Origin of the sequence: Lebetimonas sp. JH292 (assembly GCF_000523275.1) — a bacterium.
Lineage (GTDB): Bacteria > Campylobacterota > Campylobacteria > Campylobacterales > Nautiliaceae > Lebetimonas.
In genome coordinates this window covers 1-57,671 of sequence record NZ_ATHQ01000001.1, presented here as the reverse complement: position 1 = coordinate 57,671, position 57,671 = coordinate 1, and the positions used below count along the sequence as shown (strand labels likewise).

The window sequence follows — 57,671 nt, the reverse complement described above, 5'->3', positions numbered from 1 at the left end:
GCCGGGGCAGTAAAAATAGACGGGCCGGAGGGAATTTATTATGCCTTAGCAAAACTTGGAGAGATTCCAAAAGAAAAAATTGCGCTTCCTGCTGAAATGAAAGCATTTGGAATTGTGGGATTTATGGAATTATTTGCTTCTCATCCTCCAATTGAGAAAAGGCTTGAGAATATAAAAAGGGTGGCAAGGGAATTAGGATATAACGTATAATTTTTCTCTTGTTTACTTTCATTTACTTTCTATTTATTTTTTATTTACTTTAAAGGGTTATAATTTTTTTGCAAAAAAAATAAAAAGGAGTTTTCAATGAAAACAAAAAAACTAATTTCAGTGTTGGCAGTAGCTTTAATTACCTCATCAGCTTTTGCATTTGGACCTCAAAGTATGCAAAATCAAATGCAACCGATGCCTCCAAAGCATAATATAAAAGACGGTAAAAAACATAAAAGAGGCAATTCTGTTATAGCAATGGTTATGAAACTCGATTTATCAAAAGAGCAAAGAATGAAAATAAGAGATATTATAAAAAATGCAAGATGCAACAGTGAAAATGTAAGTGATGCATTTACAAAAACATCTTTTAATAAAAGCAAATTTATTCAGATTTTGGAAAACAGAAGAGAAAATGCCATAAAACGCCAGGCAGAACTTATTGAAAAAATTTATAACGTGTTAAACGATAATCAAAAAGAGCAGTTAAAACTGATGCTTGAAATGAGAAAATTAAAACAGTGCAGATTAAAATGATAAATGTTTTAATGATAGAAGATGACCCTGAATTTGCAGAATTTTTAGGGGAGCTTTTAGAAAAATACAATATTAAAATAACAAATTACCAAGACCCTTATATGGGCCTTGTTACTAATTTTTCAAATTATGATTTAGTGATTTTGGATTTGACTCTTCCCGGAATTGACGGTTTGGAAGTTTGTAAAGAAATAAGGAAAAAAAGCAATATTCCTATAATTATTTCAAGTGCAAGAAGCGATGTTGCCGATAAAGTTTTGGGGCTGGAGAGAGGGGCTGATTATTATCTTCCAAAACCGTACGACCCAAAAGAAATGTATGCTGTTATCATGAGTCTTTTAAGAAGAAACAAAAAGAAAGAAATTATTAAAAAAAGTTTGTTTGATTACGATGAAAAAAAACAGGTTAGAAATTTTAAAGATAAAATACTGAATTTAACATATGCGGAATATGAAGTATTACTCGTTTTAATTAAAAACAAAAACACCACACTCTCAAGAGAATATATCATTGAAAATTGTGAAACTTTAAACGACCTTTACGGTAAAAGCCTGGATGTAATTATCGGAAGACTTAGAAAAAAATTAAATGACAATGCAAAAAATCCCAAATATATCTTTTCAATAAGAGGTATGGGATACAGGCTTAGCGAATGAAAATTAATCTTTCTTTAGAAAATAAATTACGTATTTTTTTTATAATAATTTTAATTGTTATATCAACAGGCTTTTTTTTTATTCAAAAAGAGATAAAGCATAAAAACTATATAAAAACTATCAGGCAATATACACCTATAATAAGATATATACACAAGAATAGATTAAATTATAAAGAAAGTTTGGAATTATTGAATAGTATTGGATTTAAACAGGTAAAAAATTGTAGAAAATTTTTAAAAAAATATAATTTTAAAATTCACAGAAGAAATTTTAATCTCTTTTTTTATAAAGATAAAATTTATCTTTTTATTAGAACACCTTTTTTTGAAATTTGTGTACAAAAACCTTCTAATATACGAAAAACGGGTTATTTTTTATATGCGGTTTTTTTTATGTTTTTAATTATATTAATTTTTATATATTTTTTAATAATTAAAAATATAAGAGAAAAAGAGTTATTGCTTAATTCGCGCAATCTGTTTTTGAGAACAATAATGCATGAGCTTAAAACCCCTATTGCAAAAGGAAAAATAGTAAGTGAGTTGGTAAATGATGAAAAACAAAAAAAACGTTTAATTAAAATATTTGACAAATTAAATTATTTAATTAACGATTTTGCAAAAGCGGAACAGGTTATTTCAAAAAATTATCATTTAAATAAAACTACTTTTACATTAAAAGAGCTATCAGAAAAAGCTTTTTCTGTATATCTACTTGAAAAAAAAGAGATTGAAAATATAACAGTTTCAATAGATGAGAATACTAAAATAAAAGGAGATATAGAACTTTTGTCTTTGGCTTTAAAGAATCTTATTGATAACGGTTTAAAATATTCAAAAGACCATAAAATAATTATTAAACAGGTTAAAAACCGGCTATTGTTTATTTCAAAAGGGAATAGACTTCCAAAACCTTTAAAAAGTTATTTTAATCCCTTTCATAATGATATAAAAACGCATAATCACGGAATGGGGTTAGGGTTGTATATAGTTTTTTCAATTTTGAAGTTTCATAATATGAAATTAGATTACAGATATGAAGATGGACAAAATATTTTTATTATAGAGTTTTAGTTATGAATTAAAATATATTTTCATTCTTTTTTCATTTTCCCCATTATAATTCCTTAAAAAGGGAATATAATGGGGCTTAATAAAGAATGGTTTTTAGATATTAATTCTTTAGCGGGATATAATCATCTGTTAGATGAAATTATGATTTTAAGTGCTAAAACAACACCATTTATTTTTGCAATTATTTTAATTTATCTATGGTTTAGTAAAAGAAAAAATGAATCATTATTTGCTTTTTATTCCGCAATGATGGGACTTTTACTTAATCAAATAATTACTCTTATTTATTTTCATCCAAGACCTTTTATGGTTCATATAGGAACGCTGCTAATTCATCATAAGCCAGAAAACTCTTTTCCATCAGACCATGCAACACTAACTTTTTCAATTGCATTTATGCTTTTGATGTTCAAATCTACAAGAATTATAGGAATTTTTGCGTTTTTATTGGCTCTTCTTTGTGGAATTGCAAGGGTGTATGTTGGTGTTCACTGGCCTTTTGATATAATTGGAGGATTTTTCGTTGGATTAATTTCTGCAATAATAATTTATTCATTAAAAGAAAAATTGCAGAAATTAAATGACATTGCTATTTTTATATGGAATAAAATTTTAGGAGTTAAAAATTAAGAAAATAAAAAAGTTTTTAGAATATCTTTTTTTCTTTTTATGGTTTTTATTTGAAGAAGTAGTTGTAAATTCGGCAAAAAAGCTTCTTTTATTTATAAAAAATTTTCATTTTTATGAAAGAATAATGCGATTTATTGAAAACAGCAATGATTTGGTTTTGCTTTTTTCTTTTGTATTTATAGTAATTCTTGCTGAAACCTCGGCTACAATAGGTGTTTTTTTAGCTGCCAAGGGCTTTGTAATTACAGGAAGTCTGTTTTATATTTTAAAAATAATTATTTATATTCCGAGTGTTGATATTTTTAAAAGAAATAAAGACAGGCTTATGAAATATAAAATTATTCAGTTTGGATATTTTCTGTATGAAAAGATAGAAAAAAATCCTCTGTTTTTAGAATTAAAAGAAAAATTCAAACAGCTTAAAGAAAAAATTGCTTTTTTTATAAAACCTTATAAAGAAAAATTTAAAAGTTTTTGGAGGAAAATGTGGAAGCAATAGTTCATTTTTTAGTTACAACCATCGGAAATTGGGGATATATTGGAATTTTTATATTAATGTTTTTAGAGAGCTCTTTTTTTCCCTTTCCAAGTGAAGTTGTTATGATACCTGCCGGGTATCTGGCTTACAAGGGGGATATGAATCTGTTTTTGGTTATTATTTCAGGAGTTTTAGGCTCGCTCAGCGGAGCGTGGTTTAATTATTTATTGGCAAGTAAGTTTGGCAGAAAATTTTTAGAAAAATTCATAAGCAAAGAAAAACTAAATAAACTTGATTATTTTTTTGAAAAACACGGTCATATTTCCACTTTTTCCGGAAGACTGATACCGGGTGTGAGGCAGTATATTTCTTTTCCTGCAGGACTTGCTAATATGAACGGAATTATTTTTAGTTTTTTTACAGCACTAGGAAGTCTTATTTGGATTTTGGTTTTAGTGGGACTTGGATATTTTATAGGTCAAAACCAGGAGCTTATTCATAAATATTTAAGAGAAATCACTGCCATTACACTGGTAATATTAGCAGTAATTATTTTTATTTATTATAAATATCAAAAGGCTAAAAATGAAAATTCTTTTGGTTGAAGATGATGAAAAAATTGTTTCTTTTTTAAAAAGGGGGCTTGAAGAAGAAGGTAAAAAAGTAGATTTTGCCCTTGACGGGGAAGAAGGGGAATATTTGGCAGAAATTAATAATTATGATTTGATTATTATAGACTGGATGTTGCCTAAAATGTCAGGAATTGAAATAATTGAGCATTTGAGAAAAGAAAAAATAAATACCCCGATTTTAATGCTTACTGCTAAAGGTGAACTCAGTGATAAAATAAAAGGTTTTAAAAGCGGGGCAGATGATTATTTAACAAAGCCTTTTGAATTTGAAGAATTATTAGTCAGAATAGAAGCACTTATCAGAAGAAATTTAAAAACATATCAAAATATATTAAAAATTAAAGATTTGGAAATAGATTTAAATACTAAGGAAGTTAAAAAAGACAATAAAATTATTAAGCTTACCGCAAAAGAGTATGAACTTCTTTTATTTATGATAAAAAACAAAAATGCTTATATATCAAATGAAAAAATAAAAGATGAACTATGGAGAGAAAAAGAATATATTGATAATAATGTAATTGCCGTTACAATGTATCATCTTAGAAAAAAAGTAGGGGATATTATCAAAAATTACAGAGGTTTAGGATACAGGCTTGAAGTTTAATTCTTTAAAAATAAAAATACTGTTATGGTTTGGGGCAGTTTTAATTATTATTATTTTTATTTTCAGCTTTTTGGCTGTATATTTTTTTAATAAATCCATTAAAGAATCAATTAAAAACAGGCTTTATAAAGAAGCAGTTTATATTGAAAATCACTTAAAAAATTTTTCTTATAACGAAAAGCTTACAAATCTTGAAGTTTTAATTTATCAAAATAACAAAATTATTTTTAAAAGCAAAAATTTTGATAAAAATATTGATTTTAATAAAACTTTTCAAGTTATAGATGAGGGAGAAAAATTAAGAGCTGTTTTTGTCTATAAAAACGGTGAGGATAAAATTATTTTAATAAAAAAGAATATTATTGATAAAGTTGAAAATTTAGAAGATACACTTTTAGTATTAGACCCTCTTTTAATTATAATTCTTTTGTTTTTTGCAAATAAAATGATTAATAAAATATTAGAGCCCGTTGAAAAAACAACCGAACTTGCAAAAAAAATCACTATTCAAAATTTAAATGAAACTCTGCCTATACCTAAAAATTATACAGAACTTCAAAATTTAGCCCTTGCGTTCAATGAAATGATAAAAAGATTAAATGAAGGAGCTAAAAAAATAGAAAGGTTTAATTCCGACGTTTCACATGAACTTAAAACTCCTTTGACAATAATAAAAGGTGAAATTGATTTAGCTTTAAGAAAAGAAAGAAATATTGATTATTATAAAAATGCATTAAAAAAAATAAATAATGAAATTTCAAATTTGCAAAAAATAATAAATTCGTTACTTTTACTTACAAAAAATTTAAATAATCAAAATAATAAGTTAATAGAACTTGATGATGTGTTATTGCAGGTATTAGAAAGATTTGAGGGTAAATTAAAAGAGAAAAATTTAAAACTTCATATTGAAAATTTTGAAAAAGTGCTTTTTACGGGTGATAAAAATTTAATATATGTAGTTTTTTCAAACCTTATAGAAAATGCAATTAAATATACACCTGAAAATAAAAATATTTATGTATCTTTATACCAAGATTCAAACATTCATTTTATTGTTGAAGATGAAGGAATAGGCATAAAAAAAGAAGAAATTTCAAAAATAACAGATGAATTTTACAGAATTGAAAAAAGCAGAAACAAAAAAACAGAAGGTTTTGGACTCGGGCTTTCGATTGTCAAAAAAATTGTTGAATTTTATAACGGAAAAATTATTATCAGCTCTGAAGTAAATAAAGACACCAAAGTAGAGGTTGTTTTTTAAAATATAAAATTAAAATATCTTATTTATTAAAAAAAATAATTATTTAATTAAATTTAATTAATTTTACTAATTATTAAATTTTATATATTATTACAAAAAAAAGGATATGAAAATGAATTTAAAACCTTTACAAAATAAAGGCTTATCAGAAGTAATTAGAGACTTCACACCAAACTGGTTTACTCTTAATATGGGTACCGGTATTGCTTTTTTGACATTACATAATATAAATACAAATATATTTTACGGCCAAACACAAATTGGTATTGGATTTTGGATAGTCGATATTCTTTTCTTTTTACTGTTTTCATTTTTAATGATTGCCAGGATAATTTTATATCCTGAAGCTATTGCTCTTATGTTAAAGCACCCCGTTCAATCTATGTTTTTAGGAGCTATACCTATGGCATTAGTCCCAATATTAGAAGGATTTGCTATATTTGGTCCACCAATAATGGGTGATAAAGCTTTGGATATAGCATTATATTTATGGTGGATTGATGTTATTTTAGCAGTAGGTGTAGGATGGTTAGTGCCTTATTTAATGTTTACAGTTCAAAAAGAACATAAATTGGAAAATATGACAGCTGTATGGCTTTTACCAATTGTAGCTTCTGAAGTTACCGCATCTGCAGGTGGAATGTTGGCTCCATATTTTCCAAATTCTATGGGTGAGACTATGCTTATATTAAGTTACATTTTATGGACGTTTTCTGTGCCATTGGCATTTTCAATATTGGTGATTTTATTTTTAAGGCTTGCAACTCATAAACTTCCTGATAAAGCAATGGCTGTTACCAGCTGGCTGACGTTGGGACCATTAGGAACAGGTGCACTTGGATTGCTTTTGCTTGGAAACAGTGCTAAAAGTGCATTAGCTGGTACAGGCTTAGAAGGAATATCTTCATTTTTATACGATTTTGGATTAATTATGGGATTGTTAATATGGGGATATGCATTATGGTGGTTTTTTATGGCTTGGTTTATAACATTAAAGTTTTTCAAAGAAGGACTGCCTTTTAATATGGGATGGTGGGGATTTACTTTCCCGGTAGGAGTTTTTACAGCGTCAACTTTTCAACTTTGGAAAGAAACAGGCATAAATGCATTTGAATATTTCGGAATGCTTTTAAGCGTACAGTTAATGGTGTTTTGGTTAATTATATTTGTAAAAACTATAAAAGGAATGTGGAGCGGATATCTATTCCATGCTCCTTGTTTATCTCCTGAAACAGGATTGCCAAAAGAAGAAGAGGAGTGTAAAAAGTTTGAACAAAATAAAAAAAAATATACATAAAAAGGATAATACTATGAAACAAGAAAAATGGGTAATGCAATTATTGGAACCGAGTCATTATGTGCATTTATTCAATATGTTACATGCAAATATGGAAGAAGTTGATATTAAGGTTGTAGTTGTTGGCGGGGCAGTGTTACCTGCATTTGCACACGGGCATTTAAAAGAAAAAATTGAAGAATTTGCAGCTAAGGGAGTAGATTTTAATTTTTGTATAAACAGTATGCATTTACTCGGATTAGATAGTAAAGATTTGCCTGAAGGGACATCAATTGCAAGTGAAGGCGGACTACAAGCCATTAATGCTTATAGAAAAGCCGGTTATACTTATTTTGTAGTGGCATAAAATCAAGAAATCTTTATGACTGATATTATTTTAGCATTAATAGGAGGTTTAATCTCAGGAGTTGCTTTAGGTTTAACAGGTGGAGGAGGGTCTATAATTGCTGTTCCTTTACTTGTATATTTAGTAGGGGAAGATATTCATTTAGCCATTATTACTTCGCTTATAGCTGTAGGTATAACCTCTCTTATCGCTTCTTTTTCTTATATTAAAGAGTTTCTTGTAAATTTTAAAATAGCATTTTTAATGGCAACACCAGGAATTATCAGTATATATCTTGGTTCATTGGCAAATAAAGTTCTAAAAGGACCTGATCTTTTAATTAGTTTTGCAATATTAATGATTTTTATAGGTTTTAAAATGACCAAACCAAAAAATCAAAAGATAAATAAAAAAACAACAGGAATTGATTATAAAAAGATATTAATTCTTGGTTTTATAACCGGTTTTGCCAGTGGTTTTTTTGGTGTAGGAGGAGGATTTTTACTTGTACCGGCATTATATATGGGAGCTAATTTAAAAATAAAAGAAGCTATTGCAACTTCATTGTTTATTATATTTTTGTTTGGAGTTTTTGGATTATTAAGTTATTTAATTCAAGGCAGAGAAATTGATTATAATATAAGTGCAGTTTTTGCAATAGGAGGTGCTTTAGGCGGATTTATCGGTGCATATTTTGCTAAAAAAATCAATCAGAATAGATTGCGTTTTATTTTTGCAGTTTTTACAATTATTATGGGTATAGGAATTTTTATTGAGAATATTATAAAGCTAACAAACATCTAAGTTTTATTTAATGTTTTATAAAAAAATATTAATTTTACTTAATGATTTATTGTACAGAAGAAGATGTTTTTTAGTAAAGAAATACAGAAGTTCTTTATTAAATTTTATGTATAATTATATCAAAAATAAAATTATACATTAGAGGGCTAAAAGATGAAAATAAATAATATTGACATATTAAATATATTGTCTGATAAAAAAGTTTTATATGCGGAAGATGAAGATGGAATACGAAATAAAGTTATTGATATTTTAGAGATATTTTTTGAAAGGGTGGTAGCTGTTTGTAATGGCAAAGAAGCTGTCGAGGAAATGAGTTTTGGAAATTATGATGTTTTAATATTTGATATTTGTATGCCAAATATGGATGGATTAGATGCTGTTAAAGAAATAAGAAAAAAAATAAAAAAAATTCCTGTCATTATATTATCTGCTCATACTGAACAAAATTATTTGTGGAGAGCAATTGAACTTAAAATTACAAAATTTTTAATAAAACCTTTCGATAAAAATAATTTCTTAAAAGCATTGGAAAAAGTAGCTTTAGAACTAGTTGATTACAATATGAACATAAAATTAAAAAATGGCTGTATTTATAATCCTGCAAAAAAAAACAGTATCTTATGGTAATAAAAACATAAACTTATCTAAAAAAGAAAGCAGACTTTTGGAGTTTTTGATTCAAAATGCAAATAAAGTTGTGTCTTTTGATGAAATTTCCAATTATGTTTGGGAATATGAATATCCAAGCAAAGAAGCTGTCAAATCTCTTGTTAAAGAGATTAGAAGAAAGATAGGTTCCCAAAATATAAAAAATATATACAGCATAGGATATATATTTGAAATTTAAAAATTTATCAAGCTCCGTATCGGTAAAAACAAAAACCATTATACTTGTCCTGTTCGTTATCATTACCCTGTCCGTCATATTTTTTTCCATACGATATATAGATATAAAGAATTTTGCCAAAGCCAACCAGCAAATGGAGCTTAAAAAAGTAACGCACGTTTATAATGAAATATTAAAAAGAGTAAGAAAGTTTTATACGACAAGAGGATATGCCAACATAAATTCTTACGGGATAAAAAAAGCATTTGAAAAAAAAGATATAAAAGCGTTGCATGATTTAAGTCTTCCAAGATGGAAAATTATAACAAAAGAGAACAGATACTTAACAACTTTTGCTTTTTATGATAATAATGGAAAACTTTTGACATATTTTGGTCAAAAAGCACAGTTAAAACTTCCTTATATCAAAGGTAAAAAATTTCCATATGACGGCTTTTGGTATGGGGAGGGAAAGTTTTTTTATCATACCGTGTCTGAGGCAAGAGATAAAAACTCCAATATAATAGGATATGTTGTTTTTGTAATAGATCCCAGATATTTTCTATCTCAAATTAGAAAACTTATAGATATGGATGCATATATATATTATGACGGTTACGGGCAAAACCTCATTTTTTCATTACATGGAAACGATTATGTTAAAAAATTGATAAAAAATAAGAAACTATCCAATTTTAAAGAGATTAAGTTTAAAAAGAGAGATTATCTGACTTATATCATTAAAGGAAGAGGTATAAATAAAAAAAATGATTTTAAGATCATTTTTTTTCAGGATATTTCCAATTGGAGAATGATATTAAATAAAGCGATTTTACAAGGTGTTATAGGAATAATATTATTTATTATAGTTACTGCTGTAGTTATAAATTATGGTTTTGATATCATTTTAAGGCAACTCGATGAAGTAAATACAAAACTTGTAAATAGTCAAAAAGAGTTGCAAAAGTTAAATAAAAATTTACAGATTAGAGTGGAAAAGGAGATAAAAGAGAGGCTAAAAAAAGAGAGAGAAGTAAATGAAAAAGAGAGAATATTACTTCATCAAAGTAAATTAGCCAGTATGGGTGAAATGATAGGAAATATAGCTCACCAATGGAGGCAGCCTTTAACTGAACTGTCTTTAATTCTAATAAGTATGGAACTTCATTCTGAAAGAAACAATCTTACAAAAGAAAAATTTAAGTTAAAAATACAAGAAGCAAATGAAGCAATTGCATTTATGTCTAAAACAATAGATGATTTTAGAAATTTTTTTGTATCAAATCTTATAGAAAAAATAAAAAAACTTATAATAGCTTCACTGAAAAATAATAATATTAAGCTTGATATAGAAATAAAAGATGATTTTACATTAAACGGTTATCCAAATGAAATGGCTCAAGCGGTTTTAAATATCATTGTTAATGCTAAAGATGTAATTGTTCAAAGAGGTATACGAAATGGTAAAATACATGTAAAAACTTTCACAGAAAATTCAAACAAAATAATTCTTATTTCGGATAACGCAGGAGGAATAAAAGTTATTCCTATAGATAAAATTTTTGAACCATACTTTAGTACAAAGCACGCTAAAAGCGGTATTGGTATAGGATTATATATGACAAAGACTATTATTGAGAAAAACAATAATGGAAAACTTGAAGTTAAAAATGAAGATAAGGGAGCAGTTTTTACTATAATTTTTTAATAATGATTTAATTTTTCCCCCTGTTTTCCCCCTTTTTTGTTTTATAATTGTTTGAATTCTTAAAAAGGAGTAAATATGCCTAAAGAAAAATCAAGAAGGGATTTTATTAAAAAAGGAATTGCTTCAACAGCGGTTGCTATGGTAGCAGCATCTGACGCAAATGCTTTTTCTTTAAAAATCCCTGGTAGAGATAAAGATGACCCAAAATATATTGGTCAAAAAGGTAAACATTTTGTAATGGTTATAGATCTTAGAAAATGCATAGGTTGTCAAGCTTGTACAGCAGCATGTATGGTGGAAAATCAAGTTCCTAAAGGACAGCATAGAACGTATGTTCCCGAGATGGAGATTGGAGAATTTCCAGATGTTAGGAAAGGATTTTTGCCTCAACTATGTAATCATTGCGATGAGCCTTCTTGTGTAAGTGTTTGCCCAACAGGAGCAACATTTAAACGAGAAGATGGAATTGTTGTCGTTGATAATACTGTTTGTTGGGGGTGCGGATACTGTGTAGAAGCTTGTCCTTATGATAAACGATTTATCAATACAGAGACAAAAGTAGTAGATAAATGTAATTTTTGTGCACAAAGAGTTGATAAAGGGCTATTACCGGCATGTGTTGAAACATGTGTGGGGGGAGCAAGAATTTTTGGTGATTTGAATGATAAAAATTCAGAAGTTTCAAAGCTTTTTAATACTTATTCACACGATGTTTTAAAACCTGAACAAGGCAATAAACCCCAGGTGTTTTATATTGGTTTGGATGATCGACTTGTAGAAGTTTTGGATGCGACGCCTGTCCTTGATGATTGGGTGCGTTCTAAATTAAAAATTTTAGAAAAAGAATGGGTTATTTATCCAGAAAAAGGAGTGTAAAATGGAAACACAAATAATAACCACATTAGCTTCAGTTACTCCTGACAGAGCTTGGGGGTTTGATATTCCTAACTATTTTTGGTTTACGAGTACTTCAGCCGCTGCTTTTATTATTTTTAGCTTGGCTATTGTATTTGGTATAAAAAAGTATCGTCCCATTGCCGGATTTTCATTGTTGATAGCATTTGCATTTATTGTGGCGGCTCCATTGAATCTTATTGATGATTTAAAGCAACCCGGCCGTTTGATAAATTTTTTCCTTTATGGATGGGGACACTTTCCTACATCACCAATGAAATGGGGAGTATTGATACTTATGTCTTATACTGGACTCATTATTTTAACAATACTGACATTTTATCGTCCATATTTTCTTAAAAGAATGGAAAACTCTGGTGCAGCAGGCAGAATGTTTTATAAAATTTTAACTTTGGGCAGAGTTTCACAAAACATAGATAATAAGGATAATAAGATTTTATATTTTCTTGCTGCTGCGGGTATTCCATTAGCTATGGCTTTGGAAATTTATACCGGCTATATTATAGGAGTTGTTCATGCTGTTCCATTATGGCATACGCCATTGATGCCTGTTTTATTTCTTACTTCTGCGCTGGTAGAAGGTATAGGCGTTTTGATTATTTTGTTAATAATTTTTCAAAAATTCTTTTCAGAGAAAATGAAAGTTGACAGAAAGATGATCGAAAGTCTTGCCAACCTTTTAGCCTGGTTTATTTTAATAGAACTTCTTGTACACGTATTTTGGTTAAGTTTTGCAATGCCGTTTAATGGATCAAACAAATATATACTTTTTAAATATTTTGATTTACATTTAAGCAAGGTAGTTGGCGAATATATTATATGTTATATTATACCTGCAATTATAGGATTAACTTTATTAAGAAAGTCACTATTTTTAGTTTCATTAGCAGCAATTGCTTCAGCTGTTGGAGGATGGATGTTTAGGGAAACTTTAGTCATAGGAGGACAAGAGCTACCAAAAACAGTGCCCGGATTTATGGAGTATATATCTCCAGTTTTTGGACCGGATAGCATAATGTCAGTTGCATCAAATTTTGCATTTGTTATTGCAGCGATTTCAATATTTGCAGTGATTTTTCCATGGGATGAAGAAATGAGAGATAGTTATAAAGGAGTGCAAAATGGATAAAAAAAGAAGAAATTTTTTAATTGGAACATCTGCTGTAGCAGCTTCTGCTTCTATTGTGGGCTATAAAAAGACTTTAAAACAAGCTGTGACAATGTCAACGGATGGTGAAAAAGCAAAAGATCCTATTTATGGAAATTCTTACAAGCCAGAGTACAGTTATGTAAATGATCAGTTCGTGCCTAATGATGATTTTAAAATCTGTCCCACGACTTGTATAGGTTGTGTAACTCAGTGCGGTGTTAGAGTAAAAATAGATAAAAAAACTGATAAAGTACTCAGAGTTTTTGGCAACCCTTATAATCTTCTCTCAAGTGATCCTTGGTTACCGTATAATACAAGTATAAAAGAAAGTTATGAAATATTGTCCCAAAATGGTAAATTTGAAAAATATAGATCCAATGTATGCGCCAGAGGTAATGCAGTCTTTGATAAAATAGATGATAAATTTAGAGTTTTAAAACCCTTAAAAAGAGTTGGAAAAAGGGGTGAAAACAAATGGAAAGAGATTGAAATTGAGCAACTTATAGATGAAATAGTAAATGGTGGTAATCTTTTTGGAGAAGGACATGTGAAGGGATTGAAAGATGTAAGAGACATTAAAACTCCTATCAATCCTGATGAGCCTGTATTTGGACCCAAATCAAACGGGTTATGTTTTATTGGCACTACTCATGAAGGAAGATTTAAAGTAGTTGTAAATAGATTTTTAAAATCTTTCGGTACCTGTAATTGGGCGGGTCATGGTGCAACTTGCGGTTTATCCATGAGAGCCGGAGAAGCAGCATATCTTGGTAATTTTAAAAAATATCCACATTTAAAGCCTGATTTTGAAAATACCGAGTATCTGCTTAGTATTGGAACACCTCCGGGGCAAGCAGGCAATCCTTTTAAAAGACAAGGTAAGCTTTTAGCTCGTGCTAGAAGTGAAGGCAATATAGACTATACTATAGTATCTCCGATGCAAGGCAATAGTGATATGATATCAGCCGGAACAAGAAGTCATTGGATACCTATAAAGCCCGGAACTGATTTGGCATTTGTAATGGGAGTTTTACAAATTATTATAAATAATAAAATGTATAATAAAAAATATCTATCTATGCCTTCAGCAAAAGCTATGAAAGCATTGAATGATGTTTCCTGGACAAATGCTGCACATTTAATAATTCAAGATAAAGATGGGTTTGGAAAAATACTAAAAGATGGCAAAATTCCTTTGGTTTTAGATGCAACTGACAATACTTTAAAATCTTCAAATGATGTGATTCAGGCAGTGCTTGATTTTAAAGGCAGTGTTGAATACAAAGGAAAAACATACAGTGTAAGAACTTCTTTTAATGAGTTAAAAGAAAATGTAAATGAATTAAGTTTGCAAGAGTATTCCAAAGAGTGCGGAGTTAGTATAGAAACTATGCAGGAAGTAGCGAAAAAACTTGTTACTCATGGCAGAAAAGCAAGTGTTGACTGTCATGGAGGCACAATGCATACTACAGGTTTTTATACAGCTTATGCTGTAATGTTGTTAGGTGCAATGGTGGGAAGCTTAAACTATAAAGGCGGAATGAGTGCAGGCGGAGGAGCTTATAAAGATTTTATAGGTAAAAAATATAATCTTTTTGCATATAAAGGAAAACCGAATATAAAAGCTACAAGAATAGATAGAGCAAGAATGTCATATGAAAAAACAAATGAGTATAAAAATAAATTAGCCAAAGGTGAAAATCCATATCCTGCAAAAGGGAATTGGTTTCCATTTACAAGCCAGCTTTCACATCATATATTAAATAATAGTGCCGAAGGTTATCCTTATAAGTTGGATGTATTAATAACTAATAGTTCTGACTTTTTATATGGGACAAGTGGTTCAGAAAGTAAAATGAAAGAGCTTTTAGCTGATCCAAAAAAATCTATTCCTCTTTTTATTGCAGTTGACCCATTTATAAATGACACATCCAAATATGCTGATTATATCGTGCCGGATTCTGTCCTTTATGAGACTTGGGGAATTGTGCATGTATGGAATGGTTATTTAACTAAATGTAATACGTTGAGGTTTCCTGTTGTAAAGCCAAAACAAGCTACTTTTAAAAACGGGGAACCAATAGAAATGATTAGCTTTATGATAGCTCTTGGTAAAAAGTTAAAACTTCCCGGTTTTGGAGAAAAAGCCATAAAAGGAAATGATGGTAACTGGTATCCGTTAAATAAAGCTGAGGATATATATTTAAGGGCGTTTGAAAATATTGCAATGGATGGTACACCAGTACCAGATGCAACTGATGAGGATATAAAGCTCAGTGGTATAGAAGATTATGTCCCTTCACTTAAAAGAATCTGTGGAAAAAACTGGAGAAAAACAGCATATGTGATGGCTAGAGGGGGAAGATATGAAGATGTAGAAGACAGTTATAAAGGTGAATTTCTCGCTCATCAATATAAAAAACCTGTACAAATATATAATGAAACAGTTGGTACTACAAGAAATTCACTAACAGGTGAAAGATATAGCGGAACTATCAAATTTTTTAAGCAAAGACAAGTTGGGGGAAAAACATATGACGAAATATATCCTAAAGACAAGTATCCGTTAACAGCTTTTTCTTTTAAATCAAATGTGTTGGCAACTCCTGATGCAAACAGCAATAATCTGGCCGAAATAAGATTTACAACATATATAGATCTAAATCCAAAAACTGCCAAAGAGTTTGGTCTGAATCTTGGTGATTTGGTAGAAGTTGCATCAGAATATGGAAAAGTAAAGGGATATCTGAGATACAGAAATGGGGTAATGCCTGGATGCATAGGTGTTGAACATGGCCTTGGAAGAGATGCTAGCGGAGCTGAAAATATTGTTATAAATGGCAAAACGATAAAAGCTATAATAAGAAGAAAAAGCGGTGTAGACATAAACAAGATTGGTCTTTTAGATCCGACTGCTGGTATGCAAACTGCAAGCGACTTTGTATGCGGTTCAAATGCAAGACATGCGATTCCAGTAAAAATAAAAAAAGTAAAAGGAGTATAAAAATGAAATTAAAAAATATAAGTTTAAGCTTAGTGGTTTTGGCAACATTGGCTATGAGTGCAAATGCGGGAGACTCTTTAAGTGATGCGTTTAAAAATGGAAAAATTAAAGGCCAGTTAAAAGCTATAAATTATAATGTAGATAAAGGCTCAAAAGGTAAAGAAAGTATTTTGAGTCTTGGTGTTATGCTAAATTATGTAACTGGTGATTTTTATGGATTTAGTGCCGGCTTTAGATTTCAAAGCAGTGATTCCCCTTGGGCTAGCTCAGAAGCAAAAAACTTTTATAAGGCAGATCTTTATGGTCCGGGAGCTGTCTTGGAAGAGGCTTATTTGAAATATAAATATAAAAAAAGTTCGCTTAAAATAGGAAGACAATTTATTCAAACTCCTCTTCTTGCAGGTAACGGTTCAAGAATAATCCACGAATCTTTTGAAGGTTATACTGCTACTACAAAAGAGTTGCCGAAAACTAAAATATTTGTCGGTTACGTTGATAAATATTTAACAAGAACAAACTTTAAAGGTGCAAATGGGGGAGGTGTAGGTAAATTCGATAAAAAGATTTTTATGTACGGAGCAAAATATAAGTATACTTTGGGTGATGGTATATGGACTGCATTAGTACAAAATCAAACTATAAAAGGTTTAAAACTAACAGGACAATATTTAAAAATAAAAAATGCAACCATAGCCAAAACAGGTGATAATATGGGTGATATCTCCGTAGCTCTTGCTCAAGCTGAATATAAATTTAAAGCAGCCGGTCTTGGTATGCTTGCAGGAATCCAATACGGCTCAAGTAATGTTGACAATGATAACAGTGTAAGTGGAGATCTTTTAGGATTTAAATTGGCGACAAAATACAATGGTTTTATTACAAGTTTAGGCTATACGATAGCCAATAAGGACAAAGGTATGGTCTCAGGTGTAGGTATTTCATCAAATTGGGCATACGCAGGTGACATCATAGGTCTTGAAAATTATCAAAAAGATGTAAATGCTTTATCTTTAAATTTAAAATATAAATTTGCTAAAAAAATAATGCTTTTGGGAAGATATACTGATTACATGGTAGGTTCAAACGGAACATTAAACGGTGGAAAAGATCTAAATGCTTATGATTTAATTGCTTCATATAAATTTAAAAATGTTCTAAAAGGTCTTGGAGTAAAATTCCACTTTGAAGATGTTGAATATGATAAAAATCCAGTTAAAAACTATAGATTATATTTGACTTATAATTTCTAAAACTTTCCGATTGTCTGTTTTTATGATATTAAAAGCAGACAATCAACTTCATACTAATAGCATTCATTATAATAATTTCTTGCTCTGGGGCTTTTAAATTTTTGAATAACCTCCTCTACTGAAGGAAAATATTTTAAAAGCTACTACTTTGAATGGAATAAGCCTTCATATTCTGTTTTTTTTAACGAAATTTAAAGATTCTATTAAATTAGTGCTAAATGATTCTTGTTTATAAGAAAAACTCAAATAAAAATTATTTTTTTATTTTTGATTTATTTAGAAGATATATAATTTGGCTGCAATAAAAAAAACATTAAAGGATTTGACATGAAAAAAAATTCATATTTTGTTAAAAGTATGGTAATATTAGGTTTAGTTGGAAGTGTAGCAATGGCGGGAGACATTGAAACAAATGATGATGGTGGAAAAGATGTAGTAATAAAAAGTTCCATTCAAATTGCAGGTTCAGAAATCAGTGAAAAAAAAGATGCAAAAATAGGTGCTTTAGATGTAGCTAAAAAAATTAAAAACAGTTTTCATAACGGTAAAATAACTGGTATTAAGCTTGAGGATATAGATGGAAACTTAGTGTATAAAGCAGAAGTTTTTAGTAATAATAAAACTACAGATATATATGTGGACTCAGGTAATGGTAAAATACTAAGTGTTGTTTCTGATAAAGTTGATGATTCTGATCAAATGGACAATAAAGAAAATATCAACAACAGTGACGAAAGTGAAAATGATAACGGAAATGACAATAATGACAATTAGGAAACAATAATGAAAATTTTAATTGTAGAGGATGATTTAAACATCCTCTCTTTATTAAAAGAACATTTAAAGGAGGAAGGCTTTATTATTGATATTGCGCAAAATGGAGCAGATGGTGAATATTTGGCAATACTAAATCAATATGATGTTATTATTTTAGATTGGATGCTGCCTGAAAAGAGCGGTATTGATGTTTTAAAAACATTAAGAGAAAAAAATATTACAACACCCGTTATAATGCTTACGGCAAAAGGTGATATTGAAGATAAAATAAAAGGATTGAAAACAGGTGCTGATGATTATTTGCCCAAACCTTTTAGCCTTCAGGAATTGCAGGCAAGAATAGAAGCTATTTATAGAAGAATGGTTTTAAACGGACAAAATATTATTAGCATAAAAGATATTGTTATTGATACAGATAAGAAAATTGTTAAAAAAAAATCTTCAATTATTGATTTGACGGCACAGGAATACGAACTTTTAATGTTACTTGTAAAAAGAAAAAACTCTTATGTTTCTAAAATGATGATAGAAGAATATTTATGGAATAATGAAAAAATTAATGAAAGTAATTTAGTACCTGTAATAATTTACCATTTAAGAAAAAAACTTGGTAAAAATTTTATAAAAAGTATAAAAGGTTTAGGTTATAAAATTGAAACATAAAAGTATAAAAATAAAAATACTGTTGTATTTTGGATTAGTTTCATTTATATTATTTACAATATTTACAATTTCTTTTTATATCCTTTTAAAACAAAAAAATATTTCAAATATCAAAAATGAATTATATACACAAGCATCAAAAATTGAAAACTCTGAAAACTATCAAAACAGAAAATTTAAATATCCTTTTTTAATTGTAAAAAACAATAAAGTAATTTATAAATTTGGGAAGTTTGAAATAAAAGATAAAATTTTGTTAACTCGTATAAAAAATAAAAAAAATTTTTTTGCCCTGCATACAAATGGTCATGAAGATGTGTTTTATGCTTTAAAAGATGATAACCGTTATATTTTAATTGCTAAGAATAATTTTGATGATAATATGGAAAGCTTTATCTCTATTTTAATTTTTCTTGAAGTGTTATTATTAATTCTTTTTATTTTTTTAGCAAATAATATTTTAAATAAAATTTTAAATCCTATAAAACAAATTAATAAAACAGTAAGAAAAATAAATATAAATAATTTGAATTCTTATATAAATTTTTCAAATAACGGTAAAGAAATAGATGAACTTGTTGATAATTTTAATAATATGATAGAAAGATTAAAAAACGGTATTGAAAGAATTGAAAAATTCAATAGCGATGTTTCTCATGAGCTTAAAACTCCTTTAACTGTAATTGATATGAGCATTGAATTAGCGTTAAAAAAAGAAAGAAACATTGAATATTATAAAAATACTTTAAAAACATTACAAACTGAAATACAAAAAATTGAAACGATAATTAACGAATTATTGTTAATAACAAAATATGACAAATATAGTGTAAAAAAAACATTTTCAATATGCGATTTTAACAGTATTTTACTTGATGTAATAGAAAAATATGCTTCAACAGCTCAAAGAAAAAATATAAATATTGAATTATTGAAGTTTGAAAAAATTGAAAAAGAAACAAATTGCTTTTTAATTAAAACTATTTTTAAAAATATTATTGATAATGCTGTTAAATATACTCCAAGTGGGAAAAATATTTACATTTCATTATATTTAAAAAATAAAAAAGTATATTTTATTGTTAAGGATGAAGGGATTGGAATACCTGGTGATAAAATAGATAAAATAACAGAAAGATTTTACAGAACTGATGAAAGCAGAAATAAAAAAATAGAAGGTTATGGACTCGGGCTTTCTATTGTTAAAAACTTCTTAAATTTAATTGACGGTAATCTTCAAATTGTTTCACAACTCAATAAAGGCACTATAGTAACAGTAATTTTATGAAAAAAATTATTATTTATTTTTGATTTATTTTACCCTTGTAAACTTTTATTGAAAATAATCTAATCAAGGAGTGAATAAATGAATAATGCAAGTACAACAATTAACAGAGTTGCCGGTTTAACGGTATTTTTCTGGATAGTTAAAATACTATCTACAACAGTTGGAGAGACTGTTGCTGATTTTGTTAATGTGGATTTAGGTGTTGGACTGGTAGGAACGACTATTTTAATGGGTGTTATTACAATAGGTTCTGTTATTTGGGATTTGAAATTAAAAAAATATTATGCACCTGCATACTGGTTTTTGATAGTTATGATGAGTATTGAAGGGACTTTAATCTCAGATTTACTTGTTGATGGATTAGGCGTTAGTTTAATTACGCTTGATGTGGTATTTACTATTGCTATGTTGGCAGGATTTTATTTGTGGTACAAAGAAGAAGGAACTCTTTCTATTCATAAAATCACAAATGACAGAAGAGAGATTTTTTACTGGCTTATAGTTCTTATAACTTTTGCACTTGGAACTGCTGTAGGCGATACTGTATCTGAACATTTAAATTTTGGTTACTTAAATTCTTTAATGTTATTTGGCGGTATTTTTGTATTGGCTGGTATTTTATTTTATATGAAAATGTTAGACGGTGTTACAGCATTTTGGCTTGCATTTATAGTTACAAGACCAGTTGGAGCATCATTAGGTGATTTATTAATTCAAGCACCGGTAGATGGAGGTTTTGGTATTAGTGCAGGAGTTGTAAATACTATATTCTTAAGCATTATCATAGCAGTAGTTGCTTATTTAACTGTTAGCAAAGTGGATGTAATACCGGCTGAGGATTAAAATATAAAAGGAAATATTATGGATGCAATCAATATTAGAAACTTACATAAATCTTACGGAATCAGTGAAGTTCTAAAAGGTTTAAATATGAGTATCAAGCAGGGTGAAATTTATGGTCTTCTTGGACCAAACGGAGCAGGTAAAAGTACACTCATTCGAGTAATTCTTGGCTTGCTTCCATATGAAAAAGGAGAGGTGTTTCTTTATGGAGAAACATTAGAAAAAAATATACATAAGTTAAGTAAGGAGATTAATGCATTACCTGAGTTTTTTGAAGCATATAACTGGATGAAAAATGTAGAGTATCTTCAGTTTTTTGCAGATTTATATGGTGTTGATACAAGCACTCAAAAAATAAAGAGCTTACTCGAAAGTGTCGGTCTTGATCCTGAAGATAATAAAATTGTTGGTGAATATTCTCAGGGAATGCGTAAAAGGCTGGGGCTTGCCAGGGCTTTAGTAAACAATCCTAAACTTCTTATTCTTGATGAACCGACCAATGGACTTGACCCAAAAGGCCGCAGAGAAATTCATAATCTGCTTTTAAAGATTAATTGTAACAACAAGACTACTGTTATACTTTCAACACATATATTGGATGATGTTGAGCGTTTATGTAATCGTATAGGAATTTTGGCTAATGGTGTTTTACAATATGAGGGTGCTTTACATGAGCGCACACAACAGAAGCACTATAGATTTCGTTATGAAATATCGGATGCGGATTTTAACCCCAAAGAGTGTGAAAGTGAAAATATTCATTTTATAAATAAAAAAGAGTCATGGATAGAATGTGAAATTAACAATATTACTCCTGATACCGCTTTAAAAAATTTATTAAGTAAAGGTATAAAAATCAATCAAGCAATTGCTTTGGAAGGTTCTTTGGAGTATCTTTATTTTAAAGTAACAGGGGGTGTAAAATGATGTCTTTTTCAAAAACTTTAATTAAAAAAGAGTTTGGGGAACTGTTTTTTTCAGTAAAGGGTCTTTTTTATTTCTTAGCGGTATCTGTTATACTGTCTCTCTTTTCTATACTTTTGGTTACCAATACGGAATTGAGTCTTTTAGACAATGCACAGGCATTATATATGATAAGCGGAATTGTACTGGCTTTAATGATGCTTATATCTTCCGTTTACGGCAGTGATGCTATTGCAGGTGAAAGAGAGCGCAGAACACTTGAAACATTACTAATAACCCCTATTGACGCTAAACAGATTATTCTTTCTAAGCTTGCTTTTTCATCATTTCTTTACTTTTTACTGTTTTTTATAGGATTACCATATTTTGTAGCTGTTGGAAGTAGCGGGCAAAATGTTGTGGTTGGACTTGTATATCTTTTTTTTATTGGTTGGATGCTTAGTATTATTTATACATCTGTTGCTATTTTAATATCTCAATTTATAAACAGTATGAAAAACAGTTTGATGATTATGCTTGCTATAGTGCTTATTTCATCTACTCCGTTACTTATTTCCCCGGTAATGAGAAAAGCAGGGCTTGGTAAAATTATGGATTATGTAAATCCGTTTGGTGATGCGATAAATATATTAGATTCTGTAATTATTGATAGTGAACCATTTTCTGTTCAGGCAATCCGAATGGGAATTATTCTAATATATGCAATTGTATCTATTGTTATTGTCGTTAAAACCACTAAAAAGGAGAGATTATTATGAAAAAAATTATTTTATTTCTTTTAATTATGTCATTTTCCCTGTATGCTCAAAGTGTTTCTATTGATTTTAAAGCGGAAAAATTGTCTAAAACATTACAAATGGGGGATAAACCAACATTTTATTCCACTATTACAAATAACTCAAAAAGTGAGCTAAAAGGTGTGGTTCTTTATTTATCATTGGTAAATTTAGATAAAGGGAAAGAACATCCTGTAGATTTGGAAGATTGGGCTGCACAAAAGGCTGTTCATATCTCCAGTTTACCTATTAAAGGGGTATATCAAACTAACTGGACTATTCGTTTGATTAATTCAGGTCATTACGGACTTTTTGTTACAGCTGTTTTGCCTGATAGCAACAAACCATTAACAAGTAGTATTGTGCATTTTTATGTAGCACCTAAAAAAACAGTTGTCCCATCAAGAATATTACCTGTAGCTATAGGTGTTCCTTTTATTATTATTTTTGTTATGATAATATTGTGGTGGCGCAGACGCAAAATCAAATAACTGCATTAAAAGCATTTTCAAAAATCGTTTCTCTTTGATGAATAAATCATTCTCAAAGAGAAACGAAATAAATATTATCTAAATTTTTTAATCAGTTTGATATTATCTTTTAATTTCAATGAAGAATCTATCACAATTACATATTTACCTTTTTTACCATCAATAATACCGCTTTTATTTAATATTTTGTCCAAATTAGAACTAATTCTAATACATCCCCTTGAAGCTTTGTGACCCAATAATTTAGTATCTATAGGATTTGTAGAATGTATTGCCAAATGCACTTCTCTAAAAATATGCGAATTATCATCTATAGGTATATTGTGTTTTCCCAAATAAAAAATTCTATTATTTTTTGCTCCATATTCTTGAAAATTTGTTTTATCTGTCTTCCAGTCACCTCTGAGATATTTTTTTCTATTGATAATCATAATGGGTGTTTGAAAATATCTGTCATTTCTGCTGTTTAATCTCGGATTTCCTGTTGATACTTTTGAAGAGCCTATATAGCTAATATTATTATATTTTTTGTTATAATTAAAAATAAAGGCTTTTTGAATTCCTCTATCTACCAAAAATATAAACTCTTTGTTTTTTAGGTATATTAATCTATCATTGATTAATTTTCTAATTATATTTCTATAAAAAAGAAAATTTTTATAAGATATAGAATGATATAAAAATTTAGAATGAATTAAATAATTTTTTAATTTTTTGGTTGTAAAATTTCTTAAATCAGGAATGTCATCATTTTTATTTGTAAAATTAATTTTTGATATCAAGTATATTGTTTTGGGTTTTAGAATTAATGGTTTATTATCTAATATATTTATATAAGAATGAAATCTATTATTCCAATTATATAGTCCTAAATTATGAAAGTTTTCTTTTACAAAAATAGTGTGAATATGTAAATAAGGAGCTTTTTTTGTATAATATGTTCTTATTTTTAAAATACTTTTATCCATTAAAACAGGCGATAAAAATTTTTCTACTACATAATCTTTGACTTTATAATGTTTTGACATTGTTTGTGAGTAATTAAATGCATGCAAGTTATTAAACGTAAAAGCCGGTATAAAAAGCGTTTTAATAAAGGTAAATTTTAATGAATTATTTTTGTTAATTAAATTCATTTTGCTATCCTTTAAACAAAAATTTTTTATAAAATTTTATAGTTGCAAAATAAATTAAATATAAATTTTGTAATAAAAAACGTTAAAAAAGATGAAAAAGGAGTAATTATTTGTGAAGAAATTGTAAAAAATTTTCTAAAAGTAAATAAATTATAAATTGTATCTAAAGCTATTTACAAAAATTTGTAACTCTTTAGACAACAATAAATTTTTCTCTTTTTTTCTGTTTTTATGCAGATACCATTTTTTGAACTGATTCTCTTCAAATTCTTTCGCTTCTTCTTCTGAAATATATCCGGGATGAAGTAATATTTCTATATTATTGGAATTTTTTGCATTATTTATCTCTTTTTTGATAGTTTTCAGTTTCATATCTCCACAAAACAGGGTATTAACGAATTTATCATTATGTTTTATATTTTCTTTTTGAAATTTTTTAATCATTTTGTTTGATAATTTATTTAATAACAAAAATACAAAAACAGGTATTCCCAAATATTTTACCAAATCATCAAATGAACTAATAGATATTACGAAATCACTTTTGGGAACTCTTATATTTAAAATCTTTATATCCATTTCATTTTTTAATTCAATTAAAATATCTGTAATAAAAGGGATTGTGTGAAAATGCTGATGAGAATCAATATTTATATCTTTTGTATTTAGCTTTTGACAATACAATATAATCCGATTTTTAAACTCTTCTTTTATCTCCTCTTTTATAGCTTTTCTTTTATCTTCATTCCATAAAAAATAGTATTCAAAAAAAAGTCTTTGCCAACTTCTAAAAAAACATCCTTTGTTATCGGTTAAATAATGAAAATTTTGTTTTGAAAGCTGTTTGCCTTCTGTGATGTTTAGATGAAGCACTTTTCTGATGTTTTTATTTTTAATTAATTGCAGTGAATAATCTAATGCATCACTGTTTACAATAATACTTACAGAATTTAATACCCCCTCATCTATACATTTACATATAACTTCTGATATATGTTTTGTATTGCCATAGTCATCTGCGTGGATAAATATCTGTTTCATTTTATATTACACTCCAAAATTTTACCGTCTGTATAAAACATCTGCTCTTCACTTGCTTCATTGTCGCCTTTTATCTCTTTTATTTTGCATTTTGTCTGAATATATTTACAACTAACATTTAAATCTTTTCTTGATTTTAGATATTTATAGAAAAAATCCCTGCTTTTATCGATATTTTTAGATATTTTATGAATAGGAGTGAAAAAATAATGATAAAAAGTAAAATCATATCCGTTATCAAATGAAATTGTTGCATAATATTTTTTAAATGAACTGTTTTTATCTTTAAAAATCCAAAATCTTATATGCTCTCTTTTAGAAAGTGAATTACTTTTATACTGATAAGCAAAATTTTGAGACACACCTAAAAAATATAATGAACTTACTGGCGGTACTTTATCTTTTAAAAGATTAATATATTCTCTAAAAGAGATATGATTATGACCGAAAATATCGTTTTTTATCCAGTCATGATTTAGAATTTCACTTAAAGATAATTTAGAGATTAAAATAATATTTATAGGCTGTATTATATGTTTTGGATTATCAATGTAATATGTACCGAGATTTTTGCAAGATTTTATTTTTTTAAGTAATTTAGTATTATACGGATGGGGGTTGTAATGTGTTTTATGCGGCTGGTTAATAAAAAATATAAAAAAGAGAAAAGAAAAATAAATTATTGTGGAAATAATTAAAAAAACTGTAGAATGTGTTGTTAAATATTTGATTAAATATTTTTATGTTTTTTTAAATTATGAAAAAATTTTATTTTTTTTAAATAATAAAATAATAACAGACAAATCAATAAGATAAAAACAACAAATATAAAATATCCTGAAACAAAGCTCAGAATTTTTTCAAAATGTCTGCCGAAAAGATAGCCTATTATAATAAACTGGCCTATACCTATTATCACTCCTGCTGTTTCAAAAGGAAGAAATTTTTTATAATCAAGTTTATAAACACCTAAAATAAAAGGCGTCACCCATGAAAGAGGTCCTAAAAGCCTTCCCATAAATGCACTAAAAGCTCCATAACGCCTGAATATTTTCAGACCTTTTTTATAATTTTTTTTGTTTATAAAATATTTAAAAAGTATAACTGCATTCCATATTTTCTGCCTAAAAAATAGCTTATATTATCTCCAACTATCCCTCCAAGATATAAAACAAATGTTACAATCCAGATATTTAGTATTCCCATTCCGGCCAAAATTGCGCCGCTTAAAAAAACAATTTCTCCGTAAATAAAAAACGAAAAACCTATAACGGTCTCAAGCATAGAACCGAAAAATAAAATAAAATACGCTATTTCTTTGTATTCAATTAATATTTTTATAAAATGATTTATTAATTCGCTCATCTGTAAATTGTATATTCTTTATTTCTTTTTTTGCTTTTAGGCATAACTGCCTGTAAAATCCATTCAAAAACAGTTTTAAAATATCCGTTTTTTATAAAACGTCTTGTTGATGAATAAACTTTATCTGTATTTACAAAGAAAAAATCACCGTAGATCAATAAATATTTTATAAATTTTAAATCTTCGGAAAAATTAAGTTCTTCATCAAACCCGATTTTTTTAGCAATATCGCTTTTTGCAATTTGAATAGAATATGAAGTTTTAGTAAATTTATGAAAAATGTCAAAAATTTTAAACCATAATTTATCATAAATTGAATTACTATCAGACGGTTTTATTGAAGTGGTTCCTATATAATAAGGTTTATTACTGTTTTTATTTAAAAAATTATTAAGCTCATTTAAAAAATCTTTTTCAAAATATGTGTCGCAGTCTAAAAAAATAACATAATCGCTGTTTTGAGAAATATGTTTCAAACCTTCGTTTTTTGCAATAGATATGCCTTTTTTGCTTTTATAAACTTTAAATTTATTATTTTTTTGTTCGTATTCTTTTAAAAGTTTATAGCTGTTATCTGTTGAGCCGTTTTCAACTGCAATAATTTCGTAATTTTCATATTCAATTTCTGATAATTTTTCAAAAACTTTTGGCAGATATTTTTCTTCATTATGCACTGGGATAATAATTGAAAAAAAATTTTTTTTAAAATACGATTTAACGGTTTTATCTATTAAATTAATGGCTTCTTTTGTTTTTGATGGAAAATCAAAAGGTTTTATGTTTTGAGTCTGTGCGTCAAGTTCTGTTAAATCAAAATTATCTTCATCTCCAATAACAAAATATCCTTTATGTTTATGATATCTGGCCAGATATTCCTGTTCGGATGAGTTTTTTGTAGGAAACAGAATTGCTTTTTTTTCAATTTCAACCAAATCCATAATAGTTGTATAGCCTGTTCTTGAAATTATTTTTTTAGCTCTGTTGAAAAGTTCAAGTCTAAGTTCTTTAGTTACATTTGGATAAATTGTTATATTATGCTCTTTTATTTGTCTAATTTCATTTTTTGTAAGATCACCTAAAACAAAAACCTTTTTACCTTCAAGTTTTTTAGCTTCTTCAATAAGTTTTGATATAAAATGTTCTTTTTTCTCTAACAGATATCCGCTTATAACAAACAGATAGTCTATGTCTTTTTCCAAGTCCATTTTTTTATAAGAAGAGAGTATACCTATGTATTTATGATTAAAAAATTTGGTTAGATAATTGTGGGAAAGTCTGCCGGCTAATGAAAATTTGATATCTTCAAAATCAGGTATAAAAACTGTATTAAAATTCCTGAAATATAAAATATTACCTATATCACTTAAAAATTTAAAATATTTAAAAAAATTATCAACTGCAAATGATATTTGATGAGAAAGTAAAAACGATGGTATTTCTTTTGAATAAATTCCGTATCTTCCGTCACTGAAAATAAAATCATAATTTTGCGAAGAGGTTTTTACAAAATTGTTTTCTTTTTTTATTATTAAATTTGTTTTTATCAAATCTTGTATTAAATAAAGGTAATAACAAATTCCATCACCTCTTTCAAGCGGAGGGTAATCCTCAATTTCAATAAAATTAATATTATTATATTCTTTTAGTTCCTCTTTTAAGAAATTCAAAGCATTTGCATAGCTTATAATATCAATTTTATACTCTTTTGCAAAATGTTTTATAACAGGAAGTGTTCTTGTTGCATGTCCAAGTCCAAGTGAACTTATTGCAAAAAGCGCTTTTTTCATTTTTTACCTTTTTTTTGTTTATTATAAATAGAGCCAATGAAATGATAATGAAAAAAATTTCATTTTCATTTCAGTATAAACTATTAATATTTTAAAAATAAGGTACAAAGGAGATTTATGATTGAAATATTTATAAAATCTATAAAAGATTTGTTTGATAAAAAAATATTATTAACTTCGCTTATTCCAATAATTATTGCGGCATTTTTTTGGGGAGTTGTGTTTTTTGTGTTTCACACTCAAATACATAATTTTATACTTTTTATAATTTCTCATATTCCTTTTATAGGAACTAATAATTTTATAGCCAATTTGGTTGAAGCAATAGGTGGAATACTGCTTTATTATGAGCTTTTAATTATAACATCTGTTATGATTGCAGGTATTATAGCAGATAAAATTGTTGAGAGAATAAATGAAAAATATTATCATCTAAAAACAAACGGCTTTGGAAGATTTATAGGAAGTGTTGTTGTTTCATTAAAATATAATATTATATTTATTATATTGTTTATTATTGCACTGCCTTTAATGTTTGTACCTGGATTAAATATGTTGGTACATCTTATTTTATGGGTAATTTTAATTAAAGAACCCCTTTTTTATGATTCACTAGCGATGATAGCTGATAAAAAAGAATATTTTACTATTAAAAAAAGATATAAATTTTCTATTTTGGTTTTATCATTTATTTTGGCTGCTTTATTTTTAATTCCCCTTTTTGGTGTTTTTGTTTATATTATCCAATTAATTTTATTTACACATTTCAATTTAAATAAATTAAAGGAAATCAGAAATGAATCTGCATCAGCTTATTGAACAATTTTTTAATTACATGTCTGTTTTCCCAAAAGATACAGTTAATTTAATACTGCTTAGTGTTTTATTTGTCGGTTCAATTATTGAATCCCTGCCGGTTTTGGGAATGTTTTTTCCAATGGAAACTTATACTGTTATTTTAGGGATTTTCGCATACAAAGGGATTGTAGATTTAAAAATAGCTATTTTAACTGCATTTTTAGGCTTGCTTATAGGTGATATAATAGGGTTTTATTTAGGCAGGAAATTAGGAGAAGAATATATAAAAAGTCATGCTAAAAAATTAAAAATTACACCCCAAAAATATAACAAAATAAAATTTTTAATAAACGATAATTTAATTAAAGCCCTCTTTATAGGAAGGACTACCAGTATAACCCGCTGGATTGTCCCATTTTTAGCCGGTGCAAATAAGGCTAATTTTAAAAAATTTGTTCTTGCAAATATTTTAACAGGAGTTTTCTGGGCGTCTGTTTTTATTTTGGGCGGATATTTCTTAGGCGATATATTTGAAATTTATGGAAAATATTTCGGTCTTGGGGTTTTAGCCGCCACAATTATTGCTTATTTTATATATAAATTTTACAAACATTATCAAAAATTTTTTCAAAAAGAAGATACAAAACTTTTAATTTTAAACATTTTCGGGCTTTATCTTTTTTTTAAAATGCTTGAAGATGTAACCGATTTGGAATTAATTACAAAATGGGATTTTTACATAAGTTCACATATTCATGAAATTTACAATCCTTTACTTAATAAAATAATGATTTTTATAACATCTCTTGATAATCCTTTGGAAGTTACGATGATTATAATTTTAATAGTTTTATTTTTAATTTTTAAAAAATTATATTATAAAGCTTTGTTCTTTATTTCGTCAGTTTCAGGTGCGGCGGTATTATTTGAAATTATTAAAAATATAGTAAAAAGACCGAGGCCCCCGCATTATTTAATAGAAGTAGGAGGTTATTCTTTCCCATCAGGTCACGCCACATTAAGTACAGCACTTGCTTTTAGTTTATATTTAATTTTTAAAGATAAAGTGAATAAAAAAATACTGCTTATTTTGTGTATAATTTATCCTCTGTTAATTTCATTTACAAGAGTTTATTTAAATGTTCATTATCTAAGTGATGTAATAGCAGGAATTGGACTTGGGCTTTTTTGGGTCAGTTTAATGGCAATGGTTTTTAAATTGGTAATGAATAAATTAAAATAAGTAATATTTTTAAGTTTTATAGTAAAAACTGTATAATTTCTTAAAAAGGTTTCTTATGGAAAAATTTATTCAAATAATAAAAGAGGCGGGAGAGATATTTAAAAAAGGGTTTTATTCGGCTAAAGAAGTAAGTCTAAAAGGTAAAAAAGATTTAGTTACAAATTACGATATAAAAATAGAAGAGTTTTTAAAAGAAAAATTTTCAAAATTTAATTATTCCATTATTGCGGAAGAATCGACAAAAGAAGAGTTTAACAATTCAATAATAATAGATCCGATTGACGGAACTACCAATTTTTTTCATCAAATTCCTCACTGTGCAATAAGTGTGGGCGTTTATGAAGAAAAAAAACCAAGATTCGGTATTGTTTATAATCCTGTTTTGGATGAACTTTTTTATGCCGAGGCTGGAGGCGGCGCATATAAAAACGGTAAAAAAATAGAAGTCAGTAAATTCAGTGATTTTGGGAGGGCATTGATTGCAACAGGTTTTCCATATTCGGGTGCTGAAAACAGGGATGATTTAAACTGGGTGATTGAAAAACTCTCAAAAATTTTGCCAAAATGCCAGGATATTAGACGATTTGGAAGTGCGGCTTTAGATTTATGTTATGTGGCTGAAGGGAAATTTGACGGATATTATGAAACAAATCTGAAGCCCTGGGATGTAAGTGCAGGGATTATTATTTTAAGTGAAGCCGGAGGCAAGGTTAGTAATGAAAAAGGAAGCGAATATAATATGTTTGAAGATAAATGCATAATTGCAAGTAATGGAATTATTCATATAAAATTTTTAAAGTATTTCTGATGCTTCAGGCTCTGGCAGGTCTTGGACTTTTTTTATTCGGAATATATCTGTTTGAAGATATTTTAAGAAAACTTTCATCAAAATCCTTTAAAGAAATTATTAATAAACTCACAGGCGGTAAAATAAAAGCGTTTTTTTCTTCAATATTTTTTACAGCTCTTTTTCAAAGCTCGTCTTTTATAACTTTAATAATTCTTTCTTTAATCGGTGTCGGGTTAATTAATCTGGAAAATGCTGTTGCAGTGATTTTCGGGGCGAATATAGGGACGACATTTACAGCATGGATAGTTGCTGTTTTTGGATTTGAAGTTAATTTAACACCTCTTTTTTATTTTTTTATTGGTCTTGGCGGATTTAGTATTTTGATAGAAAATGAAAAAATAAAAAGAATTTTGCTTTTAGTGTTTGCTGTAGGACTTTTGTTTTACGGACTTGAAATTATGAAAGATGCAATGGAGGGTTTTTCTAAAAATATTGATATAAACGAATTTAAGAATTATCCTTTAATTGTTTTTTTACTGGTCGGTTTTATAATAACAGGAATTATTCAATCAAGTTCTGCTTCTATTGCAATAATCCAGAGTGCGCTTTTTAGCGGTGTGGTTGATTTTAAAATGGCAGCCGCTTTTGTAATAGGTGCGAATATTGGTACTACTGTTACCGCTGTAATAGGTTCTATTGAAGGAAATTCAGATAAAAAAAGGCTTGCTTTAGCTCATGTTTTATTTAATATAAGTGTAGGGGTGGTTGCTTTTATTTTTATTAAATATCTGGTTGAAATTACCCTTTATTTTACGAACGGGCTGGACAATGTTTTAAAAATAGCATTTTTTCATACGTTATTTAATGTTTTGGGCGTAATTATATGGTTTCCTTTTATTGATTTTTATTCAAAATTACTTAAAAAAATAATAAAAGATAAAAAAAGAAGTGTTGTTAAGTATATAAATGCAGTTGACATTAATATTTTAAATTTAGCTCTCGACGCTTTGAACAAAGAAATAAACAGGCTTGCCAAAAAAGTCAGCAATTTCGCTCTTCTTGCGATATTTGTCCCTCCTTCTAAAACAGATAAGTCTATAGATAAAATTTTAGAAGAAAACAGCGAATTAATTGATGTCGATTTTAATAAACTGTATAATGAAATCAGGGAAATAGAAGGGGAAATTTATAAATTTATATCACAGCTGAATCAGGATGAAAATATTGTAAAACTGTTTAAAAAAACAATGTATCTAGCTACCGCTGTAAAATCCATAAAAGATATGCTGGGAGATATTGAAAAAATTTATGAAGAAGAAGGGCTTGAAGAATTTTTACAAAATATTAGATATCAGATTTTAAAAGCCACAATTTTATTCAGAAAATATTTAAACGGGGAAAATGTGTATGAGGAAATAGAAAATATATATGACCAGATTGCCAAATCATATAAAAGGGCAAGCGATATAATCAAACTGATTTCCAAAACTTCAAAAGTAAGTGCCGAAATTAACGCAATAATGATAAATATGCTGCATTTATCCAAAAGTTACATTAAATCACTTAGAAATATTATGCTTCTTAATTCTGATAAATAATATCGATATCTTTTGGAAAATTAAGCGGTGGAATAGAAATGTTTTTATTTGTTTTTTTAAAATAAATTTCAACCTTGTTTCCGATATCATCCGTATACCATGCTTTTTTAAGAGTTTTATCATAAATAAAATATATCTCTTTTTTGTTATTAATTGCAACATATAAATTTTTATCAAGTTTTTTAGCATTTTTTAATATCTTAAAAAGATTTAATTTCGCTTTTTTTGAAATAGTAACCTGCATTAAATCAGGCTCATAAATATAAACTTTATCTTTAATCCATATCTCTTTAATATTAGGATATGTGTATTTCCAGTAAATTTCATTGTTTTTAAGTATAACTATTCCTTTATAAGTTAATTTTTTGTCTTTAGAATATATATACTGGGTGAATTTGGCTTTAAATTCTTTTGGTAAATTTAGGGCATTTGAAATAGTAATAATAAAAATTAATAAAAATGTATTTCATAAAAACATTTTTCACTTTTCATTTTTAACTTTTCACTTAAGAATATGTTATTATAACAAAAAACTTTGCAAAGGCTTTTTTAATGGTAAAACATGTGTTCAGGAAAATATTCGGTACAAAAAACGACAGGGAACTAAAAAAATATTTTAAAAGAGTAAAAGATATAAATGCATTAGAAGATAAATATCAAAAGATGAGTGATGAAGAAATAAAAAACGAATTTAATAAAATAAGAGAAAATGCGTTAAAAGAGGTGGAAAAAGAAGATAAAAATATTGTGCTTGATAAATATTTAAATGATGTATTTGCAATGGTGCGGGAGGCAAGTAAAAGAGTACTTAATATGAGGCATTTCGATGTGCAGCTTGTAGGGGGAATGGTATTGCATGAAGGAAGAATTGCCGAAATGAAAACGGGGGAGGGTAAAACCCTTGTTGCAACTCTTCCCGTTGTGCTTAATGCAATGCTTGGCAGGGGCGTTCATGTGGTAACAGTAAATGATTATCTGGCAAAAAGGGACGCCACTCAGATGGGAGAGCTTTATTCATTTTTTGGATTAACTACAGGTGTTGTAATTTCAGGAATGGAGGAAAGTGAAAGAAAAAAGGCCTATGAATGTGATGTTACTTACGGTACCAATTCGGAATTCGGATTTGATTATTTAAGAGACAATATGGTTTTTGATATAAATGATAAGGTTCAAAGAGGACATTTTTATGCCATAGTGGATGAGGTTGATAGTATTTTAATTGATGAGGCAAGAACCCCTCTTATTATTTCAGGACCGGCTAATAAAAGGGTTGAAGATTATTTAAAAGCAGACGAGGTTGCCAAAAAAATGGTAAAAGATAAGCATTTTAAAGTTGATGAAAAAGACAAGGTTGTTTTATTGACGGAAGAAGGAATAAAAGAAGCTGAAAAACTTTTTGGTGTAGAAAATCTTTATACTCCTGAGAATGCCATTCTGGCCCATCATCTTGACCAGGCCATAAAGGCTAATTATCTTTTTCAAAACGGAAAAGATTATATTGTAAGAAAAGGCGAGGTGTTAATAGTTGACGAATTTACAGGAAGAATTGCCGAAGGCAGAAGATTTAGCGAAGGGCTTCATCAGGCTCTTGAAGCAAAAGAGGGTGTGGAAATACAGGAAGAATCACAAACATTTGCGGAAACCACATATCAAAATTATTTCAGGCTTTATGAAAAATTGGCCGGTATGACAGGAACTGCTCAAACAGAAGCTACTGAATTTATCGAAATTTATGGACTTGAGGTTATTTCAATACCGACTAATATGCCGGTAATCAGAAAAGATTTAAACGATTTGGTTTATAAAACGGCAGAAGAAAAATTTGAATCCGTTGTAAAAACAATAAAAAAACTTCATACAAAAGGTCAGCCCGTTTTGGTCGGGACTACAAGTGTAGAAAAAAGCGAATATTTAAGCAGGCTTCTTAAAAAAGAAAAAATACCTCATACTGTGCTTAATGCAAAACATCATAAGAAAGAAGCGGAAATTATCGCCCAGGCCGGAAGAAAAGGTGCTGTGACAGTTGCTACTAATATGGCCGGTAGGGGAGTTGATATCAAAATAGACGATGAAGTTAAAAAACTCGGAGGATTATATATTATAGGCACCGAAAGGCATGAAAGCAGAAGAATTGACAATCAGCTCAGAGGCCGTTCCGGCCGTCAGGGAGACCCGGGTGCAAGCCAGTTTTATCTTTCACTTGAAGATGATTTACTTAGAATTTTCGGAAGTGACAGAATAAAAAGAATTATGGAAAGACTCGGTATTGAAAGGGGTGAGCATATTGACAGCAAATTAGTCTCCCGTGCCATAGAAAATGCACAGAAAAAAGTTGAAAATATGCATTTTGAAGCAAGAAAGCACATTTTAAAATATGATGATGTCGCAAATGAACAGAGAAAAGTTATTTATAAATTCAGAGACCAGATACTTGATACAAATTTTGATATTGAAAATAAAATAAAAGAAATGAGAGAGGATTTTGTAGAATATATTTTAAATGAGAGCGAAGTTTTTCCGGAAATGCAGGAAGACGACATAAATTATGAAAATTTGATTTCTCATTTGAAAGAATATACGGGAATTGTTTTTTCTTTGGAAGAGATGAAAAATAAAGATTATGATTCATTAAAAAATTATATAACAGAAAAACTACAAAACAAATTCGAAGAAAAATTTAAAGAAGCAAGCAAAGAAGACAGGCAAAGGATTTTAAGACAGGTTTTACTTCAGGTACTTGATGAAAGCTGGAGAGACCATTTATATATGATGGATATATTAAAAACAGGAATAGGGCTTAGAGGATATAATCAAAAAGATCCTCTTGTTGAATATAAAAAAGAGAGTTTTACTTTGTTTGAAGAATTAATTCAAAGAATAAAAGTTGAAAGTTCCAAAATACTGCACAATTTACAGATAGAATACCAAATGCCAGAAATTGACCCTGATATCGCAGAGTTTATGAAAGCAATTGAAGGTAAAAAAGTTGAAGATATTTTAAATAAAATTCCGGAAATACCGGAAAATATGGAAGAAAAAGATGTAAATGAAATAATTAATAATTTAGATGAGGAAACCAAAAGATTGCAGGCCGAATTTGAAGCAAAACAGGAGAAAAAAAGAGTAAAAAGAAATGACCCCTGTCCCTGTGGAAGCGGTAAAAAATATAAAGACTGCTGTGGGAAAAGCCCTAGGTTTTAAATAGTGAGTAGTGAGTGGTGAGTAGTGAGTTGTGAGTAGTAAAATGAATAAAAAATTTGTAAATTTTATAATTAAAAGATATTTAAGGTTTGATAAAAAACATCCTTTTATATATATAAGTTTTATTCTCGCTTTTCTTGGTATTTTAACCGGTGTTGCGACTTTAATGATAGCAATGGGGATTATGAACGGAATGGACAGGGAGTTTGAAAAAAAACTGAAAGTTATGAATTATCCCATAACTGTTTATTCATCATTAGTGAATGTTGATGATTCAACATTAAAACTTTTAAAAAAACACTTTCCTGAGTTTAAATATTCACCCTATATCGAAACATCGGCGGTTGTTCAAAACAGTAGCAATTTAAACGGGGTGCTTCTTTATGGGGTGGATTTTAAAAAAGAAGCAAATATTAATTATATTTTTAAAAATGCTATAAATGGAATTGATAAAACAGGACTTTTTGATGTAGTACTTGGAAAAAGGCTTTTTTCTGACCTTGGTATAAGTAAAGGTGAAAAAATTATAATGATTTTTTCAAAAATTACTCCTCTTGGATTTGGTATTTCTCCTATTATTAAAAAAGTAAAAATTGTCTCTTATTTTAACAGCGGCCTTGTGGCATATGACAAAGGAATAGCTTATATGAATATAGAAGGTCTTAAAAGAATATTACATCAAAATTTTTACAGCGGTATTCATATTTACTCTCCCAATCCTTTTAAAGACATTGAAAAAATAAAAAAAATACTTCCTCCCGGTATCGGAGTAATTGGATGGTGGCAGCAGAACGGCAATTTTTTTGCAGCTTTAAAAATGGAAAAAAGAGCTTTGTTTTTAGTGTTAATGCTTATAATTATTGTGGCTTCGCTTAATATTATTAGTTCACTTCTTATGATGATTATGAGTAAAAGAAAAGAAATTGCTTTAATGATGAGTCTGGGTGCCGGAAAAAAAGAGATTAAAGCTGTTTTTTTAAGACTTGGACTTATTGTGGGGCTTATAGGTATAATTAGCGGGGCTTTGGTAGGAGGAGTTGGTATTTGGGTTTTGAAGACATTTGATATAATCAAACTTCCGGCGGATGTTTACGGGGTCAGTAAATTACCGATTAATCTCAGTTTTACAGATTTTAACTTGATTATTTTTGGAGCTTTTGTAATTGTCCTTTTTGCGTCATTTTATCCTGCGCTTAAGGCAAGTAAAACCGATGTGCTTGAAACATTAAGATATGAATAAAGTTTGAGGCACTAACTAAATAACGAAAAAATAAAAATATTACAGCATTGCGGAGTTTAACGAAAATTTTGCGTCTAAAAAATTGCACTCAACCCGTCAGGGCGCTTGCTGTTTGCAATTTTTAGCAAAATTTGAGCGGTGCATTAGCAAAATGAAGCTCTGAAGCTGTTATATTTTTAGCTTTGTAGTTATTCTTATATATTTTACCATTTAGTCATTGATAAAGTTTGATATAATTGCAAAAAAAAGGAATAAAATGCAAGGCGCAATGACTGCTTTAATCACTCCGTTAAAAAACGGAAAAGTTGATGAAGAGACTTATGCAAAACTGATTGAAAGGCAGATAGTTAACGGAATTGACTGTGTTGTACCTGTGGGTACCACAGGGGAGAGTGCAACTTTAACACATGATGAACACAAAAGATGTATTGAAATAGCGGTTGAAGTGTGTAAAGGAAGGGCAAAAGTAATAGCAGGGGCGGGAAGCAATTCCACTCATGAAGCGATAGATTTAGCTAAATTTGCTGAAAGTAAAGGCGCTGATGCAATTTTGAGTGTAGCCCCTTATTATAACAAGCCCACCCAAAAAGGTCTTTATGAGCATTATAAAGCACTGGCAAACAGTATTTCTATTCCTGTGGTTTTATATAATGTTCCGGGCAGAACCTGCTCTAATATCGAAGTTGACACGGCTGTAAAACTGTTTAATGATGTTGAAAATATTGTTGCAATTAAAGAGGCAACCGGAAAAATTGAAAATGTGGTGGCTTTAAAATCAAAATCAGGTATAAGCGTAATAAGCGGTGAAGATGCAATAAATTATCCCATTATGGCAACAGGGGGAAGCGGATGCATATCTGTAACATCAAATTTATTGCCGGATAAAATTGGAAAACTTATTCATCTTGCCTTAAAAGGTGAATATGAAAAATCAAAAGAAATAAATGAAGAATTGTATGAGATTAACAAAGTTTTATTTATTGAAAGTAATCCAATCCCTATAAAATTTGCAATGTATGAAGCAGGGCTTATTCCATCTCTTGAATACAGACTTCCTTTAACAGCACCTTGTAAAGAATCACAGGTAAAAATTAAAGAAGTAATTAAAAAGTATTTATAAAACTTTAGTTATAAGTGGAGCAACAAGGGGTATAGGAAAAGCTATTGCCGAGAGGTTCGCAAAAGAAGGTGTAAATATAGCATTTACATACAATTCAAATAAAGAAATTGCCGAGAATCTGGCAAGTGAATGGAAAGAAAAATATAATATAAAAGCAAAGGCTTATCAATTAAATATACTTGAGCCCGAAACATATAAAGATTTATTTAAGACAATTGATGAGGATTTTGATAGGGTAGATTTCTTTGTCTCAAATGCAATAATTAGCGGCAGGGCGGTCGTAGGAGGTTTCGGACCTTTTATGAGGTTAAAACCAAAAGGCCTTTGCAATATATTTACAGCCACTGTAAGCGCTTTTGTTGTAGGCGCCCAGGAAGCGGCAAAAAGAATGAAAGAAAGAGGCGGAAGTATTATTTCGCTGAGTTCTACAGGAAATCTTGTTTATACCCCTAATTACGCCGGACATGGTGCAAGCAAAGCTGCGGTTGAAACCATGGTAAAATACGCTGCGGCTGAGCTTGGAGAATTTGGAATCAGGGTTAATGCTGTAAGTGGAGGGCCTATTGATACTGATGCATTGCGTGCATTTCCAAATTATGAGGAGGTAAAAAAAGCGGTAGAAATTAGAAGTCCGCTAAACAGAATGGGGACGCCTGAAGATTTGGCTGGAATTGTCTATTTCTTATGCAGCGATGAAGCAAGCTGGATAACAGGAGAAACCGTTATTGTTGACGGAGGCACAACGTTTGGAGGGAAAATAGGTTGATTACGGAAGATAATATAAATCTTCAAAAAAATATGAGATGGGAAAAAAAACTTAAACATATCCCGAATTTACTGGCTTTTTCAAGAGTTTTTTTAGCTCTTTTAATGTATTTCTTTTTAGTAAACAGAAATTTATTCAGCGGAATTGATTCAAGCTGGTTTGATTATTTTGCAGTTCTTTTGTTTGTTGTGGCTTCCATAACCGATTTTTTTGACGGTTTTATTGCAAGAAATTTTAATGCAATCAGCAAACTTGGTGAAATTCTTGACCCTCTTGCCGATAAAATGCTGGTACTTGGTGCTTTTTTAGGTTTGTTGTTTTTACACAGGGCAAATGCATGGGCAATATATTTAATACTTCTTAGAGAATTTTTTATTACAGGTCTTAGAATTGCTATGGTAGAAGAGGGAATGTGTGTAAAAGCCTCATTTGCCGGAAAAATAAAAACTGTTTTTCAAATGATTGCTATTGGATTTTTAATAATGAACTGGCCTTTTGCGAATTTATTGCTTTGGATTGCCGTAATATTAACGTTATATAGCGGAATGGATTATGTTTTAGCATATATAAAGAATCAAAATGATTAGCGCTTTACTTATATTATCTTTTTTAATATTTTTTCATGAATTAGGTCATTTTTTAATGGCAAAATTAGTAGGTGTAAAAGTTGAAGTTTTTTCTATAGGATTTGGGAAAAAACTGATTTGTAAAAAAATAGGGGATACCAACTGGTGTTTAAGTGCTGTTCCTTTGGGCGGTTATGTTCAGATGAAAGGTCAGGATGATTCAAATCCGGCTTTGAAATCAAATGATCCGGATTCATACACTTCTAAAAGTCCATGGCAGAGAATTTTAATTCTTTTAGGGGGACCAGGTTTTAATTTTCTGCTTGCATATTTGATTTATTTGTCTGTCGCAGTTGCAGGATGGCCGAAACTTGCACCTGTTATCGGAAATGTTATGGAAAATTCCCCGGTATTTCATCAGTTAAAAAAAGGTGATGAAATTATTGAAGTAAATGGTATAAAAATAAAATCGTGGGATGAAATTCCGGTGTTGATACAAAACAGTGATAAAGTCAATTTGGGAGTTAAAAGAAAGAGTAAAATTATTATGTTAACTATTAAGCCTAAAACAATTATTACTAAAAATATTTTTAACGAACCGATAAAAAGAAAAATTATAGGTATTTCCCCTGGCGGAAAAATTATAAAAGTTCATTATTCTATAATAAAAGCCTCTGTTGTAGCCTGGCAGAAATTTTTAAACGACGCAGGGCTTATTTTCAAAGGTATTGAAAAACTGATAACCGGTGCGATAGGGTTAAATACAATAAGCGGACCGATAGGAATAGTGGATGTAACGGCTAAAGTTGCGAGTATGGGGATTATTCCTCTTCTGTTTTTAACGGCGCTTTTGAGTGTGAATTTGGGAGTTTTAAATTTGCTGCCTATTCCGGCACTTGACGGTGGTCATATTATGTTCAATTTATACGAGGCTTTGTTTAAAAAAGAAATAAGCGAAGAAATTATGATAAAATTCACAATAGGAGGCTGGGCTGTTTTAGGCGCTCTTATGATAATTGGAATATTTAACGATATAATGAGAATAATTCATTAAGGAGAAATAATGACATTGGATGAATTGATACAAAAAGTTGAGGTTGCAAGGCTTAAAAGAAGCGAGCATTTAATTGTTCAGATTGTAGCCGTTACAAAATATACCCATAATTTAGAACCTCTTCTCAAACTTTATAATGAAGGTCAGAGGGCGTTTGGCGAAAACAGGGTTCAGGATATGGAGAAAAAAGTAAAAGCTTTAGAAGAATACCCAATTGAATGGCATTTTATAGGTAATTTGCAAAAAAACAAGATAAATAAACTACTTTCACTTGACCCTTTTATGATTCAGTCAATTAATTCTTATGAATTAGCCGAAGCAATTGATAAAAGAGCTGAAAAACCTGTTAAGTGCCTGCTTGAAATTAATTCTTCAGGGGAGCCTACAAAACACGGCTTAGAACCTGAAAAAGCAATTGAAACATATTTGAAAATAAAAGAAAATTTGAAAAATATAGAGCTTAAAGGCCTTATGACAATAGGTGCCCACAGCGATGATGAAAAAGAGATTAGAAAAAGTTTTAAACTGACTTATAATATTTTTGAAAAATTAATGCCATACGGGGCAAAAATATGCTCAATGGGTATGAGCAATGATTTCGAAATAGCAATAGAAGAGGGGAGCAATATGATAAGGGTCGGAAGCGCTTTACTAAATAGTTATTTGTAAGGGCTGATATGGATAAGAATGATCTAAAAATTTATTTTAATCAATTATTAAAAAAAGCTTATGATAATTTAATTGAAAAATTAAAAAGTGACAATTACACTAAAAGATTTTTTAATAATAATGATTTTTTACTTTTGATAGAAGAATATGAAAATAATTTAGTAAAAATTTTTGAGTTTTTTGTAAATGAAAAAAATGAAAAAATAAAAAACAGAATAAAAAAAATTGGATCATTTTGGAATGGATTATTACATATATCTTGAAAACATTAATTTTTTGGAACTTTCTTTTTTAAAAAATATTTTTAAAAACATTGATAAGTTTGATTTTTGTGATGTTGAAAAATTTTTTATACAAACAAACAATTTTTTTAATTTACTTAGAAATTATTCAGCACTTAGTTATTTACAAGATTATATTGACAGAGAAAAAATTTTGTTTAGCGATTATATATTAAGTTCATTAAAATCTAGTGATAGAGAACTTTTTAAATATGTAAATTATTTTTTAAACCTTACTGAAAACTTTTTAAATTATTTAACATATAATGATAATAAATTCCAGGAAAAGGTTTATTTGGCAAATATTGAAAACAGAATTGAAACTATTGATAAAAAACATAAAAAAGAAAAAATTTTAAAACTTTTAAATAATTTAAATGAAATAATTGAACAAATAGTTGTTTTAAAAGAGGAAGAAAATTATCTATTATTAATTGAAAAATATAATGAATTTATAAAAAATTCTTTAATGTTTTTATCTTTTTTGATAACAAATCTAACTGCAATGGAAATTAAAAAATTAAAATTAGACCCTCTTACAAAAACTTTAACAAGAGCGAGTTTAGAGGGTTTGATTTTAGGTATTGAAGATGTTTCTATTGTATCACAAAAACCATTTGCAATAGCTTTTATAGATATTGATAATTTTAAAAAAGTAAATGATACTTACGATCATTTAGCGGGAGATGAAGTATTAAAAAATATTGCGTCTACTATTAAAAACAAAATTAGACTTTCAGATTATTTATTTAGATACGGAGGGGAAGAGTTTATAATTGTTTTTTCTGCAATAAAAGATATCAATACTTTAAAAAACAAATTGGAAGAAATTAGAGAAGCTGTAGCTTCTAAAGAAATTAATTTTGAAAATTTTAAAATAAACGTAACAGTTAGTGTTGGAGGTCTTTTTGTAAAATTAAAAAATAGAGTGCCTGTAAAAAATTTAATAGAAAAAGCGGATAAATTAATGTATACGGCAAAAAAAAGTGGAAAAAATAGAGCTATAGTTGATAAATATATTGAAAATTAAGAATGTAAAATAACACTAACCCCTTTTTCAAAATATTTTTTAATTTTTTCAAAATCCTCTGGTTTTAATTTTGATATATTTTCTTCATAATTAAGAAGAGGACTGATGTCCCCTTTTGCAAAATAATCACCAAAAATATTGCTAATTCCGCCGCTGCTTTCCATTGAAGTTATAAAATCGAGTTTTGTGGTGTTTTTTATTTTGTTTAAAAGTTTTTTAGTCGGTTTTGTATTTAATAAAATTTTTTTAATTTCTTTTTCAACTTTTTTAGGCTCAACCCCGGGATTACATACTGCAAGTGCTAAAAATATTCCTTTATCTTTTAATTCCATATTATATGCATATATTTCACTCACCAATTCTTTTTTATATTGAAGTTTTTCTTTTAAAACAGCACTTTTCCCACCGCTTAATATTTCCGAATATGCGCTTAAAATTATCTGGTCTTTATGATTAAATTCAGGTATATGAAAAGCAAGGGCTACAATGTTTACTTTAGTTTGTCTTTTTATTTCAATAAATTTGTCTCCGTCAAGTTCCGGTTCTTTATAATGAAAATTTGGAATTTCTTTTTTATTTTCTATTTTTGAAAAATATTTTTGCGCTTCTTTAAATACGCTTTTAGGTGTAATGTCTCCCACAACAAGTAAAATAGCGTTTTTAGGCTGGTAATATGTTGAATGAAAATCTCTTATATCGTCTATTGTCCAGCTTAATATATCTTCTTTAAAACCGATAGGTGTCCAGTGATACGGATGGTAAAGAAATGCATTGTTAAAAAGTCTAAAATATAAATATCCCACCGGATTATTATCTACTCTCCAGAGTCTTTCTTCATAAACAACTTTTCTTTCTCTTTGAAATTCATCATCATTTAAATTAAGATTACTCATAACTTCACTGAAAAGGAAAAATGTTTTACCAAGATAATTTGAAGATGTTTTAATATAATAATGTGTATAATCAAAACCTGTCGAAGCGTTATCCACGCCTCCTATAGATTTTACAATTTTATCAAATTCGCCTTCTTTTAAATTTTTGCTTGATTTAAAATTCATATGTTCCAACATATGGGCTATACCCGTTTTTCCCAAAACTTCGTTTCTGCTTCCGACTTTATAAAATATATTGCTTGTAATTACATTGCTTCCTTTGTTGCAAGGTATTGCTATAATTTCCAGATTGTTTTTTAATTTATGAGAATAAAATTTTGGAAGCATTTTTATCCTTTAATTTTTTTTGGAATATCTATACCTGTTGCTTCAGAAATATGATTGAACCCGTCTTTTTTCAAAAGTTCAATCAATCCTTTATTTATTTTCCTTACAATTCCAGGGCCTTTGTAAATTATTGCCGTATAAATCTGAAGAAGACTTGCCCCCATTCTTATTCTTTTATAGGCTTCTTCGGCACTGTCTATGCCTCCCACACTGATAATAGGTACTTTTCCAAATATTTCAGAAGCAATTATTCTCAATACTTCAAAACTTCTTTTTGCTAAAGGTTTACCTGAAATTCCACCTCTTTTTATAGGGGAATTTATAATATCGTAATTTATTGTGGTGTTTGTGGCAATTATACCATCAGCCCCGGCTTCTACGCTTATGTTTGCCAGATTTACAATATCAGCATCTTCCATATCCGGAGAAAATTTAATGAGTATCGGTTTTTTAGTAAGCGGTTTTAATTCATTAAAAATATTATTTATAAATTCTTCGTTTAATAGATTCCTGAGATTTGGTGTGTTTGGAGATGAAATATTAATTACAAAAAAATCGACTACATCTTTAAGCTCTTTTACCAAAATTTTATAATCCTCTATCGCTTTATCTTCAGGTGTGGTTTTATTTTTTCCTATATTTGCCGCTATCGGTAAAATAAAAGGATATATCTTGGATAGTCTTTTTTTTATAACTTCAACTCCTTCATTGTTAAATCCAAAAGCGTTTTGAATAGCTTCATATTCTACATGTCTCCATGAACGGGGTTTTTCATTGCCAGGCTGCGGCAGAGGTGTTACAGCACCGATTTCTCCCCATCCGAAACCGAGTGCGGGCCAGGCCGAAACCATAGTTGCATTTTTGTCAAATCCCGCCGCAACACCTACGGGGTTTTTAAATTCCAAATCCCATATTTTTTGATTTAATATAGGGTTATCAATAAAATTTCTTTTTGTTAAAGAATTAAAAAAAAGAGGGCAACGTCTTGCAGTTTTGAAAATTGTCTCAACTGCATTATGTGCAAATTCCGGGTCGGTTTTGTAAATTAGGGGTTTTATAGTTTTAAAAATATCCATTTTCCATTATCCATTTTCATTCCTTATATTTTTTCCCATACGGTTCCGTTTGGGGTATCCTGGATTTGAATATCCAATTTATTTAGTTCATCTCTTATTTTATCGGCAAGGGTAAAATCTCTGTTTTTTCTGGCAGATTTCCTTTTTTGAATTAATTCTTCAATTTTTGTTTTTAAATTTTCATCTATGCCGCTTTGAAAATATTTATAAGCATCGCTTCCGCCGACACCGAGGAGTTTATCAATAAAATCAATATTGCTTATAATTTTTTGTTTTAATGTTTTATCTTTTGGATTTTTATCCAGTTTTTCATTCGAGAGTTTAACAAATTCGTCTATAGCAGCCAGGGCTTTTGAAATATTTAAATCATCTTTCATAGCATCAAGCAATTTGTTTTCAAACTCTTCATCTTTTTGTTTTTTAGCTATTGCGTAAACCCTTTTTTTAAGTCTGTATAATTTATCCAGTCTTTTTTTGCTGGCAATTAAATCCTCTTCAGAGAAATTAAGAGGGGCCCTGTAGTGAGTACCCATCAAATAAAATCTTAAAACTTCCCCGGAATAATGTTTTAGAGCGTCTTTTACAAAGAAGCTGTTTCCAAGGGATTTGCTCATTTTTTCACCGTTAATTGTTACAAAACCGTTGTGCATCCAGTATTTTGCCAAATGTTGATTGTATGCGCACCAGCTTTGCGCTTCTTCGTTTTCATGATGGGGAAAAAACAAATCCGCTCCCCCTCCGTGTAAATCAATCTGATATTCACCATCAGGATAAGCAATATGTTTTTTAATCATAGCGGAGCATTCCAAATGCCACCCGGGTCTTCCTTTACCGAAAGGAGAATCAAAACAGACATCATTTTCTCCTTTGCATGCTTTCCATAGGGCAAAATCTCTTGGGTTTTTTTTGCCTTCGGTTTCTATTCTGTGAATATTTTCTTCACTGTCCTGGCATTTGTTCGAAAGAGAGCAGTATTGGGGGTCTTTTGATGTATCAAAATATATATCCCCGTTTTTCAAAGTATAGGTACATCCGTTTTTTACAAGCTTTTCAATCAAATCAAACATTTCTTCAAGTGTTTCGGTTGCTTTTGGCTCTATATCCGCTCTTAGTATATTAAGCTCATCCATGTCTCTCAAATAAGAATTTATATAATATTCGGTTAATTCTTTTAAACTCTTAGAAGTGTCTTTCATTTTATTTATGATTTTATCATCAATATCCGTAAAATTTTTTACAAAAGTTACTTTGTATCCAAGTGCCATAAGAGTTCTTCTAAGCAAGTCAAAACTGACGGAACTTCTCGCATGTCCTAAGTGAGCGTCATCATATACGGTAGGACCGCACACATAAATTCTGACTTCATTATCTTTAATCGATTTAAATTCAACTTTTTCTTTTAAATGTGAATCATATATTTTCATTTTGCTCCTTTAAATTAACAATAAAATCTTTTTAAAAATTATAGCAGTAATTATACTTGCAATTATGCATAATATCAAATAAAAGAAATAACTTTTTTTCAAAAAACTTAAAAAACAGTTTAAATGAAAATTCTTTTATATATAAATATGACATGATTATTCCCGCTATACTGCTCGAGAGTGCAAGGCCGTAAACTTTAAGTGGAATAATTAAAATAATTGAAAAAATATATTTCCCCCCAAAGCAACTGCTGATATTTTGGCTGCTTTTAAATGTTTATGTATTGCATACATATAGCTTGAAAATAGTTTGCCAATACCATAAGGAATAAGTCCAATTAAATACATAATTAAAACATTTGCCGTCATTATAGTGTCAGTATGGGTAAATGCACCTCTTTCAAACAAGACTTTTATTATTTCTTTTGAATCCATTATTCCCACAACAGTTGCCAATATCAGCGAATAAAGTAAAATCCAAAAAATTTTTTTCATCATCGAAATTGCTTTATCCTCTTTTTTTGAATTTAAAAGTTTTGTTATTTTTGGGAAAAACACAGTTGAAGTTGCAATGACAAACAAAGCAAAAGGAAGCTGAAAAAGTCTGTTTGCATAATATAAATAACTTATACTCCCGGATACCAAAAATGTAGCAAGCCATGTATCTAAAAATGCTGAAATATGTGCGGTGGAATTTCCAAATACAGAAGGTAAAAAATGTCTTTTGAATTCACTTATGTCAATTTTTTCCTCTCTTTTACATCCGATAAGAAGCGCTCTTAAAATTTTTTTCTTTTTGGCCATTATCAAATGAGCTGTTAACTGGGCAAATCCTCCTATTAAAACACCTAAACTTAAATACCAGATAATCTCTTTTTTAGGCAGGTTTTTTGAAATGATTAAAGCCGCTATCAACGAAATATTAAGAAGAGCTGTTGAAAAAGCGGTAACTGCAAAATGATTTTTATATTGAAGTAAACTCGCAAGAAAAGTTACTATAAATATAAAATCCAAATACCAGAAATTAACGGCAATAAGAGGGGAAGCTATTTTTTTTGCCTCATTGCTGAAACCGTATGCTAAAATATTGGTGACAAAATCTCTGAAAATAGTTACAAAAAGGCTTAAAATAAGTATAATTATAAAAAACTTGATAAAAATTATATACGCAAACCGTGCTTTGTTTTTAGTTTTTGCAAATGTCGGCAGAAAACTTTGGCTGAAGGCTCCTTCGGCAAAAATTCTTCTAAAAAGGTTGGGAAATTTGAAAGCGACAAAAAAGATATCGGAATACATATTTGCCCCGAGTATAGAGGCACTCAGCAAATCCCTGATAAATCCGAGAATTCTCGAATTGAAAATACCTAAAAAATTTATAATTATTGCTTTAATCATAAGCGGTATTATATCAAAAAAGGTTTAATGTGGGTCTGTTTGGTTTTTTTAAAAAAGAAAACGAGGAAAAAAAAGAGATACAAGCCCTGCCTCTGGTCGTAAGAACCGAAAATGTTAATGATACTCTTGCCAAAATTTCCTCCAAATACAATATTCCTTTTTCGAATCTTGATTTTGAAATAACTGAAGTTAAAACCTTTATAAAAACAGAAAACGACCATGAGTTTATTGAAGTTGATGAAGATTCAAAAATGTTACTTAAAAACGAAAACTTTTTGAGAAATGAAAAAAACGAGATAAAGCAGGTGTATGAGATTAAAATAATTAAATATGAAGTAAGTGACTTTGAATTAATAGGGAAAATAGAAATAAATGAAAAATTAAAGGGGGCAAAATTTATTCTTTCGCCAAAATCACTTATTGTATACAGTGACATTCTGTTTGAAAAATTTAGAGAAGAACTTAATAAGAAAAAAATAAGGAACTCTTTATTAATAAATTTGTTTGATGAAAAAATGAATGAATCAATAGAAAAAACAGTTGCAAAATTAAGAATAATAGGTTCTTTGGAATGTGAAGAAGAAATATTGTTATGTAAAGGTATAGATGAAATCCCCACTGTTCAGGGAGAAGTGGTTTATCATTATAAAAAAAATGAAACTGCTGTAAAAAAAGAGCTTATTTATCCCGTAAAAGCAGGCGAGATTTTAATAGAGATAAAAAAAACAAAACCGGGTAAAAACGGCAGAAACTGCAGAGGAAAAATAATTTTGGCCGAAAAAGTCAAAGATTTTGAAATTCCAAGTATTGGATACGACCAGAAAACAATAAAAAAAGAGGAAGATAATGAAAAAATAGTTTTTACAGCATTAAAAAACGGATATTTGTATAATGATTCCGGAGTGTTCGTAATAAAAGATGAAATGGAGATAAAACAGATTAATATAAAAACAGGTGATGTTACAGGTGCCAAAGAAAGTGATATTAAAATTGACGTAAAAGAATCCGATGCGCTCAAAGAGGCCATAGGGGATAACACCACGGTTGAAACAACAACATTAATTGTAAGGGGAAATGTCGGAAATTCCGCATTGATTAAATGTAAAGATTTAAAAATAATGGGACAGACTCATCAAAAGAGTAAAATTTATACCCAAAAAGGAGAAATAAATATTCATAAAGGATATGTTGAAGCAGATGAAATAAAAATAACAAGGCTTGAAAACGGAACAGTAAGAGCAAATAAGGCGGTAATTTCTCAGGTAGTGGGAGGGGAAATTTTTGCTAAAAAAGTAGAAATAGAAATTTTAGGTTCCTATTTAAAATGTTACGCACTGGACGAGATTAAAATACATACTTTAAAAGGAAGTGAAAATAAATTAATTATTTCTCCTGCCAAGGTATTGGGTGAAAGCATAGATACAGACAAATTACAAAAAAAACTGGGAGAAATAAAAAGGGATTTAAAAATCAATATAGAAGAATATAATAAAAGATTAAGGGTTTTGAAAGAAAATAAAAGTTCTGTTAATGAATTGAAAAAATTATACTTACAAAATAAAACAAAAGGTATAAAAACTTTACCCGCTATAATAAAAAAATTAAAAGAATTTAATTCTTTTAAACAAAAAACGGTTGAATTAAAAGAAAAAATCGAGGAATTAAAACAGGGAATAAAAGAGATGAAAGAAACAATCGATAAATTACAAAATGCCGTAATATATGCAAAAATTCTCTCTTTAAGCCCATGGACACCTTATAACAGAATAGAATTTGATTTTGTAGAACCCCCGATAAAACTGACATATGATACTAAAGGCAACGAAGGTGTTTGCGGATTTAAACTTAAAGATTTTGGAAATATAAAAAAAATAGTAAAAATAAAAATAAAGGAAAATAATGATAGCGGCTCTTAAGGGTAGAATTTTTGAAAAAGAAGGCGGTAAAATTTTTTTGGAAGTAAACGGGATTGTTTATGAACTGAATGTCAGTATGTTTACTTTTTCAAATGCATCAGACGGAATATATTATATTACTGAAATTATCAAAGAAAACGAATACAGCTTATATGGGTTTTTAGATAAAAATGAAAAAAAACTTTTTGAGCGGCTTATTAAATTAAACGGAGTCGGCCCAAAAGTAGCTCTTGCAATCTGTTCAACCTACACTCCCGAAACTTTTATGGATATAATTTCAACCAAAAATATTGAAGCACTTAAAAAAGTCCCTGGAATAGGTCCTAAGAGTGCTAAAAGAATATTAATGGAAATGAGCGAATTTGAAATAGAAAATGTAAATCCCGTTTTTAATCAGGCTTTAACAGCCCTTGAAAATTTGGGCTTTAATAAAAAAGATATTTTAAAAGCACTTGACGGGGTAGAGGTAGGCAGTGTTGAAGAAATGATTAAAGAAGGACTTAAAAGACTTAGCAAAGGAGTAAAATAAATGACTTTTCTTATTATATTCGGAGGGCAGAGTTTTGAACATGAAATTTCAATTGTAAGTGCGATAACACTGAAAGAGAAAATAAAAAACAATGAGTTAAAATTTGTTTTTATAGATGAGAAGAGAGATTTTTACTTAATAGAAAAAGAAAATATGAAAAGTAAGTTTTTTGCGAGTGGTGAATATAAAAAATCACAAAAATTGGAAATAAAAAAGGGCGGATTTTTTTACAAAAAAGGAATTTTAAAAAAAGAAGAAAAATTAAGTTTTGACGTTGCAATTAATCTTGTGCACGGACGAGACGGTGAAGACGGTAAAATACCGGGAATGCTCGAATTTTTTAATATAAAAGCCATATCTCCGAATATTGAGGCAAGTGCAATAAGTTATAACAAAGTTTTAACTAAAGCTTATGCTAAAGAAATAGGTGTCGAAGTAATTGAATATGAAATAATAAATTCTCCAAAAACAAAATTTAATTTTCCCATAATAGTAAAACCTGCCAGACTTGGCAGCAGCATAGGGGTCGGCATTGCAAAAAATCAGAATGAACTTGATTATGCGTTTGATGTTGCAAGGGAATTTGATGATTTAATTATAGCAGAGCCGTTTGTAGAGGGAATTAATGAATATAATCTTGCCGGTTTTTTGGCAAATGAAGAATTTATATTCTCAAAAATAGAAAAAGTTGAAAAAAAAGAATATCTTGATTTTGAAAAAAAATATTTAGATTTCAGTAGAAAAAATATTATGTTAAGTGATATTGAACAAAACTTAGAAATAATAATAAAAGAAAATTTTACAAAAATTTATAACAAAACATTTAAAAACGCACTGATTAGATGTGATTTTTTTGAAAAAGACGGAATTATTTATCTTAATGAAATAAATCCAATTCCCGGAAGTATGGCTAATTATCTGTTTGACGATTTTGAAAATAAATTGGAAATGCTTGCAAAAAGTGTAACTTTGGAAGAAAAGATTATAATTGATTATCAGTATATTAACAAAATACAAATGGCAAAAGGAAAATAAATGACTTATAAATTTTTAATTTCCGGCAGGGTGCAGGGTGTCTGGTATAGAAAATTTGTAAGTGAAAAAGCAAGAAAGAGAGGATTCAAAGGTTATATTAAAAATATTCCTGACGGAATGGTTGAAACAGTGGCAAATATTGAAAATGAGAAAAGTTTAAAAGAATTTTTAGAAATATTAAAGGAAGGCTCTCCTTATTCCATTGTGGAAAATATTGAATATCAGGAAATACCTGAAATTAAATTTAGTGATTTTGAAATCAGGTATTAAGGAAATCTATGTTTGAATTGATTGTTAATTTTATAACGGCTTATGTTTTGGGATTTTATTTAATTACCACGCTTCAATGGTATAACTATAAAGTTAAAAGAATTATATTTCATTTTCATAAACCTTTTTGGCATTTGATATATTTTGTTGTTCCTGTTGTTACTTATATTGTAGCTTATAAATTTTTTTGGATATATCTTTTTTTCGGTTTAATTCCCGCAGTATTTTTATGGGCCAGAAGAACCAAAGGTTTAAATATTACAAAAAGGGTAAAAAGATTTTTTTTAATTTTAGGGCTGCTTGAAACAATAAATCTGCTTTTTATATATAAACTCAAAATAAATCCGGGTATCGGTATTTTGTGTGTTTTAATATTCAGTATAATGTTTTCTGAATGGATTGAATATATTCTGTTTTTAGCATACAAAAGAAAGGCAAAAGAAAAATTAAATAAAATTAATCCTACCATTATTGCAATAACTGCAAGTTACGGAAAAACTTCAATTAAAAACTTTATTTATCAGTTGTTAAAAGATGATTATAAAACTTATAAAACCCCGAGAAGCGTAAATACGATAAAAGGCATTGTTTTAGATATAAACAGAGATTTACCCGAAGATACACAAATTTACATAGCTGAAGCCGGGGCAAGGGAAAAAGGAGATATAAAAGAGATAGTTAAATTTTTAGAAAACGAATACTCAGTACTTGGAAAAATAGGCCCTCAGCATATAGAATATTTTAAAACATTGGAAAATATTAAAAAAACTAAATTTGAAATTTTTGAAAGTCCGAAATTAAAAAAAGGTTTTTCATACGAGAAAATAGACAATGAAAAAGTAATTGTAATAAAAGATAAAATAAAAAATGTGAAATCATCTCTAAATGGAATAGAGTGGGATGTGGAAATAAACGGAGAACCCCAGCATTTTAAATCAGCAGTTTTAGGGGAATTTAATGCACTAAATGTAACACTTGCCGTCTTTGTTGCGATAGAATTTATAAAAAATATTGAAAAAATAAAATACAAAGTGCTAAAATTGGAAAATGTACCCCACAGACTTCAAAAAATAGAAGTGGGCGGCAAAATAATTATTGATGACAGCTTCAACGGTAATATTGAAGGAATGTTGAGCTCATATGATTTGGTAAAAGAATTTAACGGAAGAAAAATTATTGTAACTCCAGGAATTGTAGAGGGTACGAAAGAGATGAATGAAAAAATTGCAAAAAAAATAAACAGTGTTTTTGATATTGCAATTATTACGGGGGAAGCTAACAGAAAAACGCTTTGTGAAAATTTAACAATAGAAAAAATAATTCTTAAAAATAAAAACAATCTTGAAAAGATATTGTCTGATGTTACAAAAACGGGGGATTTAATTCTTTTTAGCAATGATTTGCCAGAATACTTATAAAAGTTAAAAATTAAAAGTTAAAAATGAAAAGTTAAAGGATTAGAAATGGATTTTTTATTAAATTTGAGTAATCACATCGATTTAAGTATTATCGGTGTTGCAATAGCTGTAATTATTCTCTCTTTTATTCCCAAAATTGATTTAATGGCTGAAAATTTAAGCAAATTTTTTATGATTATATCTATAATTGCTCTTATAACAATGACTCTAATTGTAAGTTATGATGTAATTGCAAGGAAATTGTGGCATGGCGGAAGCATTGCTATGCAGGAGCTTGAATGGCATCTGTTTGATATAACATTTCTTTTTTCCATAGCTTATACTTTAGCTAGGGATAAGCACGTAAGGGTGGACATATTTTATGACAAATTTCCGATAAAAATTAAGGCGATAATTCAAATAATTACAATTATTTTTTTTGTAATTCCCCTATCGACTTTAATAGTGATTGAAGCTATTCCTTTTGTTCAAATGAGTTATTCTATGCATGAACAATCAGCAGACCCGGGTGGGCTTTGCTGCAGATGGATTATTAAATCGGCGATAATATGGGCTTTTTTAGTGGTAATAATACAATGTGTAGCCGAACTTAGAAAAGCATATTATAAATTAAAAGGTGTAAAATGACAGGTATAATTCTTTTTGCGGTGGCATTTGTTTTATTAATGCTCGGTATTCCGGTTGCTTTTGCTTTTGGCGCAAGTGCGATTTTTGTTGCATTTATCGATCCAAACATAGGACTTGACGTTTTTGGGCTTTTGCCTTATAGAATATACGGTGTTATGCAGAATTTTACACTTATGGCCGTTCCTTTGTTTATTCTTATGGGATTTATATTAGAAAAAAGCAAAATTGCCGAAAATATGCTTGAATCAATTGGAAAATTATTTGGACCCGTAAGGGGAGGGCTTGCAATAGCAATTGTTGTAGTCGGTGCAATTTTAGCCGCATCTACGGGAATTGTGGGTGCAAGCGTCGTGATGATGACGGTTATATCACTTCCTGTAATGATTAGACACGGATATTCTCCACGTCTTGCAAGCGGTGTAATTGCGGCAAGCGGTACTCTTGGTCAGATTATTCCTCCAAGCATTGTTTTAATTATTTTGGGAGCGGTTATGCAGATAAGTGTAGGTGATTTATTTAAAGCTGCTGTAATTCCGGGATTAATTATAGTCGGACTTTATATTATATATATTTTAATTTTGGCTTTTATAAAACCTGAAATTGCTCCGGCCATTGAGACAGACGAAAAATATTCAAAAATAATAATTGATGCTTTAAAATCTTTAATTGCACCTTCTATTTTAATTATATTGGTATTGGGAAGTATATTTGCAGGCTTTGCAACACCTACGGAATCAGCGGCAATAGGTGCTCTTGGCTCAATTATTTTAGCAATTGTATATAAAACATTTAATTGGGAACTTTTGAGATATTCAAGCGTTGAAACAGTAAAAACTACCGCCATGGTTTTTATGGTGTTAATCGGTGCAAGGGCATTTTCACTGGTATTTAACGAAAGCGGGGCAGGGGATTTAATTACACAGTTTTTTACCCAGGACATTTCAAATCCGTATATATTTGTTGCAATTACAATGCTGGTTATTTTTATTTTAGGTTTTTTTGTAGATTTTGTCGAAATTACATTTATTGTTATTCCTATTTTAATTCCTATTGTTCAACAGTTTGGAATAGACCCTCTTTGGTTTGCACTGCTTATAGCTGTCAACTTACAAACATCCTTTTTAACACCGCCTTTCGGATTCAGCCTGTTTTATTTAAAAGGAGCGGCTGGGGATAAAATTCAGACCAAAGATTTATACATAGGTGTAATTCCTTTTATTATTTTTCAGGTTATTGCTCTTTTGATACTGATTTTTTATCCGCATTTGGTGCACATAATGGTTAAGTAATGGTATATATAGGAACAAGCGGTTATTTTTACCGCAACTGGCAAGGGGATTTTTACCCTTCCGGGCTTCCAACTTCCAAATGGCTGGAATATTATGTTAAGTTCTTTAATTCGCTTGAACTTAATTCAACCTTTTACAGATTTCCTAAAATTACAACAATAAAAAACTGGAAATATAAAATTAAAAATGATTTTAAACTTTCAATTAAATCCAATAAAATAATAACTCATACTTCAAAATTAAAAAATGCGGATAAATTAAAAGAATTTTTGAATATTGTATCTGTTTTGGGAGATAAATTAGGGGTAATTCTTTTTCAGCTTCCTCCAAGCTTAAAATATAAAAAAGAACTTTTGTTAAATTTTGTAAATGCTTTGGATAAAAATTTAAAATATGCAATAGAATGCAGAAATAAAACCTGGTATAACGATGAAGTATATGAAATTATGAAGAACGCTAATATTTGTTTGGTTTGGCATGATTATAATCAGGAGTTTGTTTTTGAGTATACCGCAGATTTTAATTATGTAAGATTTCACGGATTTAGCGGAAAATATGTAGGCTCTTATCCTGATGATATTTTAAAAAGTATTAAATTAAATCTTTTAGATGAATCTTTTGTTTATTTTAATAACACTGATGATAACAGTGCATTTAAAGATGCACAAAGGTTTATGAAGCTTTAAAAATAATTTTAAGAGAATATACATTATGTTAACTAAATAATAAATTAAATTTTTATTTCTATAAAAGCAAATAAAAAACAAATATTTAATTATTCCAATTCCATTATTATTTAAAAAATACAAAACAAAAATACAAAACTATGTTAATATTATTATAAAGATATTGAAAAATTAGGAAAACTATATGTCTAAATTTGAAAATTTTAAAGAAAAAATCAAATCAGATATAGCAAAAAACCGTGAAAGAATTAAAGAATTAGGTCCTGGCATTATTACAGGAGGTGCTAGTGATGATCCTGCAGGAATTGTAACTTATACGATGGTGGGAGCTACTACCGGATTTTCTCAGCTATGGTTACTTTTATTATCAACTCCTATGATGATTGGTGTTCAAAATACAATTGTAAGAATTGCTCTTGTAACGGGTAAAAGTTTACCTGAACTTACAAATGCGTTTTATAATAAATTTTGATATTTTCTGTTGCTAATATTTTAACAATAGGAGCAGATTTAGAAGCATTAGCTGCTATTTTAGGCATTATTACAGGTAAAAATCAACTTTATTTTCTTATTCCAATAACGGCATTTATTGGATATATTGCAATATATTTAATATTATTGGTATATATTATAAATGCTATTATTGCCCATCCAAACATTAAAGAAGTTCTTTTAAATACTTTTATTCCTCATATTGAAATGAAAACAGCTTGGATTATAGCGGCACGCTGCAGAAGAAAAAGAAGAACATAAAACAGTCGTTCAAGCAAAAAACAATAGATACAATTATTGGGATGATATATTCTAATCTTTTATCGTATGCTTGGTCATAACAATATAGATACAATTCAAAGTATAGCTGAAGCTTTAAAACCGGTAGCCGGGAAATATGCTTTTGCCCTATTTTCTATTGGCGTAATTTTGGAGATATTATTGTTATTTCACCTTTATCAGTAGTTGATGCCCTTTATTATTCACAGGTTTTAGACGATTTTCCTTATAATAATATATAAAAATACGCTTTTTAATAATGTTTTTACTCTATTTACTTTAGTAGCAACAATAATTTTAAATTTAATTATGTTTTATAATTTAATTTAGTTCTAATTTGTTATAATTTTTTAAAAAAGGAAAAAAATGAATGAAAAAGAAATCTTTAATAGAGCTAACAATAAATGTGAATTATGTGAAAGTGATAATAACCTTTCTATATACGTAGTTTTTGAAAGTGATAATAATGACGGATATGTTGTACTTTGCGAAACCTGTAGAAATCAAATAGAATCAGAAAATTATGATGAAAGTCACTTCAATTGTTTAAATACAGCTATGTGGAGTGAAGTTCCTGCTGTAAAAATATTGAGCTACAAAATTTTAAGTGCACTTGGCAGAAGCGATTTAACAGATATGATTTATTTAACAGATGAAGAAATGGCAATTGCAAACAAAAAAGAAGAAAAAATTTTAGATGCAAACGGAAATGAATTAAAAAATGGAGATAATGTAACAGTTATAAAAGATTTGGATGTAAAAGGCGCTGGAAAAACCATAAAAAGAGGAACAGTAATTAAAAATATAAGAATGTGCGATGTTCCAGATCATGTATCATGCAGAGTTGACGGAATCGGTCAGGTATATTTAAAAGCGGAGTTTTTAAGCCCATCAAATTAACTGTGTAAATAAAACCCATATACTAAAGCTTTAAGATATTTTACTAAAAATTCCTAGAAATATATCACAAGTTGCGGATAAATTACAAACCAATTTCTGATTCTGTTACTTTTCCATTTTTTGATAGAATTTAAAGATTCAATTGGATTTATATGAGGGTATCTTTTGCCCCATTTTTCATTGAAATATTCAAGATTTTGAATGGCTAAATCCTCAGTATCAGCTTGATATACTGATTTTAAATCCTTTGCAATTTCTTTTCTGTCTTTGTAAGAGACAAATTTTAAAGAGTTTCT

At 28.9% G+C, this 57,671-nt stretch carries 61 protein-coding genes and 1 pseudogene (1 of these 62 running past the window's edge); 50 read left to right on the top strand and 12 right to left on the bottom strand.

Annotation, left to right across the window (positions count from 1 at the left end):
* The 26 genes from htpX to DZ64_RS0100190 all read left to right on the top strand — a co-directional run.
* Positions 1-210: the 3' end of a protease HtpX gene (htpX, locus tag DZ64_RS0100310; protein ID WP_024788978.1), read on the top strand. It extends 669 nt beyond the left edge of the window; the window shows 210 of its 879 coding nt (coding positions 670-879); its start codon lies off the left edge, out of view; the stop codon is at positions 208-210.
* 96 nt (positions 211-306) lie between these two features.
* Positions 307-747, top strand: a complete 441-nt coding sequence (locus DZ64_RS10320; RefSeq protein WP_024788977.1) for a Spy/CpxP family protein refolding chaperone — start codon at positions 307-309, stop codon at positions 745-747.
* Positions 744-1,403, top strand: a complete 660-nt coding sequence (locus DZ64_RS0100300; protein WP_024788976.1) for a response regulator transcription factor — start codon at positions 744-746, stop codon at positions 1,401-1,403. Before DZ64_RS10320 ends, DZ64_RS0100300 begins: the two co-directional genes overlap by 4 nt.
* A 191-nt stretch (positions 1,404-1,594) precedes the next feature.
* On the top strand, positions 1,595-2,479 hold the full coding sequence (locus DZ64_RS12115; protein ID WP_162147516.1) for an ArsS family sensor histidine kinase: 885 nt from the start codon (positions 1,595-1,597) through the stop codon (positions 2,477-2,479).
* A 69-nt stretch (positions 2,480-2,548) separates the two neighbouring features.
* Positions 2,549-3,109: an undecaprenyl-diphosphatase gene (locus tag DZ64_RS0100290; RefSeq protein ID WP_024788974.1), complete on the top strand. Its 561-nt coding sequence runs from the start codon at positions 2,549-2,551 to the stop codon at positions 3,107-3,109.
* A 124-nt stretch (positions 3,110-3,233) separates the two neighbouring features.
* Positions 3,234-3,608, top strand: a complete 375-nt coding sequence (locus DZ64_RS0100285; protein ID WP_024786715.1) for a hypothetical protein — start codon at positions 3,234-3,236, stop codon at positions 3,606-3,608.
* Positions 3,596-4,192, top strand: a complete 597-nt coding sequence (locus DZ64_RS0100280) for a DedA family protein (protein WP_024786714.1) — start codon at positions 3,596-3,598, stop codon at positions 4,190-4,192. The genes DZ64_RS0100285 and DZ64_RS0100280 overlap by 13 nt, the downstream gene beginning before the upstream one ends.
* Positions 4,173-4,826: a response regulator transcription factor gene (locus tag DZ64_RS0100275; RefSeq protein ID WP_024786713.1), complete on the top strand. Its 654-nt coding sequence runs from the start codon at positions 4,173-4,175 to the stop codon at positions 4,824-4,826. Before DZ64_RS0100280 ends, DZ64_RS0100275 begins: the two co-directional genes overlap by 20 nt.
* Positions 4,816-6,090, top strand: coding sequence for a HAMP domain-containing sensor histidine kinase (locus DZ64_RS0100270; RefSeq protein ID WP_024788973.1), 1,275 nt, complete (start codon positions 4,816-4,818; stop codon positions 6,088-6,090). Before DZ64_RS0100275 ends, DZ64_RS0100270 begins: the two co-directional genes overlap by 11 nt.
* Positions 6,091-6,196: 106 nt before the next feature.
* Entirely contained in the window at positions 6,197-7,387 is a 1,191-nt protein-coding gene (locus DZ64_RS0100265; protein ID WP_024786711.1) for a TDT family transporter, read from the top strand.
* Positions 7,388-7,400: 13 nt separating this feature from the next.
* Positions 7,401-7,733 carry a DsrE family protein gene (locus tag DZ64_RS0100260; protein ID WP_162147141.1) on the top strand — a complete coding sequence of 111 codons (333 nt, stop codon included), beginning with the start codon at positions 7,401-7,403 and terminating at the stop codon, positions 7,731-7,733.
* Positions 7,734-7,748: 15 nt separating this feature from the next.
* A complete protein-coding gene (locus DZ64_RS0100255; RefSeq protein ID WP_024788972.1) occupies positions 7,749-8,516 on the top strand; it encodes a sulfite exporter TauE/SafE family protein in 768 nt (255 codons plus the stop codon).
* A gap of 153 nt (positions 8,517-8,669) precedes the next feature.
* Positions 8,670-9,146 carry a response regulator gene (locus DZ64_RS10315; RefSeq protein ID WP_201767401.1) on the top strand — a complete coding sequence of 159 codons (477 nt, stop codon included), beginning with the start codon at positions 8,670-8,672 and terminating at the stop codon, positions 9,144-9,146.
* A 37-nt stretch (positions 9,147-9,183) separates the two neighbouring features.
* Positions 9,184-9,366 carry a helix-turn-helix domain-containing protein gene (locus tag DZ64_RS12550; protein WP_201767400.1) on the top strand — a complete coding sequence of 61 codons (183 nt, stop codon included), beginning with the start codon at positions 9,184-9,186 and terminating at the stop codon, positions 9,364-9,366.
* A 133-nt stretch (positions 9,367-9,499) separates the two neighbouring features.
* Positions 9,500-11,053 (top strand): ATP-binding protein, encoded by a 1,554-nt coding sequence (locus DZ64_RS11285; RefSeq protein WP_024786708.1) that lies wholly within the window; start codon positions 9,500-9,502, stop codon positions 11,051-11,053.
* A 75-nt stretch (positions 11,054-11,128) separates the two neighbouring features.
* Positions 11,129-11,929: a sulfate reduction electron transfer complex DsrMKJOP subunit DsrO gene (gene dsrO, locus DZ64_RS0100240; RefSeq protein ID WP_024786707.1), complete on the top strand. Its 801-nt coding sequence runs from the start codon at positions 11,129-11,131 to the stop codon at positions 11,927-11,929.
* Between the two features lies 1 nt (position 11,930).
* On the top strand, positions 11,931-13,097 hold the full coding sequence (nrfD, locus tag DZ64_RS0100235) for an NrfD/PsrC family molybdoenzyme membrane anchor subunit (RefSeq protein WP_024786706.1): 1,167 nt from the start codon (positions 11,931-11,933) through the stop codon (positions 13,095-13,097).
* Positions 13,090-16,122 (top strand): molybdopterin dinucleotide binding domain-containing protein, encoded by a 3,033-nt coding sequence (locus tag DZ64_RS0100230; protein ID WP_024786705.1) that lies wholly within the window; start codon positions 13,090-13,092, stop codon positions 16,120-16,122. The genes nrfD and DZ64_RS0100230 overlap by 8 nt, the downstream gene beginning before the upstream one ends.
* A gap of 2 nt (positions 16,123-16,124) precedes the next feature.
* Positions 16,125-17,372, top strand: coding sequence for an OprD family outer membrane porin (locus DZ64_RS11280; RefSeq protein WP_024786704.1), 1,248 nt, complete (start codon positions 16,125-16,127; stop codon positions 17,370-17,372).
* Positions 17,373-17,699: 327 nt separating this feature from the next.
* Positions 17,700-18,146: a PepSY domain-containing protein gene (locus DZ64_RS0100220; protein ID WP_024786703.1), complete on the top strand. Its 447-nt coding sequence runs from the start codon at positions 17,700-17,702 to the stop codon at positions 18,144-18,146.
* Between the two features lie 9 nt (positions 18,147-18,155).
* On the top strand, positions 18,156-18,812 hold the full coding sequence (locus DZ64_RS0100215; RefSeq protein WP_024786702.1) for a response regulator transcription factor: 657 nt from the start codon (positions 18,156-18,158) through the stop codon (positions 18,810-18,812).
* Positions 18,802-20,100: a cell wall metabolism sensor histidine kinase WalK gene (locus tag DZ64_RS0100210; RefSeq protein WP_024786701.1), complete on the top strand. Its 1,299-nt coding sequence runs from the start codon at positions 18,802-18,804 to the stop codon at positions 20,098-20,100. Before DZ64_RS0100215 ends, DZ64_RS0100210 begins: the two co-directional genes overlap by 11 nt.
* A 78-nt stretch (positions 20,101-20,178) precedes the next feature.
* The gene (locus DZ64_RS0100205) at positions 20,179-20,943 is read left to right on the top strand and encodes a membrane protein (RefSeq protein ID WP_024788971.1); all 765 of its coding nucleotides are present in this window, start codon (positions 20,179-20,181) and stop codon (positions 20,941-20,943) included.
* 18 nt (positions 20,944-20,961) lie between these two features.
* Positions 20,962-21,870 (top strand): ABC transporter ATP-binding protein, encoded by a 909-nt coding sequence (locus tag DZ64_RS0100200; protein WP_024786699.1) that lies wholly within the window; start codon positions 20,962-20,964, stop codon positions 21,868-21,870.
* Positions 21,867-22,625: an ABC transporter permease gene (locus tag DZ64_RS0100195; protein ID WP_024786698.1), complete on the top strand. Its 759-nt coding sequence runs from the start codon at positions 21,867-21,869 to the stop codon at positions 22,623-22,625. Before DZ64_RS0100200 ends, DZ64_RS0100195 begins: the two co-directional genes overlap by 4 nt.
* Complete coding sequence (locus tag DZ64_RS0100190) at positions 22,622-23,134, top strand: hypothetical protein (protein WP_024788970.1); 513 nt, start codon at positions 22,622-22,624, stop codon at positions 23,132-23,134. The genes DZ64_RS0100195 and DZ64_RS0100190 overlap by 4 nt, the downstream gene beginning before the upstream one ends.
* A 74-nt stretch (positions 23,135-23,208) precedes the next feature.
* Here the strand turns inward: DZ64_RS0100190 and DZ64_RS0100185 are convergent, their stop codons facing one another.
* The 6 genes from DZ64_RS0100185 to DZ64_RS11270 all read right to left on the bottom strand — a co-directional run bounded on the left by DZ64_RS0100185 (position 23,209) and on the right by DZ64_RS11270 (position 28,463).
* The gene (locus DZ64_RS0100185) at positions 23,209-24,270 is read right to left on the bottom strand and encodes a L,D-transpeptidase (RefSeq protein ID WP_024786696.1); all 1,062 of its coding nucleotides are present in this window, start codon (positions 24,268-24,270) and stop codon (positions 23,209-23,211) included.
* Between the two features lie 150 nt (positions 24,271-24,420).
* Positions 24,421-25,311: a ChbG/HpnK family deacetylase gene (locus DZ64_RS0100175; protein WP_024788969.1), complete on the bottom strand. Its 891-nt coding sequence runs from the start codon at positions 25,309-25,311 to the stop codon at positions 24,421-24,423.
* On the bottom strand, positions 25,308-25,862 hold the full coding sequence (locus DZ64_RS11700; RefSeq protein WP_255327390.1) for an LssY C-terminal domain-containing protein: 555 nt from the start codon (positions 25,860-25,862) through the stop codon (positions 25,308-25,310). The genes DZ64_RS0100175 and DZ64_RS11700 overlap by 4 nt, the downstream gene beginning before the upstream one ends.
* Positions 25,863-26,041: 179 nt before the next feature.
* Complete coding sequence (locus DZ64_RS0100165) at positions 26,042-26,329, bottom strand: hypothetical protein (protein ID WP_024788968.1); 288 nt, start codon at positions 26,327-26,329, stop codon at positions 26,042-26,044.
* A 62-nt stretch (positions 26,330-26,391) separates the two neighbouring features.
* Complete coding sequence (locus DZ64_RS0100160; protein ID WP_024786692.1) at positions 26,392-26,676, bottom strand: DedA family protein; 285 nt, start codon at positions 26,674-26,676, stop codon at positions 26,392-26,394.
* Entirely contained in the window at positions 26,673-28,463 is a 1,791-nt protein-coding gene (locus DZ64_RS11270) for a glycosyltransferase (RefSeq protein WP_024786691.1), read from the bottom strand. Before DZ64_RS11270 ends, DZ64_RS0100160 begins: the two co-directional genes overlap by 4 nt.
* Before the next feature lie 117 nt (positions 28,464-28,580).
* On the opposite strand from DZ64_RS11270, the gene DZ64_RS0100150 reads away from it, so the two are divergent.
* The 4 genes from DZ64_RS0100150 to DZ64_RS0100135 are packed head-to-tail and all read left to right on the top strand — an operon-like array spanning position 28,581 to position 32,892.
* Positions 28,581-29,282: an EI24 domain-containing protein gene (locus DZ64_RS0100150; protein WP_024786690.1), complete on the top strand. Its 702-nt coding sequence runs from the start codon at positions 28,581-28,583 to the stop codon at positions 29,280-29,282.
* A complete protein-coding gene (locus DZ64_RS0100145) occupies positions 29,260-30,504 on the top strand; it encodes a bifunctional DedA family/phosphatase PAP2 family protein (RefSeq protein ID WP_024786689.1) in 1,245 nt (414 codons plus the stop codon). Before DZ64_RS0100150 ends, DZ64_RS0100145 begins: the two co-directional genes overlap by 23 nt.
* 55 nt (positions 30,505-30,559) lie before the next feature.
* Positions 30,560-31,312 (top strand): inositol monophosphatase family protein, encoded by a 753-nt coding sequence (locus tag DZ64_RS0100140; RefSeq protein ID WP_024788967.1) that lies wholly within the window; start codon positions 30,560-30,562, stop codon positions 31,310-31,312.
* Positions 31,312-32,892, top strand: coding sequence for a Na/Pi cotransporter family protein (locus DZ64_RS0100135; protein ID WP_024786688.1), 1,581 nt, complete (start codon positions 31,312-31,314; stop codon positions 32,890-32,892). The genes DZ64_RS0100140 and DZ64_RS0100135 overlap by 1 nt, the downstream gene beginning before the upstream one ends.
* Here DZ64_RS0100135 and lolA read toward each other — a convergent pair.
* The gene (gene lolA / locus DZ64_RS10290) at positions 32,876-33,328 is read right to left on the bottom strand and encodes a LolA-like outer membrane lipoprotein chaperone (protein WP_236618702.1); all 453 of its coding nucleotides are present in this window, start codon (positions 33,326-33,328) and stop codon (positions 32,876-32,878) included. The two genes, DZ64_RS0100135 and lolA, sit on opposite strands and share 17 nt — an antisense overlap.
* 116 nt (positions 33,329-33,444) lie before the next feature.
* Here lolA and secA point away from each other — a divergent pair, with 116 nt between their 5' ends.
* The 9 genes from secA (at position 33,445) to DZ64_RS11265 (ending at position 42,819) form a co-directional block, all read left to right on the top strand.
* Positions 33,445-36,093 carry a preprotein translocase subunit SecA gene (gene secA, locus DZ64_RS0100125; RefSeq protein WP_024788965.1) on the top strand — a complete coding sequence of 883 codons (2,649 nt, stop codon included), beginning with the start codon at positions 33,445-33,447 and terminating at the stop codon, positions 36,091-36,093.
* A gap of 43 nt (positions 36,094-36,136) precedes the next feature.
* Entirely contained in the window at positions 36,137-37,333 is a 1,197-nt protein-coding gene (locus DZ64_RS0100120; RefSeq protein ID WP_024788964.1) for an ABC transporter permease, read from the top strand.
* Between the two features lie 256 nt (positions 37,334-37,589).
* Complete coding sequence (gene dapA, locus DZ64_RS0100115; protein WP_024788963.1) at positions 37,590-38,453, top strand: 4-hydroxy-tetrahydrodipicolinate synthase; 864 nt, start codon at positions 37,590-37,592, stop codon at positions 38,451-38,453.
* Entirely contained in the window at positions 38,446-39,219 is a 774-nt protein-coding gene (locus DZ64_RS10285; RefSeq protein ID WP_035002973.1) for an enoyl-ACP reductase, read from the top strand. Before dapA ends, DZ64_RS10285 begins: the two co-directional genes overlap by 8 nt.
* Before the next feature lie 32 nt (positions 39,220-39,251).
* Complete coding sequence (gene pgsA, locus DZ64_RS0100105; protein ID WP_035003217.1) at positions 39,252-39,806, top strand: CDP-diacylglycerol--glycerol-3-phosphate 3-phosphatidyltransferase; 555 nt, start codon at positions 39,252-39,254, stop codon at positions 39,804-39,806.
* Positions 39,799-40,839 carry an RIP metalloprotease RseP gene (rseP, locus tag DZ64_RS0100100; protein WP_035002971.1) on the top strand — a complete coding sequence of 347 codons (1,041 nt, stop codon included), beginning with the start codon at positions 39,799-39,801 and terminating at the stop codon, positions 40,837-40,839. The genes pgsA and rseP overlap by 8 nt, the downstream gene beginning before the upstream one ends.
* Before the next feature lie 9 nt (positions 40,840-40,848).
* Positions 40,849-41,508 carry a YggS family pyridoxal phosphate-dependent enzyme gene (locus DZ64_RS0100095; RefSeq protein WP_024788959.1) on the top strand — a complete coding sequence of 220 codons (660 nt, stop codon included), beginning with the start codon at positions 40,849-40,851 and terminating at the stop codon, positions 41,506-41,508.
* Between the two features lie 8 nt (positions 41,509-41,516).
* The gene (locus DZ64_RS0100090; RefSeq protein ID WP_024788958.1) at positions 41,517-41,771 is read left to right on the top strand and encodes a hypothetical protein; all 255 of its coding nucleotides are present in this window, start codon (positions 41,517-41,519) and stop codon (positions 41,769-41,771) included.
* A complete protein-coding gene (locus tag DZ64_RS11265; RefSeq protein WP_024788957.1) occupies positions 41,749-42,819 on the top strand; it encodes a GGDEF domain-containing protein in 1,071 nt (356 codons plus the stop codon). Before DZ64_RS0100090 ends, DZ64_RS11265 begins: the two co-directional genes overlap by 23 nt.
* Here the strand turns inward: DZ64_RS11265 and DZ64_RS0100080 are convergent.
* The 4 genes from DZ64_RS0100080 to murJ form a co-directional block, all read right to left on the bottom strand.
* Positions 42,816-44,039: a pitrilysin family protein gene (locus DZ64_RS0100080; protein WP_024788956.1), complete on the bottom strand. Its 1,224-nt coding sequence runs from the start codon at positions 44,037-44,039 to the stop codon at positions 42,816-42,818. The genes DZ64_RS11265 and DZ64_RS0100080 overlap by 4 nt on opposite strands.
* A gap of 2 nt (positions 44,040-44,041) precedes the next feature.
* Entirely contained in the window at positions 44,042-45,115 is a 1,074-nt protein-coding gene (locus DZ64_RS0100075; protein ID WP_024788955.1) for a quinone-dependent dihydroorotate dehydrogenase, read from the bottom strand.
* A gap of 23 nt (positions 45,116-45,138) precedes the next feature.
* The gene (gene cysS / locus DZ64_RS0100070; RefSeq protein ID WP_024788954.1) at positions 45,139-46,539 is read right to left on the bottom strand and encodes a cysteine--tRNA ligase; all 1,401 of its coding nucleotides are present in this window, start codon (positions 46,537-46,539) and stop codon (positions 45,139-45,141) included.
* Positions 46,540-46,749: 210 nt separating this feature from the next.
* Positions 46,750-47,934 carry a murein biosynthesis integral membrane protein MurJ gene (gene murJ, locus DZ64_RS10275; protein ID WP_236618612.1) on the bottom strand — a complete coding sequence of 395 codons (1,185 nt, stop codon included), beginning with the start codon at positions 47,932-47,934 and terminating at the stop codon, positions 46,750-46,752.
* Positions 47,935-47,963: 29 nt separating this feature from the next.
* Between murJ and DZ64_RS0100060 the strand changes: the two genes are divergently transcribed.
* The 11 genes from DZ64_RS0100060 to DZ64_RS0100010 all read left to right on the top strand — a co-directional run bounded on the left by DZ64_RS0100060 (position 47,964) and on the right by DZ64_RS0100010 (position 57,375).
* Positions 47,964-49,850, top strand: a complete 1,887-nt coding sequence (locus tag DZ64_RS0100060; RefSeq protein ID WP_024788953.1) for a flagellar assembly protein A — start codon at positions 47,964-47,966, stop codon at positions 49,848-49,850.
* Positions 49,834-50,379 (top strand): Holliday junction branch migration protein RuvA, encoded by a 546-nt coding sequence (gene ruvA / locus DZ64_RS0100055; protein WP_024788952.1) that lies wholly within the window; start codon positions 49,834-49,836, stop codon positions 50,377-50,379. Before DZ64_RS0100060 ends, ruvA begins: the two co-directional genes overlap by 17 nt.
* On the top strand, positions 50,380-51,414 hold the full coding sequence (locus DZ64_RS0100050) for a D-alanine--D-alanine ligase (protein WP_024788951.1): 1,035 nt from the start codon (positions 50,380-50,382) through the stop codon (positions 51,412-51,414).
* Positions 51,415-51,684, top strand: coding sequence for an acylphosphatase (locus tag DZ64_RS0100045; protein ID WP_024788950.1), 270 nt, complete (start codon positions 51,415-51,417; stop codon positions 51,682-51,684).
* Between the two features lie 8 nt (positions 51,685-51,692).
* Positions 51,693-53,102: a UDP-N-acetylmuramoyl-tripeptide--D-alanyl-D-alanine ligase gene (locus DZ64_RS0100040; protein WP_024788949.1), complete on the top strand. Its 1,410-nt coding sequence runs from the start codon at positions 51,693-51,695 to the stop codon at positions 53,100-53,102.
* A 45-nt stretch (positions 53,103-53,147) separates the two neighbouring features.
* Entirely contained in the window at positions 53,148-53,729 is a 582-nt protein-coding gene (locus tag DZ64_RS0100035; RefSeq protein ID WP_024788948.1) for a TRAP transporter small permease subunit, read from the top strand.
* Complete coding sequence (locus DZ64_RS0100030; RefSeq protein WP_024788947.1) at positions 53,726-55,018, top strand: TRAP transporter large permease subunit; 1,293 nt, start codon at positions 53,726-53,728, stop codon at positions 55,016-55,018. The genes DZ64_RS0100035 and DZ64_RS0100030 overlap by 4 nt, the downstream gene beginning before the upstream one ends.
* Positions 55,018-55,704: a DUF72 domain-containing protein gene (locus DZ64_RS0100025; RefSeq protein ID WP_024788946.1), complete on the top strand. Its 687-nt coding sequence runs from the start codon at positions 55,018-55,020 to the stop codon at positions 55,702-55,704. The genes DZ64_RS0100030 and DZ64_RS0100025 overlap by 1 nt, the downstream gene beginning before the upstream one ends.
* A gap of 184 nt (positions 55,705-55,888) precedes the next feature.
* Complete coding sequence (locus tag DZ64_RS12545) at positions 55,889-56,176, top strand: divalent metal cation transporter (protein WP_024788945.1); 288 nt, start codon at positions 55,889-55,891, stop codon at positions 56,174-56,176.
* Complete coding sequence (locus DZ64_RS12540; RefSeq protein WP_024788944.1) at positions 56,173-56,457, top strand: hypothetical protein; 285 nt, start codon at positions 56,173-56,175, stop codon at positions 56,455-56,457. Before DZ64_RS12545 ends, DZ64_RS12540 begins: the two co-directional genes overlap by 4 nt.
* Before the next feature lie 384 nt (positions 56,458-56,841).
* Positions 56,842-57,375, top strand: coding sequence for an alkylphosphonate utilization protein (locus DZ64_RS0100010; RefSeq protein ID WP_024788943.1), 534 nt, complete (start codon positions 56,842-56,844; stop codon positions 57,373-57,375).
* A 104-nt stretch (positions 57,376-57,479) separates the two neighbouring features.
* Here the strand turns inward: DZ64_RS0100010 and DZ64_RS10270 are convergent.
* Positions 57,480-57,671: pseudogene (locus DZ64_RS10270) on the bottom strand (transposase); the annotation flags it as partial.

Coding starts and splice junctions, on each gene's coding strand:
- DZ64_RS11270 (WP_024786691.1), bottom strand. CDS start 28,463: ATGAAAAAAGCGCTTTTTGCAATAAGTTCACTTGGACTTGGACATGCA.
- dsrO (WP_024786707.1), top strand. CDS start 11,129: ATGCCTAAAGAAAAATCAAGAAGGGATTTTATTAAAAAAGGAATTGCT.
- rseP (WP_035002971.1), top strand. CDS start 39,799: ATGATTAGCGCTTTACTTATATTATCTTTTTTAATATTTTTTCATGAA.
- DZ64_RS0100220 (WP_024786703.1), top strand. CDS start 17,700: ATGAAAAAAAATTCATATTTTGTTAAAAGTATGGTAATATTAGGTTTA.
- pgsA (WP_035003217.1), top strand. CDS start 39,252: ATGAGATGGGAAAAAAAACTTAAACATATCCCGAATTTACTGGCTTTT.
- DZ64_RS0100160 (WP_024786692.1), bottom strand. CDS start 26,676: ATGAGCGAATTAATAAATCATTTTATAAAAATATTAATTGAATACAAA.
- DZ64_RS0100035 (WP_024788948.1), top strand. CDS start 53,148: ATGGATTTTTTATTAAATTTGAGTAATCACATCGATTTAAGTATTATC.
- DZ64_RS0100090 (WP_024788958.1), top strand. CDS start 41,517: ATGGATAAGAATGATCTAAAAATTTATTTTAATCAATTATTAAAAAAA.
- murJ (WP_236618612.1), bottom strand. CDS start 47,934: ATGATTAAAGCAATAATTATAAATTTTTTAGGTATTTTCAATTCGAGA.
- DZ64_RS0100025 (WP_024788946.1), top strand. CDS start 55,018: ATGGTATATATAGGAACAAGCGGTTATTTTTACCGCAACTGGCAAGGG.
- DZ64_RS0100150 (WP_024786690.1), top strand. CDS start 28,581: ATGATTGAAATATTTATAAAATCTATAAAAGATTTGTTTGATAAAAAA.
- DZ64_RS0100045 (WP_024788950.1), top strand. CDS start 51,415: ATGACTTATAAATTTTTAATTTCCGGCAGGGTGCAGGGTGTCTGGTAT.
- DZ64_RS11280 (WP_024786704.1), top strand. CDS start 16,125: ATGAAATTAAAAAATATAAGTTTAAGCTTAGTGGTTTTGGCAACATTG.
- DZ64_RS0100175 (WP_024788969.1), bottom strand. CDS start 25,311: ATGAAACAGATATTTATCCACGCAGATGACTATGGCAATACAAAACAT.
- DZ64_RS0100165 (WP_024788968.1), bottom strand. CDS start 26,329: ATGGGAAGGCTTTTAGGACCTCTTTCATGGGTGACGCCTTTTATTTTA.
- DZ64_RS0100140 (WP_024788967.1), top strand. CDS start 30,560: ATGGAAAAATTTATTCAAATAATAAAAGAGGCGGGAGAGATATTTAAA.
- dapA (WP_024788963.1), top strand. CDS start 37,590: ATGCAAGGCGCAATGACTGCTTTAATCACTCCGTTAAAAAACGGAAAA.
- DZ64_RS0100275 (WP_024786713.1), top strand. CDS start 4,173: ATGAAAATTCTTTTGGTTGAAGATGATGAAAAAATTGTTTCTTTTTTA.
- DZ64_RS0100135 (WP_024786688.1), top strand. CDS start 31,312: ATGCTTCAGGCTCTGGCAGGTCTTGGACTTTTTTTATTCGGAATATAT.
- DZ64_RS0100200 (WP_024786699.1), top strand. CDS start 20,962: ATGGATGCAATCAATATTAGAAACTTACATAAATCTTACGGAATCAGT.
- DZ64_RS0100230 (WP_024786705.1), top strand. CDS start 13,090: ATGGATAAAAAAAGAAGAAATTTTTTAATTGGAACATCTGCTGTAGCA.
- DZ64_RS12545 (WP_024788945.1), top strand. CDS start 55,889: ATGTCTAAATTTGAAAATTTTAAAGAAAAAATCAAATCAGATATAGCA.
- DZ64_RS0100120 (WP_024788964.1), top strand. CDS start 36,137: ATGAATAAAAAATTTGTAAATTTTATAATTAAAAGATATTTAAGGTTT.
- DZ64_RS11285 (WP_024786708.1), top strand. CDS start 9,500: ATGGAGCTTAAAAAAGTAACGCACGTTTATAATGAAATATTAAAAAGA.
- DZ64_RS11265 (WP_024788957.1), top strand. CDS start 41,749: ATGGATTATTACATATATCTTGAAAACATTAATTTTTTGGAACTTTCT.
- DZ64_RS0100215 (WP_024786702.1), top strand. CDS start 18,156: ATGAAAATTTTAATTGTAGAGGATGATTTAAACATCCTCTCTTTATTA.
- ruvA (WP_024788952.1), top strand. CDS start 49,834: ATGATAGCGGCTCTTAAGGGTAGAATTTTTGAAAAAGAAGGCGGTAAA.
- DZ64_RS0100185 (WP_024786696.1), bottom strand. CDS start 24,270: ATGAATTTAATTAACAAAAATAATTCATTAAAATTTACCTTTATTAAA.
- DZ64_RS0100040 (WP_024788949.1), top strand. CDS start 51,693: ATGTTTGAATTGATTGTTAATTTTATAACGGCTTATGTTTTGGGATTT.
- DZ64_RS0100290 (WP_024788974.1), top strand. CDS start 2,549: ATGGGGCTTAATAAAGAATGGTTTTTAGATATTAATTCTTTAGCGGGA.
- DZ64_RS0100285 (WP_024786715.1), top strand. CDS start 3,234: ATGCGATTTATTGAAAACAGCAATGATTTGGTTTTGCTTTTTTCTTTT.
- DZ64_RS10320 (WP_024788977.1), top strand. CDS start 307: ATGAAAACAAAAAAACTAATTTCAGTGTTGGCAGTAGCTTTAATTACC.
- DZ64_RS0100145 (WP_024786689.1), top strand. CDS start 29,260: ATGAATCTGCATCAGCTTATTGAACAATTTTTTAATTACATGTCTGTT.
- DZ64_RS0100260 (WP_162147141.1), top strand. CDS start 7,401: ATGAAACAAGAAAAATGGGTAATGCAATTATTGGAACCGAGTCATTAT.
- DZ64_RS0100075 (WP_024788955.1), bottom strand. CDS start 45,115: ATGGATATTTTTAAAACTATAAAACCCCTAATTTACAAAACCGACCCG.
- DZ64_RS0100265 (WP_024786711.1), top strand. CDS start 6,197: ATGAAAATGAATTTAAAACCTTTACAAAATAAAGGCTTATCAGAAGTA.
- DZ64_RS0100300 (WP_024788976.1), top strand. CDS start 744: ATGATAAATGTTTTAATGATAGAAGATGACCCTGAATTTGCAGAATTT.
- DZ64_RS0100255 (WP_024788972.1), top strand. CDS start 7,749: ATGACTGATATTATTTTAGCATTAATAGGAGGTTTAATCTCAGGAGTT.
- DZ64_RS0100030 (WP_024788947.1), top strand. CDS start 53,726: ATGACAGGTATAATTCTTTTTGCGGTGGCATTTGTTTTATTAATGCTC.
- DZ64_RS0100205 (WP_024788971.1), top strand. CDS start 20,179: ATGAATAATGCAAGTACAACAATTAACAGAGTTGCCGGTTTAACGGTA.
- DZ64_RS0100195 (WP_024786698.1), top strand. CDS start 21,867: ATGATGTCTTTTTCAAAAACTTTAATTAAAAAAGAGTTTGGGGAACTG.
- DZ64_RS0100080 (WP_024788956.1), bottom strand. CDS start 44,039: ATGCTTCCAAAATTTTATTCTCATAAATTAAAAAACAATCTGGAAATT.
- DZ64_RS0100010 (WP_024788943.1), top strand. CDS start 56,842: ATGAATGAAAAAGAAATCTTTAATAGAGCTAACAATAAATGTGAATTA.
- DZ64_RS0100050 (WP_024788951.1), top strand. CDS start 50,380: ATGACTTTTCTTATTATATTCGGAGGGCAGAGTTTTGAACATGAAATT.
- nrfD (WP_024786706.1), top strand. CDS start 11,931: ATGGAAACACAAATAATAACCACATTAGCTTCAGTTACTCCTGACAGA.
- DZ64_RS0100190 (WP_024788970.1), top strand. CDS start 22,622: ATGAAAAAAATTATTTTATTTCTTTTAATTATGTCATTTTCCCTGTAT.
- DZ64_RS0100095 (WP_024788959.1), top strand. CDS start 40,849: ATGACATTGGATGAATTGATACAAAAAGTTGAGGTTGCAAGGCTTAAA.
- DZ64_RS10315 (WP_201767401.1), top strand. CDS start 8,670: ATGAAAATAAATAATATTGACATATTAAATATATTGTCTGATAAAAAA.
- cysS (WP_024788954.1), bottom strand. CDS start 46,539: ATGAAAATATATGATTCACATTTAAAAGAAAAAGTTGAATTTAAATCG.
- secA (WP_024788965.1), top strand. CDS start 33,445: ATGGTAAAACATGTGTTCAGGAAAATATTCGGTACAAAAAACGACAGG.